The organism is Nocardia lijiangensis NBRC 108240, from assembly GCF_001613045.1.
Classification (GTDB): domain Bacteria; phylum Actinomycetota; class Actinomycetes; order Mycobacteriales; family Mycobacteriaceae; genus Nocardia; species Nocardia lijiangensis.
Genome location: NZ_BDBP01000015.1, coordinates 55,838 through 112,368, shown reverse-complemented (window position 1 = coordinate 112,368; position 56,531 = coordinate 55,838). Strand labels below are relative to the sequence as shown.

At 68.6% G+C, this 56,531-nt stretch carries 53 protein-coding genes and 1 pseudogene (2 of these 54 running past the window's edge); 29 read left to right on the top strand and 25 right to left on the bottom strand.

The window, feature by feature from the left end; all coding sequences use genetic code 11:
• The 4 genes from NL1_RS06330 to NL1_RS06315 all read left to right on the top strand — a co-directional run.
• Window positions 1-1,969, top strand: partial view of an MMPL family transporter gene (locus NL1_RS06330; RefSeq protein WP_218024370.1) — the 3' portion only. 221 nt of this gene lie to the left of the window's left edge; the window shows 1,969 of its 2,190 coding nt (coding positions 222-2,190); its start codon lies beyond the left edge, outside the window; the stop codon is at window positions 1,967-1,969.
• A 65-nt stretch (window positions 1,970-2,034) separates the two neighbouring features.
• Entirely contained in the window at window positions 2,035-2,481 is a 447-nt protein-coding gene (locus NL1_RS06325) for a nitroreductase family deazaflavin-dependent oxidoreductase (RefSeq protein ID WP_067835292.1), read from the top strand.
• Window positions 2,478-4,052 carry an MFS transporter gene (locus tag NL1_RS06320; protein WP_084510339.1) on the top strand — a complete coding sequence of 525 codons (1,575 nt, stop codon included), beginning with the start codon at window positions 2,478-2,480 and terminating at the stop codon, window positions 4,050-4,052. The genes NL1_RS06325 and NL1_RS06320 overlap by 4 nt, the downstream gene beginning before the upstream one ends.
• Before the next feature lie 28 nt (window positions 4,053-4,080).
• Window positions 4,081-4,752 carry an MspA family porin gene (locus NL1_RS06315; protein WP_067835290.1) on the top strand — a complete coding sequence of 224 codons (672 nt, stop codon included), beginning with the start codon at window positions 4,081-4,083 and terminating at the stop codon, window positions 4,750-4,752.
• A gap of 69 nt (window positions 4,753-4,821) precedes the next feature.
• On the opposite strand, the gene NL1_RS06310 is transcribed toward NL1_RS06315, so the two are convergent.
• The 3 genes from NL1_RS06310 to NL1_RS06300 form a co-directional block, all read right to left on the bottom strand.
• Window positions 4,822-5,457, bottom strand: a complete 636-nt coding sequence (locus NL1_RS06310; protein ID WP_067835288.1) for a hypothetical protein — start codon at window positions 5,455-5,457, stop codon at window positions 4,822-4,824.
• Window positions 5,458-5,522: 65 nt separating this feature from the next.
• On the bottom strand, window positions 5,523-6,668 hold the full coding sequence (locus tag NL1_RS06305) for a serine hydrolase domain-containing protein (protein WP_156094685.1): 1,146 nt from the start codon (window positions 6,666-6,668) through the stop codon (window positions 5,523-5,525).
• Between the two features lie 615 nt (window positions 6,669-7,283).
• A complete protein-coding gene (locus NL1_RS06300) occupies window positions 7,284-8,000 on the bottom strand; it encodes an SDR family oxidoreductase (protein ID WP_067835331.1) in 717 nt (238 codons plus the stop codon).
• Window positions 8,001-8,187: 187 nt separating this feature from the next.
• Here NL1_RS06300 and NL1_RS06295 point away from each other — a divergent pair, with 187 nt between their 5' ends.
• The 3 genes and pseudogenes from NL1_RS06295 to NL1_RS40385 all read left to right on the top strand — a co-directional run.
• Window positions 8,188-9,018 (top strand): helix-turn-helix transcriptional regulator, encoded by an 831-nt coding sequence (locus tag NL1_RS06295; RefSeq protein WP_067835283.1) that lies wholly within the window; start codon window positions 8,188-8,190, stop codon window positions 9,016-9,018.
• A gap of 186 nt (window positions 9,019-9,204) precedes the next feature.
• On the top strand, window positions 9,205-9,684 hold the full coding sequence (locus NL1_RS06290) for a nucleoside deaminase (RefSeq protein WP_067835281.1): 480 nt from the start codon (window positions 9,205-9,207) through the stop codon (window positions 9,682-9,684).
• A gap of 14 nt (window positions 9,685-9,698) precedes the next feature.
• A pseudogene (locus tag NL1_RS40385) lies at window positions 9,699-9,842 on the top strand (mycothiol transferase); the annotation flags it as partial.
• A 62-nt stretch (window positions 9,843-9,904) separates the two neighbouring features.
• On the opposite strand, the gene NL1_RS06280 reads toward NL1_RS40385, so the two are convergent.
• Window positions 9,905-10,714 carry a DUF1460 domain-containing protein gene (locus NL1_RS06280; RefSeq protein ID WP_067835279.1) on the bottom strand — a complete coding sequence of 270 codons (810 nt, stop codon included), beginning with the start codon at window positions 10,712-10,714 and terminating at the stop codon, window positions 9,905-9,907.
• A 162-nt stretch (window positions 10,715-10,876) separates the two neighbouring features.
• On the opposite strand from NL1_RS06280, the gene NL1_RS06275 reads away from it, so the two are divergent.
• Both NL1_RS06275 and NL1_RS06270 read left to right on the top strand, forming a co-directional pair.
• Window positions 10,877-11,374: a MarR family winged helix-turn-helix transcriptional regulator gene (locus NL1_RS06275; RefSeq protein ID WP_067835277.1), complete on the top strand. Its 498-nt coding sequence runs from the start codon at window positions 10,877-10,879 to the stop codon at window positions 11,372-11,374.
• Complete coding sequence (locus tag NL1_RS06270) at window positions 11,367-12,995, top strand: MDR family MFS transporter (RefSeq protein ID WP_067835275.1); 1,629 nt, start codon at window positions 11,367-11,369, stop codon at window positions 12,993-12,995. Before NL1_RS06275 ends, NL1_RS06270 begins: the two co-directional genes overlap by 8 nt.
• Before the next feature lie 59 nt (window positions 12,996-13,054).
• Here NL1_RS06270 and NL1_RS37285 read toward each other — a convergent pair whose 3' ends face one another.
• Window positions 13,055-13,258: a hypothetical protein gene (locus tag NL1_RS37285; RefSeq protein WP_156094684.1), complete on the bottom strand. Its 204-nt coding sequence runs from the start codon at window positions 13,256-13,258 to the stop codon at window positions 13,055-13,057.
• 467 nt (window positions 13,259-13,725) lie between these two features.
• On the opposite strand from NL1_RS37285, the gene NL1_RS06265 reads away from it, so the two are divergent.
• From NL1_RS06265 to NL1_RS06245, 5 genes are all read left to right on the top strand, one after another.
• Entirely contained in the window at window positions 13,726-15,084 is a 1,359-nt protein-coding gene (locus NL1_RS06265) for an NsdA family TPR-like regulatory protein (protein ID WP_156094683.1), read from the top strand.
• Window positions 15,068-15,679: a 2'-5' RNA ligase family protein gene (locus NL1_RS06260; protein ID WP_067835271.1), complete on the top strand. Its 612-nt coding sequence runs from the start codon at window positions 15,068-15,070 to the stop codon at window positions 15,677-15,679. The genes NL1_RS06265 and NL1_RS06260 overlap by 17 nt, the downstream gene beginning before the upstream one ends.
• Window positions 15,680-15,872: 193 nt before the next feature.
• Window positions 15,873-16,388 (top strand): OsmC family protein, encoded by a 516-nt coding sequence (locus NL1_RS06255; protein WP_067835269.1) that lies wholly within the window; start codon window positions 15,873-15,875, stop codon window positions 16,386-16,388.
• Between the two features lie 43 nt (window positions 16,389-16,431).
• On the top strand, window positions 16,432-17,736 hold the full coding sequence (locus tag NL1_RS06250) for a bifunctional o-acetylhomoserine/o-acetylserine sulfhydrylase (RefSeq protein ID WP_067835267.1): 1,305 nt from the start codon (window positions 16,432-16,434) through the stop codon (window positions 17,734-17,736).
• 300 nt (window positions 17,737-18,036) lie between these two features.
• A complete protein-coding gene (locus NL1_RS06245) occupies window positions 18,037-18,981 on the top strand; it encodes a formylglycine-generating enzyme family protein (RefSeq protein WP_084510338.1) in 945 nt (314 codons plus the stop codon).
• 20 nt (window positions 18,982-19,001) lie between these two features.
• Here the strand turns inward: NL1_RS06245 and NL1_RS06240 are convergent, their stop codons facing one another.
• Window positions 19,002-20,135: an AI-2E family transporter gene (locus NL1_RS06240; protein WP_245673109.1), complete on the bottom strand. Its 1,134-nt coding sequence runs from the start codon at window positions 20,133-20,135 to the stop codon at window positions 19,002-19,004.
• A gap of 307 nt (window positions 20,136-20,442) precedes the next feature.
• Between NL1_RS06240 and NL1_RS06235 the strand changes: the two genes are divergently transcribed.
• On the top strand, window positions 20,443-21,738 hold the full coding sequence (locus NL1_RS06235; RefSeq protein WP_067835263.1) for an NtaA/DmoA family FMN-dependent monooxygenase: 1,296 nt from the start codon (window positions 20,443-20,445) through the stop codon (window positions 21,736-21,738).
• A 20-nt stretch (window positions 21,739-21,758) separates the two neighbouring features.
• Here the strand turns inward: NL1_RS06235 and NL1_RS06230 are convergent, their stop codons facing one another.
• Together NL1_RS06230 and NL1_RS06225 are read right to left on the bottom strand one after the other, a co-directional pair.
• Window positions 21,759-23,036, bottom strand: coding sequence for an RNA polymerase sigma factor (locus NL1_RS06230; protein WP_067835261.1), 1,278 nt, complete (start codon window positions 23,034-23,036; stop codon window positions 21,759-21,761).
• A 15-nt stretch (window positions 23,037-23,051) separates the two neighbouring features.
• Window positions 23,052-23,471: a YciI family protein gene (locus NL1_RS06225; protein ID WP_067835259.1), complete on the bottom strand. Its 420-nt coding sequence runs from the start codon at window positions 23,469-23,471 to the stop codon at window positions 23,052-23,054.
• A 232-nt stretch (window positions 23,472-23,703) separates the two neighbouring features.
• On the opposite strand from NL1_RS06225, the gene NL1_RS06220 reads away from it, so the two are divergent.
• Entirely contained in the window at window positions 23,704-24,408 is a 705-nt protein-coding gene (locus NL1_RS06220) for a serpin family protein (protein WP_067835257.1), read from the top strand.
• Here NL1_RS06220 and NL1_RS06215 read toward each other — a convergent pair.
• Window positions 24,359-24,709 carry a hypothetical protein gene (locus tag NL1_RS06215; protein ID WP_067835255.1) on the bottom strand — a complete coding sequence of 117 codons (351 nt, stop codon included), beginning with the start codon at window positions 24,707-24,709 and terminating at the stop codon, window positions 24,359-24,361. The genes NL1_RS06220 and NL1_RS06215 overlap by 50 nt on opposite strands.
• A 201-nt stretch (window positions 24,710-24,910) precedes the next feature.
• Between NL1_RS06215 and NL1_RS06210 the strand changes: the two genes are divergently transcribed.
• From NL1_RS06210 to NL1_RS06180, 7 genes are all read left to right on the top strand, one after another.
• On the top strand, window positions 24,911-26,257 hold the full coding sequence (locus tag NL1_RS06210; protein ID WP_067835253.1) for a cytochrome P450: 1,347 nt from the start codon (window positions 24,911-24,913) through the stop codon (window positions 26,255-26,257).
• Window positions 26,254-27,162, top strand: a complete 909-nt coding sequence (locus NL1_RS06205) for an alpha/beta fold hydrolase (RefSeq protein WP_067835251.1) — start codon at window positions 26,254-26,256, stop codon at window positions 27,160-27,162. The genes NL1_RS06210 and NL1_RS06205 overlap by 4 nt, the downstream gene beginning before the upstream one ends.
• Complete coding sequence (locus NL1_RS06200) at window positions 27,146-28,003, top strand: SDR family NAD(P)-dependent oxidoreductase (RefSeq protein WP_067835249.1); 858 nt, start codon at window positions 27,146-27,148, stop codon at window positions 28,001-28,003. The genes NL1_RS06205 and NL1_RS06200 overlap by 17 nt, the downstream gene beginning before the upstream one ends.
• Window positions 28,000-29,493 carry a flavin-containing monooxygenase gene (locus NL1_RS06195; protein WP_067835247.1) on the top strand — a complete coding sequence of 498 codons (1,494 nt, stop codon included), beginning with the start codon at window positions 28,000-28,002 and terminating at the stop codon, window positions 29,491-29,493. The genes NL1_RS06200 and NL1_RS06195 overlap by 4 nt, the downstream gene beginning before the upstream one ends.
• Window positions 29,494-29,503: 10 nt before the next feature.
• Window positions 29,504-30,139 (top strand): TetR/AcrR family transcriptional regulator, encoded by a 636-nt coding sequence (locus tag NL1_RS06190; RefSeq protein WP_245673108.1) that lies wholly within the window; start codon window positions 29,504-29,506, stop codon window positions 30,137-30,139.
• Between the two features lie 161 nt (window positions 30,140-30,300).
• Window positions 30,301-31,635: a lipase family protein gene (locus NL1_RS06185; protein WP_156094682.1), complete on the top strand. Its 1,335-nt coding sequence runs from the start codon at window positions 30,301-30,303 to the stop codon at window positions 31,633-31,635.
• Between the two features lie 225 nt (window positions 31,636-31,860).
• Window positions 31,861-32,619 (top strand): LppU/SCO3897 family protein, encoded by a 759-nt coding sequence (locus NL1_RS06180; RefSeq protein WP_156094681.1) that lies wholly within the window; start codon window positions 31,861-31,863, stop codon window positions 32,617-32,619.
• A 351-nt stretch (window positions 32,620-32,970) separates the two neighbouring features.
• Here NL1_RS06180 and NL1_RS06175 read toward each other — a convergent pair whose 3' ends face one another.
• The 5 genes from NL1_RS06175 to NL1_RS06155 all read right to left on the bottom strand — a co-directional run bounded on the left by NL1_RS06175 (window position 32,971) and on the right by NL1_RS06155 (window position 40,154).
• Window positions 32,971-33,561: a QsdR family transcriptional regulator gene (locus NL1_RS06175; RefSeq protein ID WP_067835241.1), complete on the bottom strand. Its 591-nt coding sequence runs from the start codon at window positions 33,559-33,561 to the stop codon at window positions 32,971-32,973.
• Window positions 33,562-33,674: 113 nt separating this feature from the next.
• Window positions 33,675-34,883, bottom strand: coding sequence for a lipase family protein (locus NL1_RS06170; protein WP_067835239.1), 1,209 nt, complete (start codon window positions 34,881-34,883; stop codon window positions 33,675-33,677).
• A 204-nt stretch (window positions 34,884-35,087) separates the two neighbouring features.
• The gene (locus NL1_RS06165; RefSeq protein WP_067835325.1) at window positions 35,088-36,746 is read right to left on the bottom strand and encodes a long-chain fatty acid--CoA ligase; all 1,659 of its coding nucleotides are present in this window, start codon (window positions 36,744-36,746) and stop codon (window positions 35,088-35,090) included.
• 121 nt (window positions 36,747-36,867) lie between these two features.
• Entirely contained in the window at window positions 36,868-38,565 is a 1,698-nt protein-coding gene (locus tag NL1_RS06160) for an aldehyde dehydrogenase family protein (RefSeq protein WP_067835237.1), read from the bottom strand.
• Window positions 38,562-40,154, bottom strand: coding sequence for a GMC family oxidoreductase (locus tag NL1_RS06155; RefSeq protein WP_067835235.1), 1,593 nt, complete (start codon window positions 40,152-40,154; stop codon window positions 38,562-38,564). Before NL1_RS06155 ends, NL1_RS06160 begins: the two co-directional genes overlap by 4 nt.
• A 154-nt stretch (window positions 40,155-40,308) precedes the next feature.
• On the opposite strand from NL1_RS06155, the gene NL1_RS06150 reads away from it, so the two are divergent.
• On the top strand, window positions 40,309-41,502 hold the full coding sequence (locus NL1_RS06150) for a PucR family transcriptional regulator (RefSeq protein ID WP_067835234.1): 1,194 nt from the start codon (window positions 40,309-40,311) through the stop codon (window positions 41,500-41,502).
• Between the two features lie 51 nt (window positions 41,503-41,553).
• Here NL1_RS06150 and NL1_RS06145 read toward each other — a convergent pair whose 3' ends face one another.
• The 7 genes from NL1_RS06145 to NL1_RS06115 all read right to left on the bottom strand — a co-directional run bounded on the left by NL1_RS06145 (window position 41,554) and on the right by NL1_RS06115 (window position 48,504).
• A complete protein-coding gene (locus NL1_RS06145; RefSeq protein ID WP_067835232.1) occupies window positions 41,554-42,402 on the bottom strand; it encodes an LLM class flavin-dependent oxidoreductase in 849 nt (282 codons plus the stop codon).
• A 199-nt stretch (window positions 42,403-42,601) separates the two neighbouring features.
• On the bottom strand, window positions 42,602-43,312 hold the full coding sequence (locus NL1_RS06140; protein ID WP_067835230.1) for an esterase/lipase family protein: 711 nt from the start codon (window positions 43,310-43,312) through the stop codon (window positions 42,602-42,604).
• A 39-nt stretch (window positions 43,313-43,351) separates the two neighbouring features.
• The gene (locus NL1_RS06135) at window positions 43,352-43,732 is read right to left on the bottom strand and encodes a hypothetical protein (protein WP_156094680.1); all 381 of its coding nucleotides are present in this window, start codon (window positions 43,730-43,732) and stop codon (window positions 43,352-43,354) included.
• Between the two features lie 121 nt (window positions 43,733-43,853).
• Window positions 43,854-45,110 (bottom strand): hypothetical protein, encoded by a 1,257-nt coding sequence (locus NL1_RS06130; protein WP_084510336.1) that lies wholly within the window; start codon window positions 45,108-45,110, stop codon window positions 43,854-43,856.
• A gap of 240 nt (window positions 45,111-45,350) precedes the next feature.
• A complete protein-coding gene (locus NL1_RS06125) occupies window positions 45,351-46,478 on the bottom strand; it encodes a phosphotransferase family protein (protein WP_067835226.1) in 1,128 nt (375 codons plus the stop codon).
• Window positions 46,475-47,248: an SDR family oxidoreductase gene (locus NL1_RS06120; protein ID WP_067835224.1), complete on the bottom strand. Its 774-nt coding sequence runs from the start codon at window positions 47,246-47,248 to the stop codon at window positions 46,475-46,477. The genes NL1_RS06125 and NL1_RS06120 overlap by 4 nt, the downstream gene beginning before the upstream one ends.
• Window positions 47,245-48,504: an acyl-CoA dehydrogenase family protein gene (locus NL1_RS06115; RefSeq protein WP_067835323.1), complete on the bottom strand. Its 1,260-nt coding sequence runs from the start codon at window positions 48,502-48,504 to the stop codon at window positions 47,245-47,247. The genes NL1_RS06120 and NL1_RS06115 overlap by 4 nt, the downstream gene beginning before the upstream one ends.
• On the opposite strand from NL1_RS06115, the gene NL1_RS06110 reads away from it, so the two are divergent.
• The 3 genes from NL1_RS06110 (at window position 48,503) to NL1_RS06100 (ending at window position 51,758) form a co-directional block, all read left to right on the top strand.
• Window positions 48,503-49,612 (top strand): AraC family transcriptional regulator, encoded by a 1,110-nt coding sequence (locus NL1_RS06110; protein ID WP_307622018.1) that lies wholly within the window; start codon window positions 48,503-48,505, stop codon window positions 49,610-49,612. The genes NL1_RS06115 and NL1_RS06110 overlap by 2 nt on opposite strands.
• Before the next feature lie 161 nt (window positions 49,613-49,773).
• Window positions 49,774-50,652, top strand: a complete 879-nt coding sequence (locus tag NL1_RS06105; protein WP_067835319.1) for a TIGR03619 family F420-dependent LLM class oxidoreductase — start codon at window positions 49,774-49,776, stop codon at window positions 50,650-50,652.
• A gap of 140 nt (window positions 50,653-50,792) precedes the next feature.
• Window positions 50,793-51,758, top strand: coding sequence for an SDR family NAD(P)-dependent oxidoreductase (locus NL1_RS06100; RefSeq protein ID WP_067835222.1), 966 nt, complete (start codon window positions 50,793-50,795; stop codon window positions 51,756-51,758).
• 97 nt (window positions 51,759-51,855) lie between these two features.
• Here NL1_RS06100 and NL1_RS06095 read toward each other — a convergent pair whose 3' ends face one another.
• The 3 genes from NL1_RS06095 to NL1_RS06085 form a co-directional block, all read right to left on the bottom strand.
• Window positions 51,856-52,737 carry an alpha/beta fold hydrolase gene (locus NL1_RS06095; protein ID WP_067835220.1) on the bottom strand — a complete coding sequence of 294 codons (882 nt, stop codon included), beginning with the start codon at window positions 52,735-52,737 and terminating at the stop codon, window positions 51,856-51,858.
• A 102-nt stretch (window positions 52,738-52,839) separates the two neighbouring features.
• Complete coding sequence (locus NL1_RS06090) at window positions 52,840-53,286, bottom strand: PaaI family thioesterase (RefSeq protein WP_067835218.1); 447 nt, start codon at window positions 53,284-53,286, stop codon at window positions 52,840-52,842.
• A 77-nt stretch (window positions 53,287-53,363) separates the two neighbouring features.
• Window positions 53,364-54,245, bottom strand: coding sequence for an alpha/beta fold hydrolase (locus NL1_RS06085; protein ID WP_067835216.1), 882 nt, complete (start codon window positions 54,243-54,245; stop codon window positions 53,364-53,366).
• Between the two features lie 188 nt (window positions 54,246-54,433).
• Here NL1_RS06085 and NL1_RS06080 point away from each other — a divergent pair, with 188 nt between their 5' ends.
• Both NL1_RS06080 and NL1_RS06075 read left to right on the top strand, forming a co-directional pair.
• The gene (locus tag NL1_RS06080) at window positions 54,434-55,069 is read left to right on the top strand and encodes a TetR/AcrR family transcriptional regulator (protein WP_084510335.1); all 636 of its coding nucleotides are present in this window, start codon (window positions 54,434-54,436) and stop codon (window positions 55,067-55,069) included.
• A gap of 81 nt (window positions 55,070-55,150) precedes the next feature.
• Window positions 55,151-55,528 carry a gamma-glutamylcyclotransferase family protein gene (locus NL1_RS06075; protein ID WP_067835214.1) on the top strand — a complete coding sequence of 126 codons (378 nt, stop codon included), beginning with the start codon at window positions 55,151-55,153 and terminating at the stop codon, window positions 55,526-55,528.
• A 385-nt stretch (window positions 55,529-55,913) separates the two neighbouring features.
• Here the strand turns inward: NL1_RS06075 and NL1_RS06070 are convergent, their stop codons facing one another.
• Window positions 55,914-56,531: the 3' portion of a DUF8020 domain-containing protein gene (locus NL1_RS06070; protein ID WP_067835212.1), read on the bottom strand. The gene runs 171 nt beyond the window's last position; 618 of the gene's 789 nt are visible here — the last part of the coding sequence; its start codon lies off the right edge, out of view — the gene reads right to left on this strand; its stop codon occupies window positions 55,914-55,916.

The following is a 56,531-nucleotide window of genomic DNA, read 5'->3' as shown; positions in this document are numbered from 1 at the left end:
AAACGCGGTCGCCAAGATCCCCCGCGACTCCTACACCTGGCTGGAGACGTTCTGGAGCACGGGCTCCCCCGATTTCGTCTCGGCCGACCGGCACAAGACCTACATCTCCATGCAGCTGCCCGGCCAGATCGAGGAAAAGCGGGTGGTGGTGTGGCGCGAGATCGAGCACCTGTTCGAGCAGCCCGGCCTCGAGGTCCGCTTCGGCGGCCTGGTCGCGGTGAACGACCAGTTCAACGAGATCACCGAGGAAGACCTCGCGCGCGCCGAGTTGATCTCCTTCCCTCTGCTGCTGATTCTGCTGATCGTCATCTTCCGTAGCGCCATCGCCGCGGCGCTGCCGCTCGCGGTCGGCGTCGTCGTCTCGATCGGCTCGCTCGCGGTACTGCGCGTGGTCGGCACCTTCACCGATCTGTCCACCTTCTCCATCAACCTGGTCGTCCTGCTCGGACTCGGCCTCGCCATCGACTACGCGCTGCTCATCGTCAACCGGTTCCGTGACGAGCTGGCCGTTGGCCGCTCGGTCGACGACGCCATCGGCATCACCATGGCCACCGCCGGTCGCACCGTCGCCGTCTCCGGCATCACCGTCGCGGTCACCCTCGGCGGCCTGGTGATCTTCCCGTCGCGGTTCCTCACCTCGCTCGGCTACTCGGGCGTCAGCGTGGTGCTGTTCGCGGTGCTCGGCGCGCTGATCGTGATGCCCGCCCTGCTGCGTTTCGCCGGCCTGCGCATCAATTCGCTGCGCATCCCGCTGCCGTCGTTCGGCAAGGGCCGCGGCGAGCCGGGCGCGCGCTGGTACAAGGTCGCGCACGCGGTGATGCGCCGCCCGGTGCTCGCCGCGTCGAGCATCGGTCTGGCACTGGTGCTGCTCGGCTTGCCGCTGCTCGGCGCGACCTGGTCGCGGCCCGCCGACTGGGCGCTGCCCGCAGGCACCGACAGCCGGGTCGTCTCGGCGGAGCTCGATCGGGACTTCCCGCTCGATCCGACCAAGGTGATCACCGCGGTGGTCGACATGCCCGGCGACGCCGCGAGTCCGCAAGCCCAGCAGGCGCTTTCGGGCTACCTCGACCGCCTGCGCGCCGTGCAGGGCGTGGACAGCGCCACTGTCACCGGCACGGCGGGCGACCTGGCCCGCGTCACGCTCGGCTACTCGCTGGACTCGATGGACGCGCCGATCCGCGATGTGGTGCGGCAGCTGCGGGCCGTCGAACCGCCCGCCGAGGCCACCGCGTCGTTCACCAACCGCCCCGCGGCGGTGGCCGACCTGCTCGACATGCTCACCGAGCGGCTGCCGTGGATGCTGCTGATCGTGACGGTGGTGTCGTTCGCGGTGCTGTTCCTGGCCTTCGGCTCGGTGCTGCTGCCGTTGAAGTCGGTGCTGATGAACCTGCTGTCGCTGTTCGCCACCTTCGGCATCGTGGCGCTGATCTTCCAGTACGGTTTCCTCTCCGGCCCACTGAATTTCGTGCCCGCGGGCTTCATGGACGCGAACATGCCGATGATGATCATGGCGATCGCCTTCGGCCTGGCGATGGACTACGAGGTGTTCCTGCTGGCGCGCATCCGCGAGCACTATGTGCGCAGTGGTGATCCGGTGGAGTCGGTGGCCTTCGGTGTCCGCCACACCGCACGACTGATCACCAGCGCCGCGCTGCTGCTCGCCGTCGTGCTCGGCGCCTTCGTCTTCTCCGGCATCACGATCGTCAAGATGATCGGCGTCGGCCTGGTGGTGGCCATCTTCCTGGACGCCACCATCGTGCGCGGCCTGCTGGTGCCCGCCACGATGCGGCTGCTCGGCAACAAGGCGTGGTGGGCTCCCGCGCCGCTGGCGAGGTGGTGGGACAAGTACGGAATTCCCGAACCTGGAGCCGACGCGGCTCCGGAGACCGGCGGTGCCGGCCGGCCGAGCGACGATCCGGCAAACGCGCTCGGCACTTCGGCGGCAACCTCGACAGCGCTGTCGCGGTAATCGTTCGGTATCGCGGCGGGCCCGGCTCCTCTGGCCGGGCCCGCCGTACCGGAAGGACATAGAGCATGGCAGTGCAGTACCAAGCCGGTCCGGTCCGCAAGGTGGTCAACCGCGCCGTGATGGCGTTGGCCGCGCGCGGCGCGGGGCCGGACGGCATGTACATCCTGGAGACCACCGGTCGGCGCAGCGGTCTGGCGCGCCGAAACCCGGTGCGCATCATCGAATTCGACGGACAGCGGTGGCTCGTCTCCCCCTACGGGGAGGTGGGCTGGGTGCACAACGTGCGCGCCAGCGATCTCGTCCGCCTGCACCGCGGCGGCGACGAACAGCGGGTACGCGCCGAGGCGGTGCACGGCGATCGCGCGGGCGCGGTGCTGCATCAGTACATCAGGAAGGCACCGGTGACCATCCCCTACTTCGACGCCTCGCCGCGCTCTGCGCCGAGTGAGTTCGCCGCCGAGGCGCACAAACACCCCGTCTTCGTATTGCACGGCTGGAGCAAGACCGCATGACCACCACACGCCCCACGACAGCGCCGAATTCGACGGTGCACGAACCGGTCACAGATCCAAGCCGATGGTGGGTGCTCGCCACGGTGTGCGTGTCCACCTTCATGCTCACCCTCGACATCACCGTGGTGAACGTCTCGCTGCCCGCCATCCAAGCCGACCTGTCGGCGAGCTTCGGCGCGCTGCAATGGGTGGTGGACGCCTACGCGCTCGGCATGGCCGCGTTCCTGCTCACCAGTGGTTCGCTGGCGGACCGGGTGGGCAGGCGCAGTCTGTTCGCCGGCGGGCTCGTGGTGTTCACCGCGGCGTCAGTGGCCTGCGGTGTCGCTGGTAGTGCATTGCTGCTCAACGTTTCCCGCGGCGTCCAAGGCCTCGGCGCGGCCATCCTCTACGCCGTCGGCCCTGCCATGCTGGCGGCGGCCTTCCACGGTAAGGAGCGCGGTACCGCGTTCGGCCTGTTCGGAATGACGACCGGAATCTCGGTCGCCGCGGGTCCGCTGGTCGGCGGCGCGCTCACCGAAATCGATTGGCGCTGGGTGTTCTACCTGAACGTGCCGACCGGGCTGCTGGCGCTGCTGGTGGTGCTGGCGAAGGTGCCCGAAAGCGCCCGGCGCGGCAGCAGGCCGGTGGACCGGGCCGGGCTCGTGCTGTTCTCGGCGGCGCTGTTCCTGTTGGTGTACGGGATCATTCGCGGTCCGGTGGCCGGGTGGACGGCGGGCTCCTCCATTCTGTGCTTCACCGGGTGCGTCGTGTTCGTCGCGGCGTTCGGGCTGGTGCAGCGCCGGGGCAGACATCCGATGCTGGATCTGAGGCTGTTCGCCAATCGCACCTTCGACGCGCTCTCGGCCGCGACCTTCGTGCTGAATTTCGCGGTCATCCCGGTCATCTTGTTCGGGGTGCTGTGGATGCAGGGTGTGCTCGGCCACTCCGCGATCGAGACCGGGCTGCGCTTCCTGCCGCTCACCGGCATGCTGCTGGTGGCGGGCGTGCTCGGCGGCATATTGAGCGTGCGGGTGGCGACCAACCGGCTGATCGGCGCGGCCCTGATCCTCACCGGCATCGGGTTCCTGCTGCTGAACTCCATCGGCCCGGAGGACGACTGGACCGCGGCCCTGCTGCCGTTCTTGGTCGCGGGCATCGGCATGGGACTGTTCAATCCGCCGCGGGCCAACGCCGCGGTCGCCATCGTCGCGCCGGAGGACTCCGGTATGGGCTCGGGGGTGAACGAGACCTTCCAGCAGGTGGGTTCGGCGCTGGGCGTCGCGGTGCTCGGCGCGGTCGCGCACGCCAGGATCGCCGACAGCCTGTCCGGGCAGCCGGTGCCCGCCGCGGCCGTCGACGCGATCGCCGCGGGCTCGATCGATCGGCTCACGGCCGAAACCTCCCCCGCGCACGCCGCCGAACTGACCAACGCCGCGCACGCGGCGTTCGTCTCCGGCCTGCACGCCGTGGCGACCATCGGCGGCCTCGCCAGCGTGATCGTCGGCGCGGCGGCGCTCGTGCTGATCCGCCGCCAGGATTTCGTCCAGGATCCGGCCGCACCCGAACACGACGACGCACCCATCCCGGCCTGACCGGGCGGGTGCCTTCACAAGGAGAGACATGAACTGTCGCAAGCACATCGGAAGGTCCGTCACGGCCGCGGCGGCCGGCGTCGCCGCGCTCGCGTGCGGCACCGCGGGCGCCGACGTGGTGGTGCCGCTACCCGGCGCCGAGAAAGTGCAGACGCTGTCGGACGGCACGGTGGTCACCGTCCGGCTCGTCGGCGAATCGGTGACCATCAATCCCTCGCTCGGCGGCACTCCGCTGCATCGCAACGCCTGGGTGTCGGGCAGCGCGCAGGTCGAGGTGGCCGGGGCGGGCGACCGGCCGGGCGGCAAGCTCATCCCCGGCTACACCGTCGGCTGTCAGGTGGACATCTCCGGCGGCGCCGTGGAGGGCGGGGTGGAAGGCGGGGCCAACTGGAGCAACGGGCAGAACGTGCGACCGAACGTCGGCGCGGAGACCGGCGGCGCGCTCTCGCTCGGCCCGGGCCAGACTCGGTCCTTCTACCTCATGGACGTCGAGGTCCCCGACGACTTCGGCAACGAAGATCACAAGCCCGTCAACCGTTTTCGCGGCAACACCGGGTCGGTCACCTGGGCCGACTCCACCATCGCGCTGAACGGATGCGCGGGCTACGCGCAGGCGCGGGCCTTCATCCGCGTCGAAATCGAGACCGCGAACGTCGCCTCCCACCTCACCGTCTGGGGCGCGCCGTTCAGCCTGGGCTGAGCATCCGATCCCCTCAGAACATCCCGTGCGGCCGCACCGAAACCCGGTGCGGCCGTTGGCTGATCAGGCTCACGAGCGGCTCTGGTCACCTGCCGCGGCGCGATCCCTGCCCTCCTCGAAGAACTCGAGCAATTGGGCGACGGTGGGCGCCTGCTCGCGCGGGCGCAGCGCGCCGAACGGCGCGTTCCAGAATGCGCCGGTGCGCCGGACCCACGGACCGACATACGCGTACGGGCCGGGATGCGCCGAATCACCTGGGGACACACCGAAATTGACCTCGTCCAGCGTGCTCGACAGGTCGAAGTGCTCAGGCCACAGCACCGGCGTGATGTCGGGCGCGAGGCGGCGCAGCGCGTCGTCTCCGAGGGCGAACCAGTCCGCGATCACCGCCGCGGCCTCGGCGTCGACGCGCACCTCGGCGTCGAGATCGCGCCCGCTGGTCTCGGCGTACACGCCTTCCGGTGCGCCCGGCGCGATGCCCGCGGCGTCCGCCAGCTGCCGGTAGCTGCCGGACAGCGGCACGCGACCCGACGGCCCGACCAGTTCGGTGCCATCCACCGACACCGGCAGCCGCACCCCACCGAACCCGCCGGGCACCACCCCCAGCCGGATCGTCCCGTCGCGCCGGTACTGCGGCCCGGCGATGAGCAGTTCCGCAGCCCCGTGCAGGGCGTTCCTCGTCTCCCGGTACGTCGCCTCGTCCACTCTCGCATCATCCCCGCCCACAGATCGGCGCACAGCGGTTTCACGCTCGTTGCCAGGAGGACAACTCAGCCTGCGAGATCGCACATGACCGTGTCGATCACATCCTGGATGCTGCCGCGCAGGGCGAGCGAGGCAGCGAGGGTGGGCAGCTGATTCATGGCGACGGTGACCGCGTAGCGGTCGGTGGCCGCGCCGACCACGCTGCTGCCGGTGATCGAGCCGCCGTGCCCCCACGTCTCCATGCCGCACCTGTTCACCTTCCGGAACAGCCCGAGACCGATCTCGTAGTCGAGCAAGGGCACACCGGTCGGAATCGTCCGGCGCATCTCCTCCAGTTGCGCGGGCGGGACCACCCGGCCCGAGACCAATGCCATGAAGAAGTGATTCAAGTCCCGTCCGCTGGCGACCATCGCGCCGTCGGCGAGCCCCCAGTTCGGATCGATGTCGGTGACGTCGATGCGTTCGGTGCCCCTGACGAGGTAACTGCGCGGATGCGGGCCGCGCACCACCTGCTCGATCGGGTACACCGGCCAGTAGGTGTTCTGCAGTCCGAGCGGCAGGATGATCCGCCGCGTGACCTCCACGCCCACCGGAAGGCCGGTCACCCGCTCGATCAACGAACCGACGATCAGGTAGTTGGTGTTGGAGTAGCCCCAGCGCTCGCCGGGCTCGAACTCGGCGGGCTCATCGAGTGCAACCCGGATGAGCTCGGACGCCGGACGCGAGCGCTGCATCCCCGCGACGCTGTCGAGATCCACCTGGTCCAGGTAGTCGGGGATGCCGCTGGTGTGCTGCAGCAGATTGCGCACGGTGATGCGAGTCCCGTCGCCGCCCGGTCCGGTGACGACGCCGGGCAGGTATCGGTCGATCGGCAGATCCAAGTCGACGCGTTGCTCGGCGACCAGTTGCAGGGCGACGGCGGCGACGAATGCCTTGGTGTTGCTCGCGATCCGCATCTGCGCGCCATCGGGGAAGGGCGCCCGGGTGCCGATATCGCCCACGCCACTGTTGAGCTGCACGTCACCGGAGTCGCCGCTCACCACCAACTGCGCGCCCGGCACTCCCGACACGACGACGGCGCGGTCGAGGTCCGGTTGCCAGTTCGGCCACGCCGCGATCGGCTCCGCGTGCACGGAACCCGGCGCAGGGCACAGCATCGCCACGACAAGCATCGCCGCCACCGTCAAGCCGCGCATTTCTTCCCCTCTCACCGAACCCACCGCCGCCCGTCGACGGACGACCACAGGATCGGGCACAGAGCGAATGGCCTCGAACGATGTCACGGTTCCGGCTCCCGAACGACTCCGATCGGCACGCCGTACCCACCCCCAGCCTCCCTCATGTCACGCGTTCGAGATAGACCTTTGGCCGCACGCGATCCGGTTCGCCGGGGTTTCGCATTCATGTCTCTCGCGCTCGTCGATCCGTCGCATGCGTTCGACGTGATCTCGGGTGTTGCCCTCGGCGGTTTCGATAGCCCCGGGTTAGCAGGGCTGGGCGCTCGGCCGTCCGACGACCTCCGAGCCGCGAGCGGGCGCTACGAAGAGCAGGCGATCGACCGCAAGGGCGGAGCCGCACACCGGGGTGTGGCCCCACCGCATTGCGGATCGATCATCATGCTCGTCCCCTCCACGGGCCGATGCTCTACCGGTCGAATCGTGTTCGGCCACAGGCCCGTTACCGATATCGCGCGACCGGGATCGGCGGTGTGGGTGCGATCGGGAGCGCCGTGAGGGCAATGCCCCGCCCATAGCCGCTGCCAGGCGGAATCCCGGGGCGGCGGCACCGAACGCGGCGATGGCGCCCGCCGTTGCCCCGGGCGCACCTCAGCGCTGCTGGACCGGGCGGACGATGATCTCGTTGACGTCGACGTCCGGCGGTTGCCCCACCGCGTAGGCGACGGCCTCGGCGATCGACTCGGGCGCGATCGCGTGCTTGCGGTACTCGGTCATGACCGCCTTGGCGTGCGGGTCGCTGATGGTGTCGGCCAGCTCGCTGTGCACCACGCCCGGCGAGATCGTGGTGACCCGGATGCCGGGCGGCGCCTCCAGCCGCAGGCCCTCGGTGATGGCCCACGCCGCGTACTTGGTTCCGCAGTACACGGCCGCGGTCGGACTGACGGCATGCGCTCCGATCGACGCCACCGTCACCAGGTGGCCGCTGCCTGTCGCGAGGAAGTGCGGGAGCGCGGCCGCGATACCGTGCAGCAAGCCGCGGATGTTGACGTCGATCATCCGGTCCCATTCGTCGACCAAGCCGGCGTCCAGGCGCGACAGCGGCATCACCCCCGCGTTGGCGACCAGGACATCGAGCCGGCCGTGCCGTGCGACGACGTCGTCGACGGCGGCGCGGACAGCATCCCGATCGGTGACGTCGAGGGCACGCGGTTCGATCGCGCCCCCGCTGTCCTCGGCGAGTTCGTGCAAACGGTCGACGCGCCGCGCGGCCGCGACGACGCGCATGCCGTCGGCGGCCAGCCGCCGCGCGACCGCACGCCCGATGCCGCTGCTCGCGCCGGTGACGAGGGCGACGGAGTCTGTCATGGTCTCTCCCTGCAGTGCAATGTTCACGGATGTCCGCCGGGTGGAATGCGATTCGGCCGGACATCAGGTCGACCGTGTGGTCGACGCCTGTCCACTCTCGAAGCCGGTGGCCACCACCGGGAGACCGGAATGTTCCTGGGAGTAACGCACCCCGGATCTCGGCCGGATCGCGCCCTACGATGCGAACATGGCCGAAACCGAACTCGGGGCGTATCTGCGCGCCCGGCGCGAACAGGTCGCTCCGTCCCGAATCCACCTGCCGGTGGCGGGCGGATACCGTCGCGTGCCCGGCTTGCGCCGCGAGGAGGTGGCGCTGCTCGCCGGGGTCAGCATGGACTACTACACCCGCCTCGAACAGGGCCGGGAGCGACGGCCGTCGGCCCAGGTCGTGGACGCGCTCGCCGCCGCTCTGCACCTGGACGAGGACGCTCGCCTGCACTTGTTCCGCCTCGCCGGCCTCAGTCCGCGCGCACACGTGGCGGCCGACGGCCGCGTCGACCCCAGCCTGCTCGAGCTGGTCGACGCCTGGCCGAACAATCCTGCGATCGTCTACAACCGCGCCTACGACGTCTTGGCCGCCAACGCCATCGCCGACGCGCTCTTCTCCGGCTGGCCCCACTCCCGCAACCTGCTGCGCGCCGTGTTCACCGACCCGGCCGCGCGGACCTTCTATCGCGACTGGCCCGCCGTGGCCCGCAACGTCGTCGCCGGTTTCCGCTTGGGACACGGTGCGGCGCCGCACGATCCGCGCGTCGGCCAGGTGCTCACCGAACTGCTGGACGCGAGCCCCGAGTTCACCGAACTCTGGTCCCGCCACGACGCGCGCGGAAAATCGTTGGAGCGCAAGCGCTTCATCCACTCCGACGTGGGACCGCTCGAGCTGACCATGCAGACCTTCGACGTACGATCCAGTCCCGGCCAAGAACTGGTCGTCTACCACGCCGAACCGTCCACACCGAGCGCCGAAGCGCTGGCGCTGCTCGGCTCGCTCGCCGCCACTCGGCGCACGTCGGGCTGACCCCTTTCCCTCCTTGCGCAGTGCTACCCGACGCTCGCGACACCCACCGATCCAAAGAACTCATCGATGGATGCGCATATCCAAATAGTGCAATGAAGCGCGGCTCTCCCGGGGGCCGACGCCGGTCCCGTGTGGATCAGCCACAGTTCACCACCGGCAAACTTCGCGGGCGCATAGGCTCGGACCATGCTCGACGATGCCGATCTCCGCTACCTGCGACGCTGCGTGGACTTGGCCCGGGAGGCGCTGGACAGCGGGAACGCGCCGTTCGGCTCGCTCCTCGTCAGCAGGGGCCGGGCCGTCGCGGAGGCGAGGAACGAGGAAGGCGGCGGTGACCCGACGCGGCATCCGGAACTCGAGCTCGCCCACTGGTCCATCGCGCATCTGAAACCCGCCGAACGTGCGGCCGCGACCGTCTACACCTCCGGCGAGCACTGCCCGATGTGCTCGGCCGCCCACGCCTGGGCCGGTCTCGGTCGCATCGTCTACGCGAGCTCGGCGGCGCAGCTGACCGAATGGCTCAGCGACCTCGGCGTTCCGCCCGCCCCGGTGCGCTCGCTGCCGATCAACGAGGTCGCCCCTGGCATCCCCACCGACGGCCCCGCCCCCGAACTGGCAGGCGCGATGCGCGAACTACATCGACTCCACCGCACGCCGCGGCGCTGAGAAACTGCACCTGCCTCGGCACACCGATCCCCCGGCCGCGGCCGGGACGCCCTGCTCCCAGCATCCGGTGGGCACTCCCCCACATGATCGAGGAGACCGGCCGCCATGCCGGGCACGCGGACATCCTCCGCGAACTGATCGATGGCGCGACCGGGCGCCGACTCCACCACAATGTCGGTCCGTCGAAGCCGCATACCACGCAGACCACAACGGCCGGACGTTACAGCGGCCGCAGAACCACGATCCCCGGCGTCGACCGCACGTAGTCGGCCAACGGCGAATCCACCACCTGGTTGTTCGCGGCGAGCGAGGACGCGTTCCGGAAGACCGGACCGTTCGGCGTCATCACGACAATGCCGACGTGAGTGACGTCCAGACCGGGCTGGTCGGAGTAGGCGCCGATGTAGTCGCCCGTGCGGAGCTGTCCGATGACGCGCTCGTCCACCGCGGCGCTCGGAATGTAGGTGATGTCGCGCGCGACCACGGGCAGCCCCGGAAGATACGTCCCCCCATCCCCTTTCGCGTTGAGCTGCTTGCCGACGGTCACCGCGGCGGAGGTCAGCGTCGCGGTGATATCGGTCGCGGCGGTTCTCGGCGCGTACGCCCAATCGGTGAAGAAGTGCTTGCGGTTGCGGAAGTCGACCTGCCCGCCCGCGTAGCGGGTCTCGATCAGGTTCGCCACGAACTGGTCGCGGTCGGTGGACCTGCTCAGCGCCTCGACGTAGTCGAGATAGGTGAAGCAGTCCACCCGCCGCAGGTCGACGACCAACTGCTCGGGCTGGGTCGCGGAGCCGACCAACATGTTCGCCTCGTACGGCGTGCCGAGGAACCGGCTCGACAGCAACTCGATCAGCTCCCCCTTGGTCGCCGTGGGAGCCGTTGCGCGCAGGGCCAGCAACTCGTCGATCTTGCGCGCGCTCGCGTCATCGATGGCCGCGGCGTTCGGCGCTCCCGTCGCCGCGGGCAGCGCCGGAACCACGCCGCACAGGACGGCCAGCAGAACGAGCAGTACGCGGGCAATGGTGCGCAAGACGCCTCCCCGGAGTCGATCGGTGCACGAGTGCGGTACTCACCGTAGCCCGGCACCCCGCAGGCCCGAAGTCCTCCATCCACAGAATTTAGTTGCTTAGCTCAAGCAAATGAAATATAGTTGCTGACTGCAAGCAAGTTATCTCGTGCGCGGGGAGTGAACATGCCGGTATCACCCGATACGGCGCAAAGCCTGATCAAGGAGCTCTACCTCATCGGCAGGGCCATCCGGATCGCCCTTCTTCATCCGGAGGAAGGACAACTACTGCCGGGCGGCATCGGCGTGCTCGGCACGCTGGAATCCAAGGGCCCATGCCGCCAGGTCGACCTGGCCGTTGATCTGTGCATCAGCGCTTCCGCGCTGAGCAGGCACGTCACCGAACTGGTCGGCGCGGGCTATATCAGCCGCCACGCCGACCCGAGCGACGGCAGGGCCACCCTCATCCAGGTCACCGACGAAGGCCGCGACCTGCTCGGCCGGGTCCGGGCGTTGCGGGCGCGCGGCCTGCAGACCGCACTCGCGGACTGGAGCGAGGACGAGGCCGAACACGCCTGCGAGTCGGTACGCAAGCTCAGGAATTCACTCGCCGCGCACGCGCAGCACGCGGGAACGGCGCAACCCCAGCCGGTTTCGAAGGAGAGTCAGGGAGTAGATGTCTAGTTCAGTCGAGACGCCCGTGCGGCGCGATCCGGCCGCGATGACTCATCGCGAAGTCCTGGAGGCGATGACCGGCCTGCTGGCCGCGCTGTTCACCGCCCTGCTGAGCACCACGATCGTCGCCACCGCGCTGCCCACGATCATCGGCGATCTCGAGGGATCCCAAACCGCCTACGCGTGGGTCATCACCACGGCCCTGCTCGCCAACGCCGCGTCCACCCCGATCTGGGGCAAGTTCTCCGACCTGTTCAACAAGAAGCTGCTCGTCCAGTCGGCGATCGTCATCTTCGTGATCGGCTCGATCATCGCCGGATTCGCCCACAATGTGCCCCTGCTGCTGGTCGCGCGGGTGATCCAGGGCATCGGCATGGGCGGACTGACCGCGCTGGCGGTCGCGATCATCGGCACCATCGTCGCGCCGCGCGAACGCGGCAGGTACTCCGGCTACATGGGCGCCGTGATGGCGGTGTCGATGTCCGGCGGCCCGATCCTCGGCGGCGTCATCGTCGACAGCCCGCTCGGCTGGCGCTGGTGCTTCTTCGTCTGCGTGCCGCTGGCCGTCATCGCGCTCGTGCTGCTGCACCGCACCCTGCGGCTGCCCACCGAACGGAAGACGGGCGTCTCGATCGATTGGCTCGGGGCCGCGCTGCTCACCGCGGGCGTCTCGGTGCTGCTGATCTGGGTGTCGTTCGCGGGCAAGGCGGGCTACTACGAGTGGGTCTCGCGGGAGTCGGCGCTGTATGTCGGCGGCGGCGTGCTACTGCTGATCGCGACCGTGTGGGTGGAATCGCGAGTCGAGTCGCCGATCATCCCGCTGCCGATCGTCACCGAGCGCACCACCGGACTGGCGATCATCGCGTCGATCGCGGTCGGTGTCGGCATGTTCGGCGCCACCACCTTCCTCGGCCAGTACTTCCAGACGGCGCGCGGCTATTCGCCGACCGCCGCGGGCGTGCTGAGCATCCCGCTGGTCGTCGGCATGTTCATCGCCTCGGTCGGCTCCGGACAGCTGATCACCCGCTTCGGCAAGTGGAAGCGGTTCGTGGTCGCGGGCGGCTCACTGCTGGTGGTCGGATTCGGGCTGCTGTCGACCATCGACCACGCGACGAACCTGTGGCTGGTGAGCGCGTACACCGTTATCGTCGGGCTCGGCGTCGGCATGATGATGCAGAATCTCGTTCTCGCCGTGCAGAACACGGTGAGCGTGCACAATATCGGCGCCGCCTCCAGCAGCGTCGCGTTCTTCCGCACCTTCGGCGGCGCGATCGGCGTCTCGGTGCTCGGTTCGGTGCTGGCCACCCGGGTGAGCGAACTGTCGACGGAGGGATTCGCCAAGCTGGGCATCCAGACCGGCACTTCCGGCAGCGGCAACCTGAATCTCGACGCCCTGCCCGGCCCCATCGCGACCATCGTGCGCACCTCCTACGGCGACGCGACCGGCCGCATCTTCTTCATCGCCGCCCTGGCCACGGTCGTCGCACTGATCGCCACCGCCCTGCTGCCGAACCGCCCGCTGCGCAACACGATCGACATCGATCCTGCGCTGGATCCGATGCGCGAGAACGCGGACACTCCCCCGGTCCGCGAATCGACCGACGACAAGGTGCGGGTACTCCAGAACTGAGCGACTACCACGGGGCGGCTCCGGAAGGGGCCGCCCCTTCACAACAGGGCGGTACCCACTCAGTCCCATAGTTCGGCGCACGGCAGCGGCGGCAGATCGGCGCGGACGTCGCCGTCGACAGTCACCGCCCACTCCGGAAAGCCCTGAGCCAGCGCGTCAACCACGTTCTCGATCTGTTCAGCGCTGGCCTGGTAGTCCAACGTCAGTGCGCCGGACTCGATGTGAATGTGCCGAATACGCCGGGAGGGACGGAGGGGCCGCACGGCGGATCACCGTGGCCTATCAGGGGAAGGAACGACACGGCCAGCTGTGATCAGAGTCTGGAGTGCGGCGGCCTTGCGCGGGCACTTCTTCGCCCGGCAAACCACGTGGAACTGCATCACAGCGTGCGCCTGGTCGATTGTGAAGGGCTGCTCAGGTGCTCGGTGGGTTTCAGGCCGGGTCATGGTGGCGAGTCGATGAACAAGTGTCGCGTCGGGCATTGGGAGAGCACCTTCCCTGCGGAACAGTAAGCACTGGCCAAAGGCGCGCGATACCAAGGGCTTTCGCCACCGGCTCCGGCTCACTGAAGCAGGTGCACCGCCCGAAGGGATACGGCGTCAGCTTGGTATCGGGCGCCGGTATCAATGTGCCGGTTCGCCGTTGGCACGAGCGACCGCGTAATGGTCGGGTACTGTTCGTCCAAAGTACGCATTTCCCCAGGTAAGGCGACGAATCGTAAGATAGGGCAATGGTCAGAGGGCGGGCATGGACCGGCTTCGAAGCGGTAGCGCTGCAAGAAGCCATGAGGCGATCGGTTCGAGATTTCGCCGCCTTACTCGGACTGGAGGCGACGACCGTCAACAACTGGCGGACCGGCCTCAGCTCCGTCAAGTTGCGTTCGAACACTCAGACCATCCTGGACACCGCGCTCGATCTGCGGACAACGCCGGAAGATCGAGCGCGGTTCGAGCAGATCGTGTCCGAAGGGGAGGCTGCATGGCGGAAGCGGCACCAGCCGACCCGCTGGTCCACGCATGTGAGTGCTGCACCAATGGTTGGCGAGATCCTCGGCACGGCACATACCGAGAGCAGTGCAGCGAGCGAGCCATCGTCTTCTGATCAGGGAATCACTACAGAGCTGATTGCTGTGCTCGCCCGCGTCCACAAGCTGAGCCGGTCGATCGATCCCGGTGTCATCGACCAGCTCCAAAACTGTACGTATCGGACCATCACCGAGTACGAAACGCTGAGTCCGACAAGGCTGCTACCAGCCCTCACGACGCAACGGGCTTGGCTCGAAGCGCTCATCGACGAGTGCGGGGATCTGCGGCAACGGCGCGAACTCTTCGAGATCGCCTGCCAAACCTCGGGACTGCTCGGCTACATCGCCGTGGGGTGCGCGAACTTCTCACTCGCCCGCTCCTATTGCCTGGAGTCCTTTCAGCTTGGTGGCTATGCCCAAGACAGCAACCTCATGGCGTGGGCACGTGGGATGCAGAGCTTCTGCGAGTACTACGCGGGCCACTACGACAAGGCCGTGCATTTCGCAGAGGACGGGATCACTCGCGCCGCAGGCGGACCGCAGAGTGTTCGCCTCGCGATCAACGGTGTGGCACGGGCAAAAGGAAAACTCGGAGATAGCGAGGGTGTGCATCGTGCCGTTGACGAAGCGTACGAGGTGCTTTCAGGAAGTGTTGCGCCACAGGGTGTTCCATCGAGCATTTCTCTTGGCAGCTACAGCGCAGCACAAGTAGCCGGTAACGCTGCCACCGCGTATCTATCCTTGGCGGCACCGGACAGAGTCGAGCAGTACGCGCACCTGGCCCTGCCTGAAATGAGCGACACCAACTCTCCCTGGGGCCGTTCGCTGGTGATGATCGACATGGCACGGGCACACGTTCTGACCGACGACGCCGACTTGGACGCGGCGACGGACATCATGCTCGACGCCCTCGAGCCATCCAGGGGTACGCTCATGCTGCAAGTTCGACGCCGAGGTTCGGAGTTCGTACGTGAGGCAACTGCCCGGTGGGGCGACACCTCGGGACTGCGGACGCTCCGGGACATGCTGAAAAGTGTGGATACTCGTGATGAGCAGCGTGGATAACCTACAACCGCGTACGGGGCGCGCCGGTCCGCTCGGCCACTACTGGTTCCTCACCTTCGAGCACGCACCGGATCTTCATGCTGCGGCCAAAGACTGCCAGCAAACGATAGATTCGAGATTCTTCGACCCGACACCGGTCGACGGTCTGCACCTCACGCTGGACAGAATCGCCCATGACGGCGCAAGTACGCCGGAACAGCGAGCCTCGATCACCGAGGCGGCCCAACGCGCATTCGAGGAAGAACTACCGTTCGCCCTGACGATCGAGCGGCTGACCAATCTCCGTGGTGCGATCGGGTTCCTTGCCTCGCCCGTCGAGCGGATACATTCCCTTCGCGACACACTGCGTGCCGCAACACTATCCGTATTCGCCGATGCTCCGGTGAAGAACTCGTCGTCCGCGCCACACGTCACGATCGCCTACCCGATGTTCGAGGGTCTTTCCGTGGACGCTGCTGCGACAGCGGACAGGATCGACGTGTCACTCGACAGCGTCGCCGTCACGATTTCGGCCGTGACAATGGTTGCTCTCGAACGCCGAGGGCATGGCTATCGGTGGGACGCTGTTGCGCGAATACCGCTAGCTGGTGGATAGAAGCGAACCTTTCGAGCCGATCAGGCAGCTCCAGAAGGGGGCCGCCCCGTTTGCTGTGCGGCAAAGCCGCTGAGGCGCAAGGCAACTCGCCGACGGCGTGCGCAAGACGCACCGAAGCATCGGTAGCTACCTTTCAGCTCACGGGGAATGTAACTCTCGCCACAGCGCGGGCCGATTCCTACCGTCGGTAGCCGTGACAGCGAATGTGAGCACGTCGTTGAACGACATCACGGAGGCCACCGTGCGGGCGGTCGCGCAGAATCCCGCGGGCGCGCAGGTGGTCTTTCGTGCGTCGGGTGTGCCGGAAGGCACGGTCGGCAGCGCGATCACCCTGGGCGACTACACGATTCGGGTGGACGAGCCGCCCGCGCTCGGCGGCGCGGGCAGCGCGCCCAACCCGGTCGAGGTCTACCTGGCGGCCCTGATCGCCTGCCAGGTCGTCACCTACCGGTTCTGGGCGCAGCGACTCGACATCACCGTCGACGACATCGCGGTGGCGGCGGAGGGAGATCTCGATGTCCGTGGCTTCTTCGGCATCGACGACACAGTGCGTCCCGGCTTCCAGGCCGTGCGTGTCACGGTCCGCGTCGCCGGGCCGGAGACCGCCGAACGCTACGCCGAACTCCAGCGGGCCGTGGACGCGCACTGTCCCGTGCTGGATCTCTCGACCGCGCCCACGCCGGTCGAGACCACGCTGATCACCGTCTGACCTTCCGTCCGCCCGCTCGGGCCCTCTCGCACTGGAGCACACGATGACCGAATCCTCGCAGCCCGCCGACCCCACCCTCGCGTGGAGTTTCGATACCAAGCAGATCCACGTGGGCCAAGTGCCCGACGGCACCACCAACGCGCGGGCGCTGCCGATCTACCAGACCACCTCGTACACGTTCCGCGACACCGCGCACGCGGCGGCGCTGTTCGGTCTGTCCGAGGCGGGCAACATCTACACCCGCATCACGAATCCCACCCAGGATGCGGTGGAGCAGCGCATCGCGGCGTTGGAAGGCGGTGTCGCCGCGCTCCTGCTGGCCTCCGGCCAGGCCGCGGAGACCTTCGCGATCCTCAATATCGCAGGCGCGGGTGACCACATCGTGTCCAGCCCGCGCCTCTACGGCGGCACGTACAACCTGTTCCGCTACTCGCTGCCCAAGCTCGGCATCGAAGTGTCGTTCGTGGACGATCCGGACGATCTCGACCAGTGGCGCGCGGCGATCCGGCCGAACACCAAGGCGCTCTACGGCGAAACGATCTCCAACCCGCAGAACCACATCCTCGATATCCCCGGGATCGCGGTGGTCGCGCACGGCGCGGGCGTTCCGTTGATCGTCGACAACACGGTCGCGACCCCGTACCTGATCCAGCCCCTCACACACGGCGCCGACATCGTCGTGCATTCGGCCACCAAGTATCTCGGTGGCCACGGCACCGCCATCGGCGGCGTGATCGTGGACGGCGGCACGTTCGACTGGACCGGCGGGCGGTTCCCCGGCTTCACCGAACCCGACCCGAGCTACCACGGCGTCCGGTACGCCGATCTCGGCGCGCCCGCCTACGCGCTCAAGGCCCGCGTGCAGCTGCTGCGCGATCTCGGCGCGGCCATCTCGCCGTTCAACGCCTTCCTCATCAGCCAGGGTCTCGAAACGCTGAGCCTGCGCGTCGAACGGCACGTGCGCAACGCTCAGGCGGTGGCGGAATTCCTGGTGGCGCGGCCCGAGGTCACCTCGGTGTCGTACGCGGGACTGCCCTCCTCGCCGTGGTACGAACGCGGCCGCGCGCTCGCACCCGAGGGCGCGGGCGCCGTGATCGGCTTCGAACTGGCGGGCGGGGTGGACGCGGGCAAGCGTTTCGTCGAGGCCCTCACCCTGCACAGCCACGTCGCCAATATCGGCGACGTGCGCTCGCTGGTGATTCACCCGGCCTCGACCACCCACTCCCAGCTCACCCCCGAGGAGCAGCTCGCCGCGGGCGTCACTCCGGGCCTGGTCCGGCTCGCCGTCGGCATCGAAGGCATCGACGACATCCTCGCCGACCTGCGCACCGGCTTCGCCGCCGTCTGACCCCGCCCGATCCGGAAGTCCTCCGCCGCACCCGCGGTGGAGGATCTTCGCCGCCCACCCAGATCAGTCCCGCATCCCGGATGTCGAGAGTGATGACGCCGTCGAAATGCTTGTCGCGCATAGGGAACCCTCTCGTGATACTCCTCGACATCGTGGTATTGCCGCCCTCGCGATTCGATCACCGCGGCGGGGCCGCTCGCCTCATCCTTCGCGGGTGAGATCCGGGCGAGGCGAAGACCGATATCTGGCACGGACGCGCCGCTTTCCCTCCGCACACTCTGGGCAACTATCCTGGCGGCCATGGCAGATCGCCCCGACAACGAATCCGCGGGATGCTGCGCGCCGACCGCTCGACGGACAGCCCACACCGCCGCGCCGACCGGAACCGAGGTCGGCGGCCCTGCGCCTGCCACACTCGTGCCGCTCCCCGGCGGAACGTTCCTCATGGGCGACGAGAGCGCATGGGCCTATCCGGGCGACGGAGAAGGCCCCCGCCATGAGGTGACCGTCGATCCCTTCGCCATCGACCGGTACACCGTCACCAACGCCGCCTTCGCGGCCTTCGTCGATGCGACCGGTTACCGCACCGACGCCGAACGATACGGCTGGTCGTTCGTCTTCGCCGGTCTGCTGCCGGAGGACGCACCCCCGACCAGGAGCGTCGCGGGCGCACCGTGGTGGCGGCAGGTGGAAGGGGCCGAATGGCGCCGCCCCTCGGGACCGGGATCGCACATCGATGACGTCCTCGACCACCCGGTGGTGCACGTCTCCTGGGACGATGCCCAGGCCTACTGCACGTGGTCGGGCACGCGGCTGCCGACGGAAGCCGAGTGGGAGTACGCCGCACGAGCCGGATCGGCCGACCCCTTCCCTTGGGGTCCCGACTTCGAACCGGACGGCCAGCCACGCATGAACGTCTTTCGCGGCCGGTTCCCGCGCACCGACCCCGGCGCGCACCTGGGCACCCTCCCGGTCGACGCCTTCGCACCCAACGACTTCGGCCTGCACAATGTCACCGGCAACGTGTGGGAGTGGTGCGCCGACTGGTTCTCCAGCGACTACTACCGGCACAGCCCCGCCCAGAATCCGACCGGCCCCGCGACGGGAGCGGGCCGGGTCATGCGCGGCGGCTCCTACCTCTGCCATCGCTCCTACTGCCGCCGCTACCGCGTCTCCGCCCGGCAAGGCAGCGAACCGGTCTCCTCGACGGGCAACCTCGGATTCCGGGTCGCGCAGGACCGCTGAGACCGACGTGCGACGGCGGCTCAGGTCGCGGGCGCGTCGGTGTCTTTCGCGGGCGTCTCGGTGTCTTTCGGACCCTCTGCGTCGTCTTTCGAACCCTCTGCGTCCGGCGCTCTTTCGGCGATCAGCACGTTGGCCCAGCGCGTGGTGGGGTCGATGTCGAGCAGCGCGCCCTTGACCAGCAGCGTCAGCGGAATCGCCAGCAGTGCGCCGAGCGGGCCGAGAGCCCAGGTCCAGAACGTCAGCGACAGGAACGTCACCGTCACGCTCAAACCCACGGCATCGCCGACGAATTTCGGCTGGATCACCGACTGGATGACGAAATTGATGCCGCAGTAGACCACGATGACCCAGATCATCAGCCCGGCCCCGCCTTCCAGCAGAGCCAGCAGCGCGGGCGGCACCAGGCCGATGATGAATCCGATGTTCGGGATGTAGTTCGTGATGAAGGACAGCAGCGCCCACAGGATCGGCAGCGGCACACCGAGCAACCACAGCGCGGCGCCGTCGAGCACCGCGACGATGAGCCCGAACACCGTCGACACGATCAGGTACTTGCGGGTGCCGCTCGCGAAAGCGGCGAGTGCGTACGCGATCTCGGGCCGGGTGCGCTCGACGAACGCCATCTTCTTGTCGATCACCATGCCGTCGAACGCCATGAACACCAGTAGCGCGAATATGAAGAACAGATTCGACACGACGCCGAGCAACCCGCGCAGCGCCGATTCGAGCAGGTCGACGACTTTGCCGATGTCGAGCGAATTCAGCATGTTCTGAATCTGGTCGGAGCCCACCCCGGCGTCGGCGAGCGCGTCGCGCAAACGATCCAGCAATTCGTCGGCCCGGTCGCTGTAGTTGGGCAGTTCGGTCGCCAATTGCGCGGCCGACACCACCACCGCGCCGATCAGCACGATCAGGATCGATACGACCGCGACGAGGGCGACGACCATGCCCACCCACGGCCGCAGTCCGCGTTGTTGCGCCCACGTCTGGAGAGGCTGGACGGCCATGGTCAGCATCAGGGCGAGGAACACCGGCGCGAGAATGCCCGCGAAGGCTTTGATCCCGGCGATGGCTACCACGCCGCTCGCCGCGACGAGCAGCACGACGAGACCGCGCGGAATGGCCCAGGTCCCCGCGGTGGCAGCCGGTGGCATCGCGGCCCGCTCCCCCGCCGGCTGTCTCCGAGGCGATCTCATCGTCTGCCGCCTTCGCCCGGTCAATCCGCGCAGGTCCGGTGCGAGGCGGCGATCGCGGTATTCGTCCCGAGCGAGGTTCCGGCCACGGCGTGCTCCTTACGCTCCTCGATTCGCGCGTGTCCGTCGACGCTAGGGCCGCCGCCCCGGCCGCGCCTCACCCGTTGCGGGTGAGGTCGGCGCCGCGACCGGGGTGGCGTCACCGCCGTTCCGCTCTCGGTGATCGGAACCGGTGTCCACGGTGATGCGCCGCATTAGCGTCGGGCGAATGAGCGTGCGCGGGCGACGGCGGCCATTGAAGATCGTCACCGGAGTCAGTGGTTCACCCGAGGTGTACGGAGCGGCAGTGGATCCGCGGCGGTCCACGCTGGAATCCGCGGTCGAGATCGCGAAGATCGCGGAGGCCGAGAAGTTCGACGCGCTGTTCGCGGCGGACCTGCTGAGCTTCGGCGCGCAGGGCGCGATCGGTGCGCAGGAGCCGCTGATCTTCGTCTCCGCGCTGGCCGCGGTGACCTCGCACGTCGGGCTCATCGCGACGGTGACGACGACTTTCCATCACCCGTACAACCTGGCCCGCTTGTTCGGCACCCTGGATCACGTGAGCAACGGGCGCGCCGCCTGGAACGCGGTGACCTCCTCGGTGGGTGAGGAGAACTACGGCGACCAGGAGCTGCCGAGCCCCGAGAAGCGGTATGCGCGCGCGGCCGAATCGCTGGCGGTGGCCAACGCGCTGTTCGACAGCTGGGCGCCAGGAGCGCTGACGCCCGACGGCCGCGGCGGCGCGGTGCTGCGCCAGGAACTGGTGCGCCCGATCGACCACACCGGACCGTACTTCACGGTCCGCGGCCCGCTGAACATTCCGCCGCTGCCGCAGCGGCGGCCGGTGCAGTTCCAGGCCGGTCAGTCCGAGGGCGGCATCGAGCTCGGCGCCCGCTTCGCCGAGGTGGTCTTCACCTCGCTGCCCACCTTGGCGGATGCCATCACCTACGCCAAGCGAATTCGCACCCGCGCCGCCGAACTCGGTCGCGCGGACGGGCTTCCGTTCATCATGAGTTCCTTCCACGCCACCTACGGCGCCACCGAGGCCGAGGCGCGCGCCGCGGTCCGGGAGCGGGAGGAGGCCACCGATTTCGAGGCAGGGCGCATCGCCTTGGCCGACATGCTCGGTGGCGGTGTCGACCTGTCCGAGTTGCCGCTGGACAAACCGATTCCCGAGCACCTGCTGCCCGAGACGGCGACGGTGAACCGCAGGCGCGGACGGGTCGAGATCTTCACCGCCTTCGCCAGATCGGGAAAGACGTTGCGGGAGTTGATCATCGCCGCCAAGGACACCGGCCACTGGGCCGCGGCGGGCACGCCCGAACAGCTCGCCGACGCCATCGAGGAACGCTACGACGCGGGCGTCCTCGACGTCATCGCCCTCGGCGGCCTGGACACCCCGCGCACCAGCGATTTCCTCCGCAACGGACTGCTTCCCGAACTTCGCCGCCGCGGTATCGTCGGCACCGACTACGTCGGCGACACCTTCCGCGCGAACCTGGAACTGCCGCCGCTGCCCGAGTGAGTCCCCGGGTCGCCGCTGCATCAGCCTAGGGCGGCGAGTTTGCCTGTCAGCACCGATCTTTCGCGTTCGTTGGCGCACAACTTCACCGCGTGTTCCAGTTCGGTGCGTGCCTCCTCCGTGCGGCCGAGCCGGGTGAGCAGTTCGCCCCGCACGCTCGGCAGCAGGTGCGAATTCGCCAGCGCCCCCGCGGCCACGAGCTGGTCCACGATCGGCAGCGCGGCCGCGGGCCCGTGCGCCATGGAGACCGCGACCGCCCGATTGAGGTCGACCACCGGGGAAGGCGCGAGCCTGCCGAGCGCCTCGTAGACGAGCACGATGCGCTCCCAGTTCGTCTCCTCGACCGACGCCGCGACCGCATGGCATTCAGCGATCGCCGCCTGCAAGCCGTAGGCGCCGAGGCCACGACCGAGCTGCTCGGCGCGGGCGAGGGCCGCGCGTCCGCGCCGAATCGCGGCGCGGTCCCAGCGGCGGCGGTCCTGCTGCTCGAGCAGGACCGGAGTGCCGTCGGGCGCGGTGCGGGCCGGGAACCGCGCCGCGGTCAGCTCGAGCAGCGCGAGCAGGCCGTGTGCCTCGGGTTCGTTCGGCAACAGGCGGACGAGCACCCGCGCCAGGCGCTGCGCCTCGCTCGCCAGATCGAGCCGGATCAGATCGTCACCGGAGCTGGCCGTCGACCCTTCGGTGAAGATCACATAGAGCACGCTGAGCACCGACCCGAGCCGGGCAGATCGTTCCTCTGCCGACGGCGCCGCGAACGGCACCCTGGCGGCCGCGAGGGTCTTCTTCGCCCTCGTGATCCTGGCCTGCACGGTCGCGGTCGGCACCAGGAACGCCTTGGCGATCTCGTCGCTGGTGAGACCGCCGACCACCCGCAGGGTGAGCGCGATCCGCGCCTCCCGCGCCAGCACCGGGTGGCAGGAGACGAACATCAATGCGAGCACGTCGTCATCGATCTGGTCCGGGTCCCAGAGCACGTCCTCGGCCGACTCGGCGGGCGCGACGCCCGAGGCGGCGCCGCCCTCCCCCAGCTCGTGGGCGAGCGCGGCGTACCTCTCGTCGAGGGCGGAGCGCCTGCGGAACGCGTCGATCGCGCGGCGCTTGCCGACGGTGAGCAACCATCCCGCGGGATTGCGCGGCACACCCTCCCGCGGCCAGGTCACCAGGGCCTCGGCCAACGCCTCCTGGGCGAGATCCTCGGCCAGCGCGAAATCGCCGGTGTAGCGCGCGAGCGCACCGACGATCCGCGCGGACTCGATCCGCCAGACGGCGGCGACGGCCTCACGGCCGGTGTGATCGGCCATCGCGAGCCGGCCCGCTCAGAGCTGACCGGTGGCTTCGCGCCAGGCCCGCTCTTTCTGAATCCACTCGTTGTCCTGCGGGAATTCGTCGATCGTCGTGACCCTGCGGATCTCGGTCTTGAGGCCGGGGCCGGTCAGCGGCGCGCGCTTGGCCCACTCGATGGCCTCCTCCTTCGAGGACACATTGAGAATGTAGAACCCGCCGAACAGCTCCTTGGTCTCCCCGTACGGGCCGTCGGTGACCACGGGCGTCTCGGAGGAGTGGTCGACGACCACGCCCTCGGCGGCGTCGTCGAGGCCCTCCGCGGCCAGCAGCACGCCCGCCCGGATCATCTCGTCGTTGAACCTGCCGATGGTCTCGAGCATCTTCTCGAAATCGGTGTCGGCCATACCCGCCCATGCCTCGTCGGTGGCGCGCATGATCAGCATGTACTTCATGGTCTGTCTCCCTGTGCTGTGTGGGTCCCGCTCGGACCCTCTCGCCCATAGGTCGAACGGGGATTGCGGTCGATCGACATCCGCGCCGATCTTTTTTCGACTCTTTTCTCGACGGTCGCGGGCAGCATATGGCGGGCCGTCCGCGGATGCGGAACGCTCGGCGTCCTCGAACGGTGCGGCCCGGCGGACGACGAGCCCGTAGCGATCCGCGGGAAATCCGTATTGTGGTGCGGTGCAGACCTTTTTGACGCCGCACGTCGGCGCAGTCAACGATCTGACCGCGCGGTGGTGTGCCGCGGCGGGCGACGACGACTTCGTCGTCTCCGGAGCCGGGCTGTGGCCCCTGCTCGCCCTGCTGGCCGCCGCGGCCGACGGACCCGCGCGATCGGAACTGGAGGCCGCCGTCGGCCTGCCCGCCGAGGCGGCGCAGGAGGCGGCCCTGCGGACGCTCGACGTTCTCGCGGGCGCCGTCGACCTGTCCGCCGCGCTCGGCATCTGGATCCGCAAAGACCTTCCGCTCCACGATGATTGGCTGGGCGCACTGCCGGTCGGCACGGTCGACCTGCTGACCGGGCAGCCCGCGCTGGACGAGTGGGCGCGGCGGCACACCAACGGGTTGATCGAACAGTTTCCACTGCACGTCACCCCCAGCACGCTGCTGGTACTGGCCACCGCGCTGGCCGCCAAGACGAGCTGGCGACAGCCGTTCCACAACGCCGTCCTGTCGCCGGAGACCGGCCCGTGGCGCGGACGCAGGCTCACCGCCCGAGCGGGTTGGCCGTGGTCGCGGGCTGGGTCGCCAACGCCGCCGACGCTGCACCGCCGAGTACGGCGCCCATACCGGTTCCCGGATTCGGGCGGTGATCGCGACCGCGGCGTCCGGGGCCTCAGTCGGCTTTCCCGCGGCCGACGCGCAGGCGTCGCGCCCGCCAGGTGATCGTCGCCGCTACCGTCCGCAGCTCACCTGACAGCAGGAACGCCTGCACCAGCCCCTCCACCTCGTCCAGCACCGCACCGTCCGGCCCGCACACCAGGCAGTGATACCAGCACCGGCCGCGGTGCAGGCCGCCCGCGCCCGGCCCGAGCAGGTCACGGTAGATCCGCGTCGCCAGTTCGGACAGCGCCGCCGCGGTCTGCGCGGGCGTGCCGGTGTTGCTGATCCGCCACCACTGCTCGTCCAACCGGCCCGGCAGCGAGATCTCGACCACGTAAGTCAGCTCCGAGCTCGGATCACCCATAGCAAGCAATGGTGCCCAGCGGAGACCGTCCCGTTCGTCAACGACGCGCCGTCCGGGACTCGGCCCCCGGTCAGCGCGGCCTTCAGCGCGCACGCACTTCGATCCCACCTTCGCCGGTCCCCGATGTGACTCTTGCCACACACTGGTACATGCGCGTACCGTGCTGGTGGTACGCCGAAGTACCACGCTGGGAGATGGCGCATGAGCACAGTGCAACTGCCCGAAGGACCATCCACGCCGCCGATCGTGCAGAGTCTCACGATCGTGGCGGGCCGAACCCGAGCCTGGCGCCACTGGCACCGGAAGTACGGTTCCGCGTTCACGATCTACATGCCCCGGTTCGGCCGCACCGTGGTGATCTCCGAGCCCGCCGAGGTCAAGGCGCTGTTCACCGCGAGCAGCGATGTCGCGGACAACCTCGACGTCAACCTCGGCCAATTCCTCGGTCCCGGTTCGCTGTTCGCGCTGAGCGGGACCGAACACCGCAAACAGCGCAAGCTCCTCACCCCGCCCTTCCACGGCAGGCGGCTGGCGGTGTACGAAGCGCTGATCGAGGAGGAAACCGAACGCGAGCTGGCGACCTGGCCGTCGGGTGTCGAGTTCGCGACGATGGACTCGATGATGCGGATCACCCTGAACGTGATCCTGCGCGCGGTCTTCGGTGCGGAGGGCCGGGAGTTCGAGGAGCTGCGCGCGCTGTTGCCTCGGCTGGTCCTCGTCGGGTCCGCGCTGGCGGCGCTGCCCGTGCCTCGGAGGTTCCTCGGCCGCTACGGGCCGTGGGCTCGTTTCATCGCGTACCGCGGGCGCTACGACGAGATCGTGGCGCGCCTCATCGCCCGCGCCGCCGCCGACCCCGATCTCGGCGACCGCGACGACGTCCTGTCGATGATGTTGCAGGCTCGCTACGACGACGGCTCCGCGATGACACAGAGCGAGATCGCCGACGAACTGCTCACCCTGCTCACCGCCGGGCACGAGACCACCGCAACCACGCTGGCCTGGACCGTGGAGCGGTTGCGCAGGCATCCGGAAGTGTTGCGGCGCTTGGTCACCGAGGTCGATGCGGGCGGCTCGGAGCTGCGCGAGGCAACCCTGCTCGAGGTGCAGCGCGTCCGGCCGGTGATCGACGCGACGGCGCGCAAGGTGCGCGCGGAGTCGATGCCGTTGGGGCGCTGGACGCTTCCGAAGGGCCAGAACGTGCTGGTGAGCATTCGGCTGATGCACGACAACGAGGAACTCTTCCCCAGGGCGCGCACCTTCGACCCGGACCGGTTCGTCGGCGTGCGGCCCGGCACCTTCACCTGGATCCCGTTCGGCGGCGGTTCGCGTCGCTGCATCGGCGCGGCCTTCGCCACGATGGAGATGAACGTCGTCCTGCGCACGCTGCTCAGGGATTTCACGCTGGAGACGACCGACGCGCCGGACGAGCGCGCACACTTCCGCGGCGTGGCGCTGGTTCCCGCCAAGAAGGGCCGGGCGGTCGTGCGCAGGCGAACGCCGCACCCCGCGGCCCCGGCCGACGCGCAGGCCGCCGAGGTGACGGCATGACCGCTCACCTCGTCGACGTCGGGCGCGGCGTCCGGCTCGCCTATCAGCGTCTCGGCGATCCCGAAGGCACGCCGCTCGTCCTGATCGCCGGGCTCGGCCAGCAGATGCACGCGTGGCCCGACGGTCTGTGCCGCCTGCTCACCGAACGCGGCTATTCCGTGCTCCGCTTCGACAACCGCGATGTCGGCGAGTCCACGCACGGCACCTTCCCGCCACCGAGTTCGCTCGACTTCCTGCGCAAGCGATGGCATCCCGCCCAGTACGAGCTGCGCGACATGGCCGCCGACACCATCGGTTTGCTCGATGCGCTCGACCTGGATGTCGTGCACCTGGTCGGCATGTCGATGGGCGGCATGATCGCGCAGACCGTCGCCGCACGCCATCCACAGCGGGTCGCTTCTCTGACCTCCCTCATGTCCACGACGGGCGCGCCGCGCGTCGGGCGCCCGGCGCTCTCGACGTGGCGGCGGATGTTCGGGAGACCGCCGCGCACCCGCGACGAGCACGTCGACGCCGCCGTCCGCATGTTCCGGCACATCGGATCCGCGGGCTATCCGTTCGACGAGGCCGCGGTGCGCGAGGCGGCGGCGATCACGTGGGATCGCGATCCGCGGCCCGCGGCAGGCGTCGGCCGCCAGCTCGCGGGAATCCTCCTGTCCGGCGACCGAACTCGCGAACTGGCCGCGGTGACCGCGCCGACGCTGGTGCTGCACGGCGATCGCGACCTCATGGTCGCGCCCACCGGCGGCGCGGTCACCGCGCGGGCCATCGCGGGCGCTCGCCTGCACACACTGACCGGCATGGGCCACGACCTGCCCGAGGGCGTCTGGCCGACGCTCGCCGACCTCATCGACGACCACATCCGCACCGCAGCCACCAGGAGCACCGATGCCCCGAAACGCTAGACCACTGTCCGGTCACCCGGCGATGATCACCGGCGCCGCCTCCGGCATCGGACGCGCACTCGCCCAGCATCTCTCCCACGGCGGGTCACCGGTCGCCATCGCCGACATCGACGCGGCAGGCCTGAAGGAGACCGCCGCCTCGCTCGCAGGCCCCGTGCTCACCCGGGTGCTCGACGTCCGCGACGCGACCGACCAGCGCGCCTTCGCCGACGAGGTCCGCGAGTGGCTGCCCGCGCCCTTGGCCGCGGTGTTCAACAACGCGGGCGTCGCGGTGTCCGCGTCGGTGCTCGACGCGGACGCCGAGGACGACGACTGGTTGCGCAGCATCAACTTCGACGGCGTGGTCAACGGCACGCGCGCCTTCCTGCCACTGCTCGTCGAGCAGGACAGCGGCGTGATCGTCAATACGTCGAGTGTGTTCGGATTGGTCGGCATGCCGAACCAAAGCGCGTACTGCGCAGCGAAATTCGCGGTCCGCGGCTTCACCGACGCACTGCGCCAGGAACTTCGGGGCACCGGCGTCTCGGCGGTGACGGTGCATCCCGGCGGCATCACCACGAACATCGCGCGAAACGCCAGGGTGCGCAAGGATCCCGAAGGCCGCGGGCGCAGCAAGGAGCAGATGGCGGCCGAGTTCGAAGCGGTCACCCTGACCTCGCCGGAGAAGGCCGCCGACATCATCCGCCGCGGCGTCGAGCAGGGCAAGGCGCGCATCCTCGTCGGCCCGGACGCCTATCTGTTCGACGCGCTGGCACGGGTGACGCCCACCCACTACTACGCCGTGATCGCACTGCTCGAACGGCGGTTGCGCGCCAGGGGCCGGAGCGAGGCGCGGGCATGAACGAACATCTCGACGTGGTGATCGTCGGTGCCGGCCTGTCCGGCATCGGCGCGGCGCACCACCTGCAATCGGCCTTCCCCGATCGCGCGTACCTCGTGCTCGAGGCGCGCGAGTCGATCGGCGGCACCTGGGACCTGTTCCGCTATCCGGGCGTGCGGTCGGATTCGGATATGCACACCCTCGGCTACCGGTTCCGGCCCTGGACCGACGCCAAGGCCATCGCCGACGGACCCGCGATTCTCGACTACGTGCGCGCGACCGCGGCCGACGCGGGCATCGATCGCCGAATCCGCTTCGGGCACAAGGTCGTCGACGCCGCCTGGGACAGCGGCGCGGCGTGCTGGACGCTCACCGTCGAGCACGACGGGACGACGGTCACCATGACGTGCTCGTACCTGTACGTCTGCGGCGGCTACTACCGCTACGACAGCGGCTACACCCCCGAGTTCGCGGGCATCGAGGATTTCCGCGGCCGGGTCGTGCACCCGCAGCACTGGCCCGACGACCTCGACCACGCGGGCAGTCGCGTCGTCGTGATCGGCAGCGGCGCGACGGCGGTGACCCTGGTCCCGGCCTTGGCACAGACCGCGGCCCACGTGACCATGCTGCAACGGTCGCCCACCTACATCCTGTCCGTCCCCACCGTGGACGTTGTGGCCACCCGGCTGCGGGAGCTGCTCGGCTCGCGGCGCGCCTACGCCGTCACCCGGTGGAAGAACGTGCTCATCAGCACGCTCATCTACCAGCTGAGCCAGCGGCGGCCCGCAATGATGCGCAAATTCATCCGCGAGCAGACGATCAAGCAGCTGCCCGAGGGCTACGAGGTGGACGTCCACTTCAACCCGGCCTACGGTCCGTGGGACCAGCGGCTGTGCTTGGTCCCGGACGGCGATCTGTTCCGGGCGATCGGCGACGGCAACGCGGCGATCGTCACCGACCGGATCGAGCGGTTCACCGAGCGGGGGCTGCTGCTGGCCTCCGGCGCGGAAGTCGCGGCCGACATCGTGGTGACCGCGACGGGTCTGCAATTGCACGCCCTCGGCGGCATCCGGCTCACCGTCGACGGACGGGAGGTTCCGTTGCCGCAGACCATGACCTACAAGGGCATGATGCTCGGCGGGGTGCCGAATTTCGCGTTCACCATCGGCTACACGAACGCGTCGTGGACGTTGAAGGCCGATCTGGTCGCCGAGTACGTCTGCCGGCTGCTGCGGCACATGGACGCGCACGGCTACGACCGGTGTGTGCCGGTGCCCGATCCGGCGATCGGCACCAGACCGCTGCTGGATTTCCAGGCGGGCTATGTCCTGCGTTCGCTGGACCGGTTCCCGAAGGCGGGATCGCGTGCACCGTGGCGGCTCGGCATGAACTACGCCCAGGACGTGCTCACCCTGCGGCACGGCCGGATCGAGGACGGCACCCTGCGGTTCGCGCGGGCGACGCCGCGCCGCGCCGCATCCGAGGTGATGGCGCGGCCCACCGGTCACTAACCTGGTCGATGTGACCCGCGCCGAGCCCGTCCCCACCACCGCCGCCGAGGCCGCACCGGAATCCGGTTTCCGGCGCAGGCTCCTCGACGCAATGGCGGAGGCGGTGCGCGAGCGCGGGTACCGCGACGCCACGGTGGCCGACGTGGTCCGGACCGCGCGCACCTCGCGGCGGACCTTCTACGAGCACTTCACCAGCAAGCAAGACTGCTTCATCGCGCTGCTGACCGAGCGGAACAGCCAGACCATCCGGCAGATCTACGATGCCGTCGATCCGGGAGCGCCCTGGCGCACCCAGGTCCGCCAGGCCATCGAGGCGTGGCTGAGCGCGTCGAAGACCGACCGGACGATCACTCTGGCCTGGATCCGCGACACCCCCGCCCTCGGTGAGAGCGCGCGGCAACTGCATCGCGACGCCGCCGACGCGTTCATCGCGTTGATCCAGAACCTCACTTCCACACCGGAATTCGGCGCGCCGGGCGTGCATCCCGCGACGCGGAGGACGGCCACCTTCCTGTACGGCGGATTTCGCGAACTCATCGCCTCCACCGTCGAGGACGGCGAGGACATCTCCGATATCACGGAGGTGGCCGTGGAGACCGCCATCGCCCTGCTGGGTCCGCGCTACGAATCCGAGGGCCGCGACTAGCACCCTGTCACGGCGCCCATGCTGGTGCTGTTGTGCACATGCACAACTGACGTGACGGCAGACCTGTCGGTCTGGCGGTAGGCAGTCGCCGATTTCTCGCGTGAAATGGTCCTCAATCGCGGCCGTGACTCAGACGGCCGGTCGAACGAATGGACGCTTCGATGAGGAAGAGCCTGCTTCGGCAGCTGCTTGCGGTGTATTCGTCGGTGTGCTTGTCGACACTCGGCGCAGGTGTGGTCGCCGCGGAACCGGGCTTTCCGCCCGCGTTTCCGCCGGATCAGAATCAACTGCCGCGGCTGCCGTCGGAACCGCAGCTGTACGACATGCTGCCGATTCTCCCGCCGGACCGCGACCCGTGGTACAACGATCCGCCGGACCTGGCCGCCTACCAGCCCGGCCAGATCGTGCGCACCAGGGAGGTGCAGACCCGGCTGCTCGGCATTCCCTTTCCGGTCTACACCAAGCAGATCCTGTTCCGCACCAACGACGTCCACGACAACCCGATCGTCACCGCCACCAGCGTGATCGTCCCCGGCATCCCCTGGCACGGCGGCCCGCGCCCGGTGCTGTCCTTCCAAGAGGCGATCGATGCCAGCGATTCGGCCTGCAACCCCTCCTACACCTTGCAGGTCGGAACGATGAAAGAGGCTGCACTGGCGCAGTTCTGGCTCGCGCAGGGCTTCGCGTTGAACGTGCCCGACTTCGACGGGAAGTTCAACACGTTCAACACCTACGACGAGGGCAAGATGGTCCTCGACAGCTTGCGCGCGCTGAAGAACGACCCGGCGCTCGGACTCGCCGATTCCGGCATCGCGCTGTACGGCTACTCCGGCGGCGGCTCCGGATCGCTGCGCGCCGCCGAGCTGCGCGCAAGCTACGCCCCCGACGTGCGGTTGCTCGGCACCACGATCGGCGGGACCCCCGGCAACCTCGTCGAGCTGGCCGAGTACGCGACCGCCAGGCAGCCCGGGTTGACCGGCACCAGCAGTTTCACCATGTGGCTCGGCCTCGCCTCCTTCGCCAAGGAGTACCCCGAGGCGTTCCGGGTCGACGACCTGCTCACGCCGGAGGGGCAGGCGATCGTCGCCGATCTCCAGAACCGCTGCGTGTACACCGCCGCCCTCACCGGCGCGTACCGGCCGATCAGCGAGTACTACCAGCCGGGCAAGTCGCTGGAGACCTCACCGGAGATTCTGCGCGTGCTCGCGGAGAACAGCCTCGGCAAACACATTCCGGACACGCCGATCCTCTGGTGGCACGGCGTGTGGGACGAACTGATCCCGCCCTCGACGGTGCTGCCGACCGTCGAATCCTATTGGGAGCGCGGCGCGGACCTGCGCTTCTACACGGTGCCGGTGCCCGAGCACATCACCAACGCGGCGACCGGCTGGATTCCCGCGGTCGCCTGGACGAGCGCGATCCTGCGCGGATTGCCGCCGGGACCGAAGTTCAATGCGGCCTTCCAGCCGCTTCCGCCGGGGTTCCCGGGCAGCTGAGTCGTCGCCTGCGCCACAGGAATTCAGTGGGCGCCTGACCCGCTCCGCCGCCGGGCGACCAAGGCGTGGGCGACGAATCACGGCCGACGGCACTGTGTTTGAATATTCGGTTATTCCGAAGAGCGGGGTCCGGGGGGAGCGCGATCAAATGGGTAACCGTTGTCGGCGATTCGCCCCGATTCGCCTGTCGCACACCCGGATTCCCTCTCACACAGATCGGTCTTCGTGTCCACAACTGAATCATCCGCGGGCGGCAACGGCATCTGGTGCCGGTACTGTGGTGCCACACCGGCGGCCCACGCCGTGTTCCGCGGTCATCGCGGGCTCGTCTTCGCCATGCAGCATCGCAGGGCGGAAGGCCCCTTCTGCCGCGACTGCGGTCTGGCCACCTACCGCCAGTTGACCGCGGACAGTCTCTGGCAGGGCTGGTGGGGCGTGTACTCCGTCGTGGTCAATCCTGGCGCCATGCTGGTCAACCTCTTCCACCGCGCCAAGATCACCGCGCTGGCGCCACCGAACCCGGACTCGCCCTACCGCCCCATGTCTCCCGGCAAACCGCTCTTTCTGCGCTGGGAGTTCGCGGGCATGGTGGTCCCGGTCGCGATCCTCGCGTTCGCGGCGCTCGCCATCGCGGAAGCCGCGTCGCCGCCGCCTCCGTCCCATGCGCAGAACTCCGACATCCCCGCGTGGGCGCTGGGCCCCACCGCACCGCCGACGGCCTCCCCCCGCTCGGCGGGCTACGCCCAGGCCGGTGAGTGCCTCCGGAACAAGAACACCGAGACATGGGTCGCCGACCGCCGCCCCGACGTCGACATCGTGCCGTGCACCGACCCGAAAGCGCAGGCAGAAGTCCTCGGCAGGGCGTTGCTCGGAGCTTGTGAGCTGGACTATCCCGACGCCGATTCCTCGCTGAGGTACTACTCCACCGGCCACCCTTCCGGCATGGACATCAGCGGCACCCTGTGCCTGCGCGTCATCCGTTGACCCGCGCACGGCCGAGGCGCCCGTCGCCTCGGCCGCCGCTGCTGTCCTCGGTAGGCGCCTGACCCGCTCCGCCGCCGGGCGACCGGGTCGTTCCGGGCCGCGCCGCCGCACGGCGTCGTGACCCTGGAGTGTTCGGATCCAGCGCTCGGAAATGATTACCCGCCAACGGAATACAACGGTCCCGACGACCCGCCGGGGCCGATGCCGAGCCCGGAACTCCAGCGAAACACGCCAGGCCACACAGATCGAATCGGCGATACCTGGGTCGGGACCGTCGGCCACGCTCGTGCGGCCCAGCCCTTCTCTGGGCGGGTGAACCTCTCCCGCTCACAGCCGGTCGAGCCGAGGAACTCACTCCGTACGGAGCACCCCTTCGACCAGGGCGGTGACCAAGGTCGAAGCCTTGGCGATGTTCGACTGCCGACCCGCCAAAAGGTCGGCGTACAACACGGATTCACCGAGCCGGACCACCGCGAACGCGAGCGTGCCCAGATCCACCGAGGGCCGCAGACCACCGTCGCGGACGTCGCGTTCCAGCAAATCCGTGATAGCGGTGATCATCCGGGGTTGCACCGCGCCCTCCGGATCGGTCAACGCCCGGATGGCCGCGATCGGCTCGTCGTCGAGCAGCTTCTGAAATCCGGTGTCGCGCCCGGTCCGCGCACAGTGATCGGTCACGATCCACATGCTGCGCAGGGCTCCGCCCTCGCCGCGCACGGCGTCTCCGTTCGCGCATCGCCAGCGGCCGATGGAGGATTCGAGGCTGCGCTCGTTCAGCCACCACAGCGCCTCGCTCAACAGCTGATCGCGGTTGCCGACGCGCCGGAACAACGTCACCCGCGAGATGTGCAGTTCGCCCGCAAGCACACCGAGATCGAGGCGCTTGCCCTCCTCGATCTCGGTTGCCGCGTACCGAATGATGTCGTCGCGTCCCACCGGCATAGCTCCCTACCGTAAGCGCACCGCACCCGCCCGAGGGAATCCGCGGGCCACCCGCGTCCGTCTGGGGTGAGCCGGGGGTGCCAGGCACACCCTCCGGCGCTCGCGCGGGCCGGTCAGCAATTGCTTTGGGCGGGGCGGCCTTCCAGTCGATCGGCGAGCCAGTCCATCGCGGGTCCGCCGCCCGCGACGGCGGCCGGTCCGTGCCCGGCCAGCGGATAGGTGTGCCACTCGACGGAGGCGCCGAGCGCGCACCAGTCCGACCGGAGCTGCTCGCCGAGCCCGTAGGGCACGACCTCGTCGGTGGTGCCGTGGTAGAGGTACACCGGAGCGGCGGGCGACCGAGTCCCGAGGCGGTCCTCCCCGAGGCGCCGCTGCCATTCCGGCGAGTCGATCGGATTGCGAGCGAGGAGATCCTCGAGCGTCCTCCCTCTGCTGGCGACGACGTTCTCCAGCACGCAGCCGCCGCGCAGCTTCTGGACGAGCGTGCGCCCCTCCCCCGTCAGGTACGAATCCAGCTTCAGCTCGGGATAGGCGGCGTCGTGGCCGATGCCGATCATCATCGAGAGCCCGACATTGCGTGCTTCCTGCCCTTTCCCGTCGGAGGCGCCCCGCAGGACGTCCGCGGGCACCCCACCGCTGGCGACGCCTTCGACCTGGAGTTCGGGCGCGTAGTCGCGGGCCAGCTCACCGGCCCACGCGCTGGCGTGACCGCCTTGGGAGTAGCCCATGATGCCCACCGGCGAGCTGGTCGTGACGCCCTCGCGCTGCGCCTCGGGCAGCCGCTGCGCGGCGCGGGCGGCGTCCAGCACCGCGTTACCCTCGGCGCGGCCGACGAGATAGGTGTGGTCACCGGGCGTGCCGAGCCCCGGGTAGTCGGTGATGACCACGGCCCAGCCGTGTTCGAGCGCTCTGGCGATCGCGGGCGCCTCGAGGGTGGCGCCCTTGGTGAGGGTGGCCGACGGCGCGCACTGGTCACCCATTCCGACGGTGCCCACCGCGTAAGTCACCAGCGGACGCGTTCCGGTCCGGCCGTCCTCGGGCACGATGACGGTGCCGGAGACGACGTCGGGCCGGCCGGTGGCGTCGGTCGAGTGATAGAGGATCTTCCACGCTCTGGTCCGGGTGGGAAGCACCGGCAGCACTCGGAAGGTGTACGGCTCGACGCCTGCCAAGTCCCCCGGACGCCCACCGGCGGTATCGGCGCCCTCCTGCCCCGCCGACGGGCCCGCACCGGTGACGTGCGCGAGAGCGCCGACCAACGCGACAACCGCCAGCGCGGCGAATCGATTGCGGCGGTATGGCTTTCGCCCGCTTCGTTTCATGGTTCTCCTCGAGATCACGGCTCGCGCCGATGGCGGGCGTCGCGCGGACGGATGGCGCCGATCCGTCCGACGCGAGGCGCCCGGACTCTCGTCATGAAACACCTGAGCGATCTGTTTCACAAGACTTGTACATCTCAGAGGGGAGGCGTACAGGCCCACGCCGCCGACGACCGACTGGTTCCGGCGGCGCGGGCGCCCGCGGCGCTAGTTCGCTTGCGCGAGACCCGGATTCGAGACCACGATGTCGAGTTCGTCGGCCGCGTAGCGGGCGCGAAGGACCTTCTTGTCGAACTTTCCGACGCTGGTCTTGGGGACCTCGGGCAGGAATGTCCAGCGTTCCGGCACTTGCCATTTCGCCACCTTGCCGGTGAGGAACTCGCGCAACGCGCCCGCGTCGGCCTCGACGCCGGAGCGCAACGTGGCGGCGACGACGGGGCGCTCGTCCCACTTCTCGTCGGGCACCCCGAACACCGCGGCCTCGACGACATCGGGGTGCGCCATGATCGCGTTCTCGAGTTCGACCGACGAGATCCATTCGCCGCCGGACTTGATGATGTCCTTGGCTCGATCGACCAGGGTCAGGTAGCCGTCGGCGGTGATGGTGCCGACGTCGCCGGTGCGCAGCCAGCCGTCACGGAACGCGTCGGAGCCGACCGTGCCCGCGTCCGGCGAGTAGTAGGAGGCGGTGATCCACGGCCCGCGAACCTCCAGCTCGCCCACCGCTTTTCCGTCATGCGGCAGCTCCGTGCCGTCGTCGCCGACGAGCCGGGCCTGCACCGGAGCGGGGAAGCGGCCCTGGGTGACTCGGTACGCGTAGGCCGCCTCGCCTTCGGCGCCGGGCGGCGGCCACGCGACGGAGCCCAGCGGCGAGGTTTCGGTCATGCCCCACGCCTGGATGATGCGTACCCCGTGGCGGTCCTCGAAGGCCCGCATCAGTTGCGGCGGCACGGCCGAGCCGCCGACCACGACCGCCCGCAGATGGCCGAGGTCCTGCGGGGCGGCGTCGACCGCGGCGAGCACGCCGGTCCACACCGTCGGAACGGCGGCGGCGAAATTGGGGCGTTCGGCCGCCATGAGCTCCAGCAGCGGCGACGGCTGCAGGAATCGATCGGGCATCACCAGCGAGGCGCCCGCCATGAGCGCCGCATAGGGCAGGCCCCAGGCGTTGGCGTGGAACATGGGCACGATCGCCAGCACCCGATCCCCCGCCTCGATGCCCATCCCGTCGGCGGTGCAGGCGTGCATGGAGTGCAACCAGTTCGAACGGTGCGAATAGACAACACCTTTCGGGTCGCCGGTGGTGCCGGAGGTGTAGCACATCGCGGCGGCGGACCGCTCGTCCAGCACCGGGAAGTCGAACGTGGCCGGGTACGCGGCGAGCAACGTGTCCAGGTCGTGGACCGCGACGCCCTCGGGCGCATGCAACGCCGACGCATCACCGTTGGCGACGATGACGTGGCGGACGGTACGCAACCGCGGCAGCACCTGCGCGAAGGCGGGCGCCAGCGATCCGTCGACGATCACCACCTTGTCGGCCGCGTGATCGGCCACGTAGACGATCTGTTCCGGGAAGAGCCGGATATTGAGGGTGTGCAGCACCGCGCCCATGGCGGGCACGGCGCAGTAGGCAACGAGGTGTTCGTTGTTGTTCCACATGAACGTGCCCACCCGGTCGCCGCGGCCGACTCCCAGTGCGGTGAGTGCGTGGGCGAGCTGGGCCGCCCGCTCGCCGAGTTCGCGGTAGGTCAGCACGCGCGACTCGCTGCCCGTCCAGGTGCGGACGGTGGCGTCGGCGTGCACCGTGGTGGCGTAGCGCAGCAGCGTCGCCAGAGAGAGCGGTTCGTCCTGCATGGTGCTCGGCATCGGCAGGTCGTAATCGTGGTAAGCCATTGTGTACTGGTCTTTCTCGAAGAATGCCCGCCGCACGGGAGCACCCGTGAGCCCGGGCCGAAGCTGTCGCTGCGACCCGAGCTCACCGGTGTGCTCAGCCGCGCAGCGCGGAGGCGAAGATCGGCGGCAGGGCGGCGACGCCGGGGTTCTTCGCGAAGTCGGTCAGGCGCCGCAAGGTCGTGGCGCCGGTGCGGTTGGTGACGAACCACGGCGGCTTCGGCGAGAGACTGAATTCGCCGTGCAGCAGCGACCGAGGCGAGGGGCGGAACGGGCCGCGCACCACGGTGCGTTCCGGTTCGGCGATCAGCAAGGCGTTGTGCACGACGCCGATTCCGCTCTGGACGTCGGTCAGGGTGTGCCCGGGGAAGGCGCCCCACGACGCGCGGGCGGTGAGGTAGCCCAGGCCGGTCCATGCGTTGACGGCGATGGTGCCGTAGCGCAGTTCGGCGACAGCCGCGTCGAATCGCCCGCCCAGCTGTTTCATGGTGGCGGGGTGGGCGATGATGTTCGCGCCGAGCGTGCCCTCGAACTCCTCGTTGCACACACTGACCGCCTGTGCCAGGAATTCGGCTGCGTCACCGGGCAATTCGAGCACGCCCAGCACCGGGGCGAAGTATTCGGTGTGCAGCGCGGATTCGTTGCGATCCGGCGTCAGGCCCTCGATGAGCGTGCGCGCACCGATCGCCTGCGCCTGCGGATAGCTCCGGCGCGCGCCCGCGACGCGGTCCGCCGATCCGGGGTAATAGTCCGGCCGCTGCGGCGCACGGCCGATCGCCGCGCGGAGTTCGTCGAGAAACTTCTCCTTCTGTGGCCAGTCCGCGGAGATCACCACCACCTGCGCGGCGATGCAGTTGTACCCGTTGTTGTGCAGTCGCTGCGTGGCCACGTGCTCGGCCTGGAAGCGCAGGTCCGCCTTCGACCAGCGACCGGGCACCACGATGGTGGGCGAGACGCCGCCGAGCTCGCTGGTGATCGGCTTCGTCAGCTTGGGCGTACCGGCCGCCTTGTTCCGCTCGCCTTCGGCGCCTGCGCCGAACACGATGGCGTCGTGGGTGAGCGCGCTGCCGGTCATGTGAACCGCGTCCACGCCGGGGTGGTGCACCAGCGCGGATCCGACCTCCGGACCGCCGGTGATCAGCCGGAGGAATCCGCGCTCGATCGCCGGAGCGAAGATCTTCTCCAGCACCGGCAGCAACGGATCGGTGATCGGGTTGAGCTTCAGCGCCACCACCCGGTTGTCGGCGTAGAGCTGATACAGCACGTCCAGCGGGGCGATCGAGAAGATGTTGCCCGCGCCGAGCACGACGCCGACACCTCCCGTGCGGGCGGGAGTACGCTGCCCCAGTCCCGCACGAGCGCGGACGGATTCGGCGTCCACGCCGGGCCGCGTCCAGACTTCGGCACGAAAACCGTTGAGCAGCAGGGCATCGAACATGCCGTGCGGGAAGACATCGATGGCGGTGCGGCCGCCGGGCGCCGGACGCATCGGGTATCCGTCGACCGGACTGCGCCCTTCCTCCAGCGCCAGCAGCGATTCCGCGAGCGCCGCGGCGCCGGTGAGCAGGGAGTACGGTCCGCTGACCCATTCCTCACCCAGCAGGGGCGAATCCGGGGTCAGCTTCTTGATCCGGGCCGCGGCCTCGACCCACTCCTGCGCATGCTTCGCCGTATTGACGTGAATCTGGTCAAGCAGCAGCCTGCGCGCGGGCAACGAGGTTCGCGCCCATTCGTTTTCACCGCGTCGTAGTGCGGCGACGGCCGCCTCGACAGTTTCGGTCACGGTGGTGGTCACGCGTCGTTTCCTTCCGAATCGGCGTCCTCGAGGATCATGACGGCGGCCTTCTCGCCGATCATGATGGTGGGTGCGTTGGTGTTGCCTCGGACGACCGACGGCATCACCGAGGCGTCGGCCACGCGCAGACCGCGCAGGCCGAGCACGCGCAATCGCGGGTCGACGACGGCGCCGATGGCACAGGTCGAGGTGGGATGGTAGAGAGTCTGCGCGGTGCGGGCCGCGAAATCGAGCAGCTCGGAGTCGGAATCACCGGCCGGAGTGAGGAATTCGCCGGTGGTGAGTTCCCGTAGCGCGGGCTGATCGGCGATCTCGAGCGCGCTGCGCAGCCCGGCGAGGATGCTCTCGCGGTCGGCGTCGGTGCCGAGGTAGTTGTGCCGGATGCGCGGCGCCGTGCCGGGAGCCGCGGAACGCAGCGTGAGTTCGCCACGACTGGTCGGATTGATCAGACAGGGGCCGAACGCGTATCCGTGCTCGGTCGCGGCGCCCATGCCTTCGCCGTGGAAGAGCACCGGCGCCATGTGGAACTGGATGTCCGGCCCGGCGAGGCCGGCGCGGGTCTCGATGAATCCCCCGGCCTCGCCGATATTGGAGGTCAGGGGCCCGCGACCTGCTTCCTGCAGCAGCCCGAGGTTCTCCGGCGTGAGCGCGGTCATCAGCGACTCGTGATCGGTGCGGTAGTTGAGGAACACCGACAGGTGGTCCTGCATGTTCTGCCCGACCGGCAGGTCACGGACCGGCTCGATCCCGAACGCCGCCAGCTGTTCGGCCGGGCCGACCCCCGACAGCAGCAGCAACTGCGCCGATCCGTAGGCGCCCGCGGCCAGCACGACCTCACGCCGGGCGCGAATCTCTTCTGTGCTCCCGTCCCGGCTGATGACCACGCCGGTCGCGCGGCCGTTCTCGAACACCACGCGGTGCACAAGAGCCTCGGTGATCACGGTCAGGTTGGGGCGGGACGCGGCCGGATGCAGGTAACCGACGGCGGCGCTGCACCGCATGCCGTTGCGCTGTGTCACCTGGTAGCGGCCGACGCCCAGCTGCGTGGCCCCGTTGAAGTCGTCGTTGCGTGGGTGGCCCGCTTGTTCGGCGGCGCGCAGGAACGCTTCGGCCAGCGGATGCTCCGATCGGCTTTCGCTGACCGCCAACGGCCCGCCGGCACCGTGGTAGGCGTCCTTGCCGCGCTCGTTGTCCTCGGCCTTCAAGAAGTACGGAAGGACCTCGTCGTAGCTCCAACCGTCGGCGCCTGCCGCGGCCCACCCGTCGTAGTCGGCGCGCGCACCGCGGATGTAGATCATCGCGTTGATCGAACTGCACCCGCCGAGCACGCGCCCGCGCGGCAGGTAGGCGCGACGTGCGTACAGACCGGGTTCGGGTTCGGTGTCGTAATCCCAGTCGAGCGGGCTCTTGAACAGCGAAGGAAAGGCGACCGGCAGATGGATTTCGTCCGCGGTGTCCTGCGGCCCCGCTTCGATGACGGCCACACTGACCCGGGGGTCCTCGGACAATCGGCTGGCCAGCACGGATCCTCCGGATCCCGCGCCCACGACGACGTAGTCGTACACGGTCGGCACCTCTCTCGAGCTCATCCTGAAATCGGGGCACTATGACCCCGGTCACTGTCGCAGTCGATACTGCGGGCCGTGGGCATCCGTCCACCATGTGCGCGGGTTTGCCGATCGCGTCCACTCGACTGTGCACCAGCACAGTCACCATCCAGAGCGAATGCCTACCATCGAACCCATGACCGCGCTGATCGAGCCGCCCTCGAACGATTCCGCCGCCGTGGCGCGCACCCTGCTCGACGAGGTCGACGACCTGACCACCGAACTCGTCGGCCGCATTCGCACCGGCGACCACGCCTACGCGGAATCGACAGCGCTCACCGACGCCGAGCTGGGCTCGGTCGTCCGCGACAACCTCGTCTCGGTCCTCGGCCAGCTCTCCGGGAGCGGCGGGCGTCGTCTGCAGCCTGCCACCGTCGTCGGCCGTATCAAAGCCGAGCACGGCGTGCCCCTGGCCGCGGTGCTGCACGCGTACCGCTTGGCCGGACGGCTGCTGTGGGAGCGCGCGCTCATCACGTCGACCGGCACCAATCTCGACGTCCTACCGCAGCTCGGTTCGGAGATGTGGCGGATCATCGACGACTACTCGGGCGCGGCCGCCGAGGCGTACGGCGACTTCTTGACCGAACGAGTCCGCCGTGACGATTCCGAACGCCGCGCGCTGTTGCGCAGGCTGCTCGACGGCGACTCGAACGATCCGACCCAGCGCGACATCGCCCGCGCCCTGCACCTCCCCCCGCTGGGCAGCTTCCTCGTCGTGCACGCCGAAGCCAACCCCGAGGCATTGGCGCCGCTGCTGGGTATCGAGGACCGGTTCCGCGCCGAGTTCATCGAATCGATCTGGATCACCGAAGCCGGCGCCCGCATCGGCCTGCTCAGCCTGGCCACCGGACGCGTGCACGACCGGGTGCTCACCCGCCTTCGGGAACACGCGACCGGCCGCATCGGCGTGAGCGCCACGTTCTCGACCGCGGGACACGCCAGCACCGCACTGCGCGAGGCCGAACTGGCGGGCCGCTGCGCGCCACCCGGCGCCGCCACGGTCACCGTCTACGGCAACACGCCCATTCCGCTCGTTCTCGCGCACGCTCCGTCGGCGTCACAACGGCTGGCCGACGACGTCCTCGGGCCCGTTCTGGACCTGGCGCCCGAGGAACGCGACACCCTCCTCGACACGCTCGCCCTGTGGTTCGAATGCGGTGGTTCCAATACCGAAGTCGCGCAACGCCTGCACTACCACCGCAACACCATCCACTACCGGCTGCGCCGCATCGAAACCCTCACCGACCGCCGCTGCTCCGACCCGAAAGCGGCGGCCGAGCTGTACGTCGCCCTGACCGCCGTGCGGCTGGCCGGGCTGGACCGGTCCTGACGATTCCGGGCCCGCCGACGTCGCCGCCGACGGGCCCGGAGCGCCGGTGGGTCAGCCGATCACATCGGCGAGGCGGTCGACCTGTCCGGGATCGCCGCCATAGCAGTACAGCATCACCTCGTCCGCGCCGAGATCAGCGAATTGCCTGATCGTCGTGCGGATCTCGGCGGTGGTGGTGCGCAGGCCGGACACCATGTTGTCCGCCCAGCCGCTGAACTCGTAGTACGCGCCGATCGCCGCGCGGGCGTCGTCGATCACGTGCTGCGGGCCGAGGGCGACGTTGACCTGCGCGACGATCCGCGGTTCACCGTGGCGACCATGGTCGTGCCACGACTTGCGGACGGAGTCGAACAGGTCACCGGCCCAGTGCACCGGGAGCGCGGCGAGGAACCCGTCGCCCCAGCGGGCGACGCGTGCCAGCGCGGCGGGCTTGAAACCGCCGAAGAGGATCGGCGGCCCGCCCGGCCGGGTCGGTGCCGGGCCGATCGGCCCGCAGTCTGCGCCGAACGGCTCGCCGGACCACAGGCTGCGCAGGTGCGCGAGTTGTTCGTCCATCCGGCGGCCACGGGTGCGCAGCTCGGTACCAGCGGCCAGATGGTCGTCGGCGCGGCCGCCGACACCGAGCCCGAGCACCAGCCTGCCGCCGGACATCCGGTCCAGTGTCGCCACCTGTTTGGCGAGCAGCGCCGTGTCGCGCAGCGGGGCGAGCAGCACTTCGGTTTGCACCCGGACGCGACTGGTCGCTCCGGCGATGACCGACAGCGCGACCAGCGGTTCGGGATTGTCGTAGACGAGACGATCGAGCAAGCCGAGCGTGGAAAACGGTCCGGCGTCGGCACGCTGCGCCCAGTCGAGCAGGGTGATGGGATCGGCGATCGGCAATCCGAGTCCGATATGCATGGATTCCTCCAGGAAAACGGGTGGGCAAAATACACCGCCCACTCCATCGCCTGGCATCTTCGCGGCGTGGGCTCCCGTTCTGCGGCTGTACTTCTAGGGAGCGCCAATCGGATTACGGACACTATAGATTCGGCAGAAGCAATGCACAAACCAGAGGGTTCGCGGCGAAACAAGCTGCGCGGCAAGCATTGCCGTTCGATCAGGGGCAGCTGGTGGCCAAGGGGGCACCTCGCAACGCGGTGTCGATCAACTGCTGGAAGGCGGCGTCGATCGGTTCGTCGGCGTGGGACACCCGCCGCCCGGGGCAGAACGATTGCACGCTCGCGTTCGTCGCGCCGGGCAGCGGGTCCCGCTCCGCGCCCGCGTCCTCGGAGAACAGGTGGTAGGCGGGCAGACCGGGGGGAATCGCCGGTGCGGCGTTCAGCGCGGCGAGGAACGGCGAACCCGGGGTCAGATCGCGGCAGCCCGGGTAGAGCGGGGCGCACAGCAGGGCGAGCGCTTCGCCGTTCTCGGGGGTGCCGAAATCGACATACACGCCCACCGACGCGCGGCCGTCGAGGAACTTCACGTAGTGCCGCTGGGCGAGCCCGCCCAGCGAGTGGCCGACGAGATCCACTCGCGCCGAGCCGGTTTCGCGGCGGACCTCGGCCACCTTCTCGGCGACGGCGCGAGCCGAGTCGGCCAGCGGCGCGGTCGCCGAGGGCGCGCCGGGCAGCACCATCGCGTAGGCGGTGTAGCCACGCGCGCTCAGCCACGCCCGCAGCGTCTCGAGTTTGCCGACGTTCGCGTCGAACCCACCGACCACCAGGACGGGATTCACCACGGGGACGGCGGCCGCAGGCGCGACCGCGAGGCCCACGCACAGCGCGACCGGGGCCAGAAGGGCAAGCAGCTTGCGTACCGTATCCATCGACCTGCTTCCTCTAGGAGCGGGATGTCGATCGGGACGCTAGTCGCAGAGCTTCACCCAGTCGTTGTCCCGATCACGGTTGTCCCGTGCGAACAGCCCCGCATCGTCGACATACGGTACGGCCAAGTCGAAGTCACCGCTGCGGTAGATCAACCATTTGCGTTCCTTCCCGTTCAGCAGCTCGGCGTCCTCGGCGCCCTCGAGGAATCCGCTGAAGGAGAAGCTGTGACTTTCGCTCTCGATCTTGTTGTTGCTGATGTAGGCGTACTGGTAGGTGTAGGCGTAGAAGTAGCCCCACTCGTCCACCGTGCCGGAGCAGCTGCCTGAGTCCGAGCCCGAGTAGGACTCGGCCTGCGCCGTCCCCGCGCCCGCCGCCAGTACGACACTCGAAGCCAACAGTGTCAACAGAATTCGCTTCATCATTCCCACCCTCTTGGCGACGGACCCGATGCCCATCGTCGAACAATGTCGATCGTATGGACGCGGACCACGTCATCTCCTTAACGGAGACATAAAGCGCCCGAGGCAATCCCGTCGTTGCCTAGGGTCGGATGAGCAGGCCGCGCAGTGCGGCGACCGGCAGGGCCGAATGCGGAGTGAACGGCTGTCGCCACAGCCCGCCGTGGGCGGCGTCGTGACTGAACAGCGCCTCCGGATGGGCGGCGCGGGAGGGCGTGAGATCCGAGAGGTCCGCGACGAGTTTGGCCGCCATCAGCGCCGAGGCGGTCTCGGGGTGGAAGATCTCGACGCCGTAGTGGTGAGCGGCGCGGAAGACCGCGGCCAGCGTCTTGTTCTTCGTGACCGAATGCGTCCATGCCGAGGGCGCGACGTTGGCGGAGACGGTGATGCCGTCGGCGGCGGCCACCACGGCCCGCCAGCGTTGAACACGTTTGGCCAGTGCGTAATTGGGGCCCTGGACGTCGACGAGGGTGTTGATCACGGCCCATTCGGCGCCTGCCTCGTCGCGGCTGCTGGTATCGAACCCGCGCCGGAAGAGCTTGCCGCCGCTGATCGTTCGCAGCGCGCGACGCGGGAGTGTGTTCCAGTGTGGATCGACCCACCGCGCGCGGGCCTGCCGGACCGCGTCGGCGGGCACGAGGAACGAATCGGTCGGGGTGGCGAGATAGGCGAGGGCGGCATCGTCGCGCGCCCGGCACACTTCCTCCGCGATCAGGTCGGCTGCCGCCGTGAGTTCCACGTGCGTGCCGCCGTCGGCGTAGAAATGGGCCGCCATGACGGGGCCGGGCATATCGGCAAGCATGGAGCGCAACCAGGCCACGGTTTCGGGCAGCTCGTGGTCGATACTCAGACCGCTGTCCTGCCGGGTCCGCAGCCGGGGGACGACGGCTCGGCCCGAGCCTTCGCGGACCAGTTGCTCGATGCGGGCTTGGACCGACGGCACGGGCACGTCGATCGTGACGACGTCCGCGCCCCACCGGGCGAGATGCGCCAGCGGCCCCATCGCGGCGGCCGCGCCGAGCAGGACGACGGTCCGGCCGGGCAGGCTCAACGCGGCCGGTTCGCCGATGACGGCGGCGATCGCCTCCGCGAAGTCGGGTTCGACCACACCCGCCTCGACCCAGCGGCACAGCTGGTCGAGCAGGGCCGTTCCGGCGAGCAGCTGTCCTCGATAAGGGACCTGCAGCCTTTTGACGGCGTTGCTTCGTCCGAGGATGGTGGTCGTCTCGACCTGCCTGGCAGACGGCAGGGCGTCCGCGTCCAGCGGTAGGTCCTCCTGTGGTGTCGCGAGCCGCATGCGGGTTCGCAATGCGGTGAGACCGTCCCTGGCGATCGTCAACGCAGCCGAGCCGGAGTGCGCGGTGAGCTCGGTGGCGGCGGCGAAGGTGATCGACGTAGTCCTTCCGCCAGTTCGCGGTGGATGCCACGGCCTGCGCGAGTTCCGGCGCGACGCCGCGCACGGCGTCGGCGAGCACCGCGCGGCCCGTGGCGCTGGTGCTGCGCCGGCCGTCGTGCAGCGGGAAGGCCACGCGAGCCCGGTCCACGGCGGGACTGTGCGAGTCGCGCTGTTCCGATATCGTCATCGCGCGCTCCCGGCGGTGTCGCGCAGGCGCCGCTTCTCGGCTCGCCGAATGATCCTGCGGCAGCGCCATTCCAGGGCGATCACGGCGATGCCGAACCAGCGGAACGCCGGATTGGTGGTCTGGCCGTGGTAGTAGCGGTGATAGATCTGCTGGCATATCCCGGCCAGCCGGAACAATCCGAAGACCTCGTAGAAGGACCACTGGTCCTCGGTGAGCTCGATACCGGTGCGCTCGCAGTAGTAGGCCACCACCTCGGCGCGGCTCATCATTCCGTGCACGTGGGTCGGCTGCCTGCGGAACCGCCGGAACAGGGGCCCGTCGTCGTCCTGCACCCAATAGGCCAGCGCGCCACCGAGATCCATCAGCGGATCTCCGACGGTGGCCATCTCCCAATCCAGTAGCGCGATCGGGACGGTCGGGTCGGCGGGATCGAAAACGATGTTGTCGAAACGGAAGTCGTTGTGAATGAGCACCGCGCCACGGTCGGCGGGCTGGTTCTCCGCCAACCACGCCATGACGCGTTCGAACGAGCCGACATTGCGGGTCCGGGCCGCGCGATATCTCGCGGACCAGCCTGCGACTTGCCTGCCGACGTAACCCGCCCCCTTGCCCAGGTCCGCCAGCCCGGCCTGCTCGATGTCGACGCGATGCAGGTCGACGAGCAGATCGATGACCCGACGGCACAGCGCGGCCACCGACGCCGGATCGCGTGGCGTCTGCCGGGGCAACTCCTTGCGCGGGATGGGGCCCGCCACTCGCTCCATCACGTAGAACGGGCCGCCCAGCACCGCGGGATCCGCGCAGAGCGCCACCGTCGCGGGCGCCAACGGGAACACGGGATGCAGCGCGGACTGGATGCGGTACTCGCGGGCCATGTCGTGCGCGCCCTCGGCCTTCGTTCCCGCCGGTGGCCGTCGCAGAATCAGTTCGGCGCCACCGGGATAGCGCAGCAGATAGGTGAGATTCGAAGCGCCGCCGGAGAACTGCTCGACTTCAGGACGGCCCGCCAGCCGTGCGCTCCAACCGGGGCCTGCGTTCTCCCGCAGCCACCGGGCCAGCGCGGGCACGTCGAAGGCGTCCTCGTCCCGGACCGCGCGGGTCTCGACGGAAGGGATCGGGGTCACGTCAATTTCCTCACCATCGAGAGCGGGAGAATCTTCAACGCGGCCCCGATCGGAACCCACGGCCACGCGGGCACATACGCCTTGGTGCGGCGCTTCTCGATGGCGGCGACCATGGCGCGGACTCCGGTGGAGGTGTCCACCAGGAACGGGGTCCGTTCGCGCACATGGGCATTCATCTCCGAGGCGATGTAGCCGGGATATACGACCGACACGTCGATGCCCGTCGGTCCTTCGGCACGGATCCCTTCGGCGATGGCGGCGACGCCGGCTTTGCTCGCCGCGTACGTCGTCATGGCACGCCGCATGCCACGCAGCGCCGACATCGATGAGATCAAGACCAGGTGGCCGCGCTCTCGGCGCCGAAAGATCTCCATCGCGGCGTCGCATTGGGCAAGGACGCCGACGAAATTCGTTTGCGCCGTGCGATTGTTGGCGGCCCAGCCTCCGGTACCGAGCGCGGCTCCCGAGCCGCTGCCCGCGTTGGCGACGAGCCGATCGATGCCGCCCAGACGCCGATCGAGGTCGGCGATCACCGCGTGCACCGCGTCTCCGTCGGTGACGTCCAGCTCGGCGAGTTCGACGACCCGGTGCGGGTATCGGGCGTGGATCTCGGCGCGAACGTCTTCGAGGCGGTCGAGTCGCCGGGCCGCCAAGCCGAGGTCGTAGCCGAGCGCGGCGAACTGCCGGGCCATTTCCGCGCCGAGTCCGGAACTGGCGCCGGTGATCACGATGCTCCCGCGCCGCTGCGCGGGTCGATTCGACACGGTCATCGGGCGGCCCCGTACTTGCCGAGCTCGAGCCGGGCGACCATGCCGCGGTGCACCTCGTCGGGGCCGTCGGCCAGCCGGACCGCGCGCGCCGCGGTCCAGGCAGCCGCCAACGGGAAGTCGTTGCTCAAACCACCGCCACCGTGGATCTGCATGGCGAAGTCGATGACCTGCTGCGCCATGTTCGGCACCGCGACCTTGATCTGCGAGATCTCCGACAGGGCGTGCAGTGCGCCGCCCTGGTCGAGCTTCCACGCGGCGTGCAGAACGAGCAGGCGCAGGGAGTCGATCGCGATGCGGGCGTCGGCGATCCGCTCCCGGTTGCCGCCCAGGTTGGCCACCGGCTTGCCGAACGCGGTGCGGCTCAGGCCGCGGCGGCAGGCGAGTTCGAGCGCGTGCTCGGCCAGACCGATCAGGCGCATGCAGTGGTGCACGCGACCGGGTCCGAGCCTGCCCTGCGCGATCTCGAAAGCCCGTCCGGGACCGGCGATGATGTTCTCGACGGGAACGCGGACATCGGTGAAGCCGACCTCGCCGTGCCCGTACGGCTCGTCCTGGAAGCCCATCGTGTCGAGCATCCGTTCCACCCGGACGCCGGGGGTTTCCCGAGGGACCAGCACCATCGAATGCCTGCGGTGACGCTCGGCGTCCGGATCGGTCACTCCCATCACGATCAGGACCCGGCAATCGGGGTGCCCCACACCCGTCGACCACCACTTGCGGCCGTTGAGCACCACGTCGTCACCGTCGACGACCGCGGTGAGTTCCATGTTCGTGGCATCCGAGGACGCCACGCCGGGCTCGGTCATGCAGAACGCGCTCCGGATGTCACCGGCCAACAGCGGATCGAGCCATTCCCGCTGCTGTTGCGGCGAGCCGTATTTCAGCAAGACCTCGGCGTTGCCGGTATCGGGGGCATGGCAGTTGAACACGTACGGAGCCATGAACGAGCGACCCATCGCCTCCGCCACCGGCGCGTAATCGACGTTGCTCAGACCCGCGCCACCGCGGGTGCCGTAACGCTGGGCGTAGGGGCCCTCGTGACCGGCCGGAAGGAAGAGGTTCCACAGCCCTTCGGCGCGTGCCCGGTTCCGCAACTCGGCCAGCACCGGCAGCGGCTGCCACGGATCGCCGCCCTGGGCGCGCAGTCGGGCCACCTGCCGGTGGTAGTCGTGCTCGATCGGAGTGACGTGCTCATGGAGGAAGGCGCGGACCGCCTCGGTGAGCTCGGCAGCCCGCGGTGACGGAGAAAAGTCCATGACCACGACCGTAGGAAGCCGCTGCGGTGCGGAGTTGACCGATCACGCCAACAAATTGACTTATCGCGCCGCCGCGCTGAACACTGGGCCCATGGCATGGGTGCGGTCGGCCGGTCTGCGCGGTGTGCGAGCGGTCGTAGAACAGTTGGGCGGCGACGCGGATGCGCTGGCCCGTCGCGCCAACGCACCGGATGGAGCGTTGGACGACGACGAACTGATGGTCCGCGACAGCACAATCGCCACCATCCTCGAATCCGCCGCTCGCGAACTGCACTGCCCCGACTTCGGGCTGCGGGTGGCCCTCGAACAGGACCTCAGCATGCTCGGGCCGCTGGCCGTCGCACTACAGAACGCGCCGACCGCCGCCGATGCCCTCGAATACACCGCCAAGTACCTCTTCGTGCACGCGCGCAGCCTCAGCGTGCGCCTGGTGCCCGACCCACGCGGATCACGGGCCGTGGTCGGTGTGCGCTACGGCTACCCCGACGGTGTGCAGGCGCCACCGCAAAGCATCGACATGGGTCTGCTGTTCCTGCACCGCGCACTGATCTATCTGTTCGACGGCAACTACGGGTTGCGCACCGTCGAGATCCCCCATCGACCCGTGGCCCCTCGGCGACGTTACGAGGAACTGTTCGGCACGCAGGTGCATTGGCAGCAGCCCGCCGCGGTGCTGCGCGTACCCAAGGACCTCCCGCAACGCACCATCGAAGGCGGAGACCGGACGACCCGCCTCTTGGCGCTGTCCTACCTGGATTCCCAAACCCCCGCCGCCGGGTCCGCCATCGCGGGCCGCGTCAAGGCCGCGCTCCAGCAGTCGCTGGGTACCGGACCCACGACGATCGCAGCCGTCGCCGACCTGTTGGCGATATCCCCCCGCAGCCTGCAACGTCATCTCGCGGCCGAGGGGAAATCGTTCGCGACCGTCCTCGACGACGTCCGCCGCGAGCGAGCCTCGACCCTGCTGACCGAGTCGAATCTCCCACTCGCGCAGATCGCTTCGACCATCGGACTCCAGAACCCCGCGACCCTCAGCCGATACGCCCGCCGCTGGTGGGGAACGACGGCGCGGAATGTCCGGCGGGAAACCACCGGGACAACACCGTAGCCACGACCACAGCGAACCTCATTGGCGCACAGGGACTCCGGCGGACAGGCTGGATCGGTCCTCTCGATCAGGCATTGGCGTCACGGTGTCGCTCAGTCAAGTATTGAACTCATTAGTTCGATATATTGAACGTATTGGTTCCAACCTTTAGCTTGGGGTTCATGCTTGGATTCGCGCTACCGCAGTTCGGTGCATCGGCCTACGACGACATCGCCCACTACGCCTCGACCGCAGAGCAATTGGGCGCGGGCAGCCTGTGGGTCGGCGACCGGTTGCTCGCCCCGGTGCGCCCGACCACGGGTTACGCGGGCACGGACAGCATCCCGCAGGAGTTCCGCACCTCCCTGGATCCGCTCGTCGCGCTGACCGTCGCCGCGACGGTGACCAGCTCGGTGCGGCTGGGCAGCAACGTCCTCGTCGCCCCGTGGTATCCGCCCGTCCAGCTGGCCAGGCAGCTGACCAGCATCGACGTGGTCAGCGGTGGCCGGCTGGTACCCGGGTTCGGGATCGGTTGGTCGCCCGAGGAGTTCGAGGCGGCCGGAGCGCCGTTTCGCCACCGCGGCGCCCAGCTCGACGAGCTGCTCGACATCCTGGACGCGCTGTGGACGACGAATCCGGTCGAGCATCGGGGGCGGCGCTGGTCGATCCCGCCGTCGTGGGTCGATCTGAAGCCGGTGCAGCGACCGCGTCCACCGATCTACCTGGGGGCGTTCCACACCGCTGGCCTGACGCGGATCGGCGAACGAGCCGACGGCTGGTTGCCGGTGGTGCGGGTGCCCGGCCGCGTGCACAATATCGAGGCGCTCGAGGGGCAGCGTGCGATCATCGACGCCGCCGCCCGGTCGGCGGGCCGCAATCCGGCGGATATCCACACCTACGTCCGCGTCAACGTCGAGGCGGACGGCGAGATCGAGCAAGTCCTCGAAACGGTGCAGGCACTGAACGACATCGGCTACCCGGACGCCTTCGTCGACCTGATGTTCGCGGTATCCGGAATCGACGCCCATCTGGAGTGGGTGGAGCGACTGCTGGCGCGGTGAGATCCAGTCGTTCGTGAACGTAGCCGAATTCCGGACATGCGTCGATCCACGCCGGCCGGGCTGAGCGGGTACTCCGAATTGGTACTGCATGTCAGTGGCGTGTGAGGGCGGTGCAAGAGCCCGTTGCAAAGGTCGATGACATGACGTGGCACAGCGGCCGGCAGGCCGGGGGGAAAACAATTCTGGTTACCGGCGCCAACGCGGGCATCGGGTATTTCGCCGCCGAGCAACTCGCGGCCAACGGTGCCACCGTGGTGCTGGGCTGCCGCGACACCGCCAAGGGCGACCTCGCGGTACGCGCGATCCGGGCACGGGTTCCCGGCGCTCGACTGCGATGCGTGCGCTTGGATCTGGCGGATCTGCCCTCCCTGCCTGCGACAGTGGACGCCCTCGGTGCGGAGAGCCTGAACGCGGTCGTGCTCAATGCCGGGGTCCTGCTGTCGGGTCCCGATCGCAGGGTGAGTGCTCAGGGGCACGAATTGATGTTCGCGACAAACCATCTCGGGCACTTCGCGCTGGTCGCCCATCTGGCGCCGATACTGGCCGCCACCGCGAACAGTCGGGTGATCACGGTCGGCAGCTTCGCCGCGCGGTCGGAGCGGCTGGATCTCACCGATCTGCAATCGGAGCACGACTATCGGCCCAAGCGCAGCTACGGGCGATCGAAACTGGCCCAGATGCTGTTCGGTTTCGAACTGGATCGCCGTCTGCGCACACACGCTGCAGGCACCGCCAGCATTGTCGTCCATCCCGGCGGCGCCCTGGACTCACTGACCCTGTCGCGACCACCGGTGTTCGTCCGCACCACCGCCCAGCGCCTGCGTAGGCTACCCGCAAGCGTTGTGTTGCACGGCAAACACGCAGCGGCCGAAGCCATTGCCCGAGCCGTTCTGGACACCGAAATCACCGGCGGACAACTGTGGGGCCCAAGGTTTTTCGGTCTCCGCGGACAACCACACAGGGAAGCACCCCACACGCATATGACCGACCTCGACACCGCCGCAGGACTGTGGGCCGCTAGTACGGCACTCACAGGCGTCGACCCGCTCGTGCGTCCGACCATGATGCGCCCTGCTTCGACTCCACAATGCCCTGAATCGTCATGACAGGGGCGTTGGAATGCCACAGAGCGCGTTCGGCCTCCTCGACCGCCGGCATCAGGCAGGCCAACGCGTCGGCCCCGCGAGTTGAGCGTTCCGCCGCTCAGGCTCGGACTTCGTCGTGGTTGCCGACGAACTCCAGCAACCGAGGAATCACCTTATCCGGAATCGCCCACAGCAGTTCGTGTCCGACGCCTGGATAAACGTCGACCTCGGCGGCCGGAACGAACTGCCGGAGGCGGCGCACTCCGATCTCGGGATCATTGACGACCGTGGCGCCACCGAAGAGCACCAGCAGCGGCGCGGTGATGGCGGCCAGCTGCTCGTCGGTGAGCGGCCGCGACCACGGCAGCGCCAGCCGAAACTTGAACCCCGCCTGAACCATTGCCCATTCCCTGTCGCTCAGCACGACACCGGGCGTCAACCACCGGGTGAGCTTCTGCATACGTTCGCGGGTGGGCCGCACACCGGCCACCAGGAATTTCAGGAGCAGACTCCAGCGCGGCTTGGCGAAGGTGGCCCCGCCCGGTTCCAGCATGGACAGACTCGCCAGACGCTCCGAGTGATACACCCCGACCAGGCCGGCAAGCCATGCGCCGTCGGAATATCCGGCCAGATGGACTCGCTCCGCACCGAGGCCGTCGACGACCTCGACCAGCCACTGGACGATATCGGCGCTGTCGCGCACCGGCGCGGTCTGCTCGCAGCGCCCCGGCCAACCGAGCACATCCGGCGTGTACACGACACGGTCGCGCGCCAGCTCCTCGACGAACGGAGTCCAGAACAGCCCGTTGCCCGGCATACCCGGCAGCAGCACGAGCGGCGCGCCCTCCCCCTCCCCTGACTTACGCACTCGCGTTGTGCCGAAGGATGTTTCGACGTCGATCTCCGCCGAAGGCACGGGCCAGTCGGCCGCCAGATCATCGTAGGCGCGCAGGTAGACAGCCCTGGCTTCGTCGCTGGTGAACCGCCCGATCTTCGGCATGATCTCCCCTTCGATTTTGATGGTGCAAACATATCACATAGTTGATATGCACGTACCATCAACGTCTCGAAACAGCAGCTCATCGCACCGGCGAGCGATGCCTCAGGGCTTGTTCAGGTCGATGTTGCGCATGGTCACCAGCGCTGTCGCGCACAGACGCTCCGCCTCGCCGCTCACCGCGAAGACATCGGCCGCCGCGACCGTGGTGGTCGCACCCGCCTTGACCACTCGTCCACGCGCAATCACCTTGTCCCCCTTCGCCGGAGCGAGGATCTTCACCGTGTAGTCGACCGTCATGTTGACCCAGCCGATCGGCAGCATGGTGCCCGCCGCCGACCCGCCGGCGAAGTCGGCGAGCATGCCGAGGACACCACCCTGAAAGAAGCCGTTGTGTTGCGTGAGCTCCGGGCGGTATGGCTGGACGATCTCGGCCTCGCCCGGCGCCAACGCACCGAAATCGAAGCCGAGAAACTGGGCGGCAGGCATACTCAGCACCGCCGCTTGCACGATCGAGGCGAAATCAGGATTCGGTGCGATCGGTGTCGTCATGGGAATTCCTCTCTGGTGTTCGCACCTCGGCGGCGCGGCGGCATGGGATCGGTTGCGTTTCGTTGCCGGAGAACAGCTCAGGCTGTGCCGCGCTCGGTGCGACTCAGGAAGCCGAGGATTGATTGGGCTGTGGCGTCGGGTGCTTCGATGTGGGGCCAGTGCCCAACGCCGTGCAGCGCGACGACCTGCGGGTTCGGCACCAGTTCTCGATACCGCGCAGCCATGTGTGCACCCGAATTCGGGTCGGCCATCCCATTGACGAAGGTCATCGGGACCACGTTGTCGATGAGCGGCCGGACGAGCCGGTCACGCAACCGACGGCGCTCTTCGACGAATCTGCCGACGATGTGCGAGACGTAGCGACCGCCGTTGTGCCGCAGCAGATCCAGCAGTGGTTCCAGGTCGGCTTTCGTCGGTTTCGCATCCGGTCCGAACAATCCGGCGACCGCGTCTCCGATCGCCGACCGCGGCAGCAGCGGGCCTATCAGATGTCCGGCCGGGGACGACAGGATCTTCTGAATCGGCCGCGGGCGGTAGGCCTCCGCGAAAAGTCCGCCATTGAGAAAGACCGCGGCATCTATCGAAGGCAACGTCGGGTCGTCACAGCGTCGGGCCAGCATCTCCTGGACAACGGAAACACCCAGGTCGTGACCGACGACAGCGCAGCGGTCGACGCCGAGATATCGCAGCAGGGCCTCGTGCATGTCGGCGTGCATCAGCAGGCCGTAGCGGGACCGAATCGGTTTGTCGGAGAACCCCATACCGAGCATGTCGGGGGCGATGACATCGAAATTCGCGGTCAATCCGTCCCATATGCGGTGCCATTCGTACGACCCGAACGGATAACCGTGTACGAGCAGGACAGTCGGGCCACCGCCCTGCCGCCGATAGAAGATGCGATGCCCATCGAACTCGAAGAACTCACCGGCGTCGCGCCACGCCCACACCGCCCCGTTCATGCCGATCCCCGCACGGCCAGTGGAAGATTCCGCGGTGTCGTCTGTATATCGCGGCGGATCAGCCGCCACACCATGTCCGGCGTGACCGACTCTTCGACGAGAGGGGCGAGTTGCATCAGGACTCCCTTCCTTTGCACCATCACCCTAGCGCTTGTAGACCGGTTGGTACAGAGCTAAAATAATTCTCCATGAGTGGCAGTACAGATCCATCGGTCAGCGCCAGTACCGATCGGTACAGTCTTGCCGCACTGCCGACCCGCGAGCGGCTCGTGGCCGCGGCGGCCGACCTGCTGCAGGTGCGGGGCTACGCAGGCACCGGCGTCGCGGAGATCCTGGCGCTCAGTGGCGTCACCAAAGGGTCGCTGTATTTCCACTTCCCAGGCGGCAAGGAAGAGCTCGCGGCAGCGGCGTTGCGACTGCGCGGCAAGGAGATTGGCAGGTTGATCGAACACCTGATGTCGTCGGCGCCCGACGCCGCAACCGCCGTCTGCGCCTTCGCCGTCGCGCTCGCGACACGACTCGAGGACTCGGAATTCCAGCGCGGCTGCGCACTAGCCACCGCGGTACTCGACGCCGGTCCCGACACCACGACAGTCCGAGACGCAGTCCGAACCGGCTACGACCGCTGGCAGGAATTGCTCGCCGATCGCATCGCCGCCGACGGAGTGGTCGACGACCCGGAAACAGAAGCGACCCTCGTCCTCTCCGCACTCGAAGGCGCCCTGATCCTCGCACGAGCCCAACACGATCCAGCGCCGGTGCTACAAGTGGCGAAAAGAATCACCGGTCAGTGGCGCGAACGAACACGGCAGGACCAGCACTGACCCGCGCCGACCTCGAGGCTGTGCGCGACTGAGAGGCGCCTCATACGAATGGGCGCACCTGTTGTGGTTGGCTGATCTGCTATGTCCACACATCTGTTGTTCTCCTACGGCACCCTGCGCCAACCCGAGGTGCAGCGCAGCGTTTTCGGGCGCGAACTCGACGGCCGCGAGGACCAGATCACCGGATACGAACTCGGTGAGATCACCATCACCGATCCGGCGGTGATCGCGGCGAGCGGCAGCGCCGTGCATCCGGTGCTGCGCCCCGCGGGACACGAAACTGGTATTCCTGGAACGGTTTTCACTGTCGATGAGAACGATCTAGAAGCCGCTGACGAGTACGAAGTCGCCGACTACACCAGGATCCTGGTGCCCCTGCGTTCCGGCGCGCAGGCGTGGGTGTACGTCCTGGCAGGCTCGGACACCGGGATCGCTGCCGCGGAGGCGTCCAATACATAAGGCTCCGGTCTCCTAGCAGCAAGGACCGTGCTACCTCATACGAGGAATCCTGTGACCACATTGACGACCTGATACAACGGTCGCGCCCCCGCATCCTGAGCAGGGCTTGTGTGAGTTGCCCACTTCCGCAAGCAAACCCAGCTCAACCACCCCTTGGCCGCCGACGAGACCGAGATACCGATCTCGCCCCGTCCACCTCAATACCACCTGACGGCACGAAACATGCCCACACCGTGACGAATTCGCCGGTCCGCTCCACGACCCACGCCGCGACCTGCGAACGCGAGGTGAACCCCAGTTCGGCCAAGAGGTGATGCTGCGGTCGACCATTCACCGGCATCGGCCCCGGCGATGGTTCGCCGGGGCCGAGGTTGTTCCGCTGTCGTCAGCGTGCCGAACCGGAGGACGACCCGCTGCGCATGCCGCTCGCCGACCCGCTCGGTAGCCGCAGGTTGGCGTCGGGGATGACGCCATTCGGTGTGTCCACCCCGTCGCGGTCGGCGTAAGGACTCTGCCCGGGCGGTGACTGAATTGTCGAGAGGTACTTCCACAGACCGTCGGCCAGCGCGACGCCGCCGCCGACCAGCGTGCCTGCCACCCCGCCCCCGGCGGCGAAAGCCATCGCGGCCGCTGGGATGGTGGCGATGCAGGCGGGCCCGACGACGAGGCACGATGCGGCGCCGATCGCCGCGCCGACCACAGCGCCGACCACGGTCCCCACCACTGTTCCGAGCAGTGGGCCGCGGGTGAGCGAGTTGGACAGTTCGGTCAGTGCCCGCTGTTCCTCCAACGGTGACGCGACGGTTCGTGGCGCAAGCTCGACCTGGCTCACATCGGGTCTCAACGTCAGGGTGCGCCCGTCGTCGGAGATCGACTCCGCAAGGGGATGAACCGCACCGTCGAACGAATAGGCCATCGGCAGCGACTCCAGCACGCGACCGGCGGGGTCGCGCAGTTCGACCTGGTGACGACTCTCTGCGACAGCGAAGTGGGCGTTGTCGAC

Excerpts from the sequence above, each read along its gene's own strand:
- NL1_RS06300 (WP_067835331.1), bottom strand. The coding sequence starts at position 8,000 with ATGACAGACTCCGTCGCCCTCGTCACCGGCGCGAGCAGCGGCATCGGG.
- NL1_RS06110 (WP_307622018.1), top strand. The coding sequence starts at position 48,503 with ATGACCACGACCGTAGGAAGCCGCTGCGGTGCGGAGTTGACCGATCAC.
- NL1_RS06205 (WP_067835251.1), top strand. The coding sequence starts at position 26,254 with ATGACCGCTCACCTCGTCGACGTCGGGCGCGGCGTCCGGCTCGCCTAT.
- NL1_RS06210 (WP_067835253.1), top strand. The coding sequence starts at position 24,911 with ATGAGCACAGTGCAACTGCCCGAAGGACCATCCACGCCGCCGATCGTG.
- NL1_RS06150 (WP_067835234.1), top strand. The coding sequence starts at position 40,309 with ATGACCGCGCTGATCGAGCCGCCCTCGAACGATTCCGCCGCCGTGGCG.
- NL1_RS06170 (WP_067835239.1), bottom strand. The coding sequence starts at position 34,883 with ATGAAACGAAGCGGGCGAAAGCCATACCGCCGCAATCGATTCGCCGCG.
- NL1_RS06105 (WP_067835319.1), top strand. The coding sequence starts at position 49,774 with ATGCTTGGATTCGCGCTACCGCAGTTCGGTGCATCGGCCTACGACGAC.
- NL1_RS06185 (WP_156094682.1), top strand. The coding sequence starts at position 30,301 with ATGAGGAAGAGCCTGCTTCGGCAGCTGCTTGCGGTGTATTCGTCGGTG.
- NL1_RS06270 (WP_067835275.1), top strand. The coding sequence starts at position 11,367 with ATGTCTAGTTCAGTCGAGACGCCCGTGCGGCGCGATCCGGCCGCGATG.
- NL1_RS06195 (WP_067835247.1), top strand. The coding sequence starts at position 28,000 with ATGAACGAACATCTCGACGTGGTGATCGTCGGTGCCGGCCTGTCCGGC.
- NL1_RS06080 (WP_084510335.1), top strand. The coding sequence starts at position 54,434 with ATGAGTGGCAGTACAGATCCATCGGTCAGCGCCAGTACCGATCGGTAC.
- NL1_RS06075 (WP_067835214.1), top strand. The coding sequence starts at position 55,151 with ATGTCCACACATCTGTTGTTCTCCTACGGCACCCTGCGCCAACCCGAG.
- NL1_RS06250 (WP_067835267.1), top strand. The coding sequence starts at position 16,432 with ATGACCGAATCCTCGCAGCCCGCCGACCCCACCCTCGCGTGGAGTTTC.
- NL1_RS06155 (WP_067835235.1), bottom strand. The coding sequence starts at position 40,154 with ATGAGCTCGAGAGAGGTGCCGACCGTGTACGACTACGTCGTCGTGGGC.
- NL1_RS06200 (WP_067835249.1), top strand. The coding sequence starts at position 27,146 with ATGCCCCGAAACGCTAGACCACTGTCCGGTCACCCGGCGATGATCACC.
- NL1_RS06260 (WP_067835271.1), top strand. The coding sequence starts at position 15,068 with ATGAGCAGCGTGGATAACCTACAACCGCGTACGGGGCGCGCCGGTCCG.
- NL1_RS06290 (WP_067835281.1), top strand. The coding sequence starts at position 9,205 with ATGCTCGACGATGCCGATCTCCGCTACCTGCGACGCTGCGTGGACTTG.
- NL1_RS06295 (WP_067835283.1), top strand. The coding sequence starts at position 8,188 with ATGGCCGAAACCGAACTCGGGGCGTATCTGCGCGCCCGGCGCGAACAG.
- NL1_RS06165 (WP_067835325.1), bottom strand. The coding sequence starts at position 36,746 with ATGCCGAGCACCATGCAGGACGAACCGCTCTCTCTGGCGACGCTGCTG.
- NL1_RS06315 (WP_067835290.1), top strand. The coding sequence starts at position 4,081 with ATGAACTGTCGCAAGCACATCGGAAGGTCCGTCACGGCCGCGGCGGCC.
- NL1_RS06325 (WP_067835292.1), top strand. The coding sequence starts at position 2,035 with ATGGCAGTGCAGTACCAAGCCGGTCCGGTCCGCAAGGTGGTCAACCGC.
- NL1_RS06085 (WP_067835216.1), bottom strand. The coding sequence starts at position 54,245 with ATGAACGGGGCGGTGTGGGCGTGGCGCGACGCCGGTGAGTTCTTCGAG.
- NL1_RS06240 (WP_245673109.1), bottom strand. The coding sequence starts at position 20,135 with ATGCCACCGGCTGCCACCGCGGGGACCTGGGCCATTCCGCGCGGTCTC.
- NL1_RS06320 (WP_084510339.1), top strand. The coding sequence starts at position 2,478 with ATGACCACCACACGCCCCACGACAGCGCCGAATTCGACGGTGCACGAA.
- NL1_RS06120 (WP_067835224.1), bottom strand. The coding sequence starts at position 47,248 with ATGACCGTGTCGAATCGACCCGCGCAGCGGCGCGGGAGCATCGTGATC.
- NL1_RS06230 (WP_067835261.1), bottom strand. The coding sequence starts at position 23,036 with ATGGCCGATCACACCGGCCGTGAGGCCGTCGCCGCCGTCTGGCGGATC.
- NL1_RS06095 (WP_067835220.1), bottom strand. The coding sequence starts at position 52,737 with ATGCCGAAGATCGGGCGGTTCACCAGCGACGAAGCCAGGGCTGTCTAC.
- NL1_RS06245 (WP_084510338.1), top strand. The coding sequence starts at position 18,037 with ATGGCAGATCGCCCCGACAACGAATCCGCGGGATGCTGCGCGCCGACC.
- NL1_RS06100 (WP_067835222.1), top strand. The coding sequence starts at position 50,793 with ATGACGTGGCACAGCGGCCGGCAGGCCGGGGGGAAAACAATTCTGGTT.
- NL1_RS06265 (WP_156094683.1), top strand. The coding sequence starts at position 13,726 with ATGGTCAGAGGGCGGGCATGGACCGGCTTCGAAGCGGTAGCGCTGCAA.
- NL1_RS06175 (WP_067835241.1), bottom strand. The coding sequence starts at position 33,561 with ATGCCGGTGGGACGCGACGACATCATTCGGTACGCGGCAACCGAGATC.
- NL1_RS06090 (WP_067835218.1), bottom strand. The coding sequence starts at position 53,286 with ATGACGACACCGATCGCACCGAATCCTGATTTCGCCTCGATCGTGCAA.
- NL1_RS06225 (WP_067835259.1), bottom strand. The coding sequence starts at position 23,471 with ATGAAGTACATGCTGATCATGCGCGCCACCGACGAGGCATGGGCGGGT.
- NL1_RS06115 (WP_067835323.1), bottom strand. The coding sequence starts at position 48,504 with ATGGACTTTTCTCCGTCACCGCGGGCTGCCGAGCTCACCGAGGCGGTC.
- NL1_RS06215 (WP_067835255.1), bottom strand. The coding sequence starts at position 24,709 with ATGGGTGATCCGAGCTCGGAGCTGACTTACGTGGTCGAGATCTCGCTG.
- NL1_RS06135 (WP_156094680.1), bottom strand. The coding sequence starts at position 43,732 with ATGAAGCGAATTCTGTTGACACTGTTGGCTTCGAGTGTCGTACTGGCG.
- NL1_RS06140 (WP_067835230.1), bottom strand. The coding sequence starts at position 43,312 with ATGGATACGGTACGCAAGCTGCTTGCCCTTCTGGCCCCGGTCGCGCTG.
- NL1_RS06235 (WP_067835263.1), top strand. The coding sequence starts at position 20,443 with ATGAGCGTGCGCGGGCGACGGCGGCCATTGAAGATCGTCACCGGAGTC.
- NL1_RS06275 (WP_067835277.1), top strand. The coding sequence starts at position 10,877 with ATGCCGGTATCACCCGATACGGCGCAAAGCCTGATCAAGGAGCTCTAC.
- NL1_RS06145 (WP_067835232.1), bottom strand. The coding sequence starts at position 42,402 with ATGCATATCGGACTCGGATTGCCGATCGCCGATCCCATCACCCTGCTC.